Genomic DNA, 50,210 nt, shown 5'->3' on the forward strand with positions numbered 1-50,210 from the left:
GGCGTTTTGACCCTTTGCCGCCGGGCCGTGAATGTGTGCGGCCTTCGCCGGCCCGCTGAGGCCGGAATATCTCACGGTCCAGCTGAGTTTCTTGGTGGCGGTGTTGAACCTGAGCGTGGCGGTGCCCTTGCCCTTCGTGGTGACGGGCGGGTTCTGCTCAGCGCCATTGAGCGTCGCCGTCATCTTTACGGTTTCGGCCAGAGCCGGTGACACCGAGAAGATGGTTGCAGAAATGGCCAGCGCCGAAAGCATCGGCGTGAAGGACTGGATGCGCATGGAAACCTCCGTTGTGGCACCTTTGAAGCGGATGCATCGGCACAACGATTTTGCGAGCGGATGTTTCCGCCGGTAACGTTCATTTTACATCCCACTAAAAAGGGGCGGTCGCCCGCCCCTTTTCCGCTACAAGCCAGTTTGACAGCCCTATTTGATGGCCTTGTCGGTGATCGCCGTCGTGTAGGCGCCGGTAGGCTCCTTGCTGATGATCTTCTGGTCGAGCAGCGCCTTGGCGGTGCGCTCGTAGGTCGCCGGATCGAGCTTGCCATCGGCATTGTCGATCAGCTTGGCGACTTCGCCCATCATGCGCTTCTGGTGATTCTCGTCCTGGCCGCCATTGTCCATGACGATGCCGGCCGCTTCGTCGGAATTGTCGACGGCGTATTTCCAACCCTTCATCGAAGCGCGCACGAAACGCACCATCTTGTCCTCGAAGGCCGGATCCTTGAGCTTGTCCTCCAGGGCATAGAGCCCGTCTTCGAGGAGATCGTTGCCCATGGCGGAATAGTTGAAGACGGTCAGCTCTTCCGGCTTGTAGCCGGCGTCGATGAGCTGCCAGTACTCGTTGTAGGTCATGACCGAAATGCAATCCGCCTGCTTCTGGATCAGCGGCTGCACGTCAAAGCTCTGCTTGAGCACGGTGACGCCGTCCGGCCCGCCATCGGTCTTGAGGCCAAGCTTGTTCATCCAGGCATAGAACGGATACTCGTTGCCGAAGAACCAGACGCCGAGCGTGTGGCCCTTGAAATCGGCTTCGGTCTTGACCGGGCCGTCCTTCGGGCAGACCAGCTCCATGCCGGCCTTCTTGAACGGCTGGGCAATGTTGACCAGCGGCACGCCCTTTTCGCGCGCAGCCAGCGCGCCGCCCATCCAGTCGACGATGACGTCGGCGCCGCCGCCGGCGATGACCTGCTCGGGCGCAATGTCCGGTCCGCCGGGCTTGATGTCGACGTCGAGGCCCTCGGCTTCATAGAAGCCCTTGGCCTTGGCGACATAATAGCCGGCGAACTGGGCCTGCGTGACCCATTTCAGCTGCAGCGTCACCTTGTCCGCGGCCAACGCCTGGAACGCGGCAAGCGACATCGCGCCGGCCAGCATCGAAACAACAAGTCTTTTCATGTTTTTACCCTCTGAAGTTAGCGCCCTAAACCCACCGCCCCTATCCACCACGGACAGAGGGATGCCAAAACGTGACTGCTCTCTCGAAAAGAGCGACCACGCCATAAAAGACCGAACCCGCAAGTGCTGCAACTGCGATTTCCGCCCACACCATGTCGATGTTCATCCGCCCGACTTCCGTCGAAATGCGGAATCCCATGCCGACCACCGGCGTGCCGAAGAACTCGGCGACGATGGCGCCGATCAGCGCCAGCGTCGAATTGATCTTCAACGCATTGAAGATGAAGGGTGCCGCCGCCGGCAGCCGCAGCTTGAACAGCGTCTGCCAGTAGCTCGAGGCATAGGTGCGCATCAGGTCGCGCTCCATATGGCCGGAGGCGGCAAGCCCGGCGACGGTGTTCACCAGCATCGGGAAGAAGGTCATGATGATGACCACCGCTGCCTTCGACTGCCAGTCGAAGCCGAACCACATGACCATGATCGGCGCGACGCCGATGATCGGCAGCGCCGACACCATATTGCCGATCGGCAAAAGCCCGCGCCGCAGGAACGGCACGCGGTCGGCGGCGATGGCAACGAGGAAGCCGGCGCTGCTCCCCGCCACATAGCCGAAGATAACCGCCTTGAAGATGGTCTGCCTGACATCGGCCCCCAGCACCGGCAGCGAGCCGACGATGCGTGCACCGATGGCGCTTGGCGGCGGCAACAGGATGAAGGGAATGCCGGCACCACGCGTCACCGCCTCCCAGATGATCAGGATCCAGGCGCCGAAGATGGCCGGAATGATCAGGCGCAGGGCGGTTGACGCCCAGCGCGATGTCGGGCGAAACGACGACAGGACCGTTACGCAGCGCCAGGCCAAAAACCACGCCGCGACGAGCAGCAGATAGAAGGATGCGCGAGCGCTGCCCTCATTGCCGGTTATGCCGGCGAGCAGCATCCACGCTGCGCCGTGCGCGCCAAGGAACAGCAACACCACCCCGATCATCGGTGGAAAGTTGTCGGCCTCGATTGCCACGAGCAGCAAAATGAAAATCAAAACCGTAGTTGCCATGCCGTAACCGGGCGTAGCACTGACGAGCGGCCAAAGAAGCAGCGCGCCGGCAAGCAGGACAAGCGCGGCATACCCCTGCCAGGATCGAGGCGTGATTGAGGAAAGGCTCAGGATGGAGCTCATGCCGGCCTCCCGCCCATGGCGCGGTCGACAAGGCGCCCGGCGATGCCGACGACCATCACCAGCAGCGCCGCGACCACCGACCCGGCAACCAGAGCCGACCAGATGTCGATGGTCTGGCTGTAATAGGCGCCGGCGAGCAATTTGGCGCCGATGCCGGCGACGGCGCCGGTCGGCAACTCGCCGACGATGGCGCCGACCAGGCTGGCGGCCACCGCCACCTTCATCGAGGTGAACAGGAACGGCACCGAAGCCGGCACGCGCAATTTCCAGAAGGTCTGCGAGGCACTGGCATTATAGGTGTGCATCAGGTCGAGATGGGTGAGCTCGGGCGAGCGCAGTCCCTTCACCATGCCGACCGCCACCGGGAAGAACGACAGATAGGTCGAGATCAGCGCCTTCGGGATAAGCCCGGTGATGCCGACCGCCGCCAGCACGACAATGATCATCGGCGCCACCGCCAGGATCGGAATGGTCTGCGAGGCGATGATCCACGGCATCAGACTGCGGTCGAGCGTCGCCACATGCACGATGCCGACGGCGATGACGATGCCGAGCGCCGTGCCGAAAGCAAAGCCGAGCAGCGTCGACGACAACGTCACCCAGGCATTGTAGACAAGGCTGCGGTTCGAGGTGATGCTACGCAGAAAGGTGTTTTCGAAAAAATTCACCGCCACCTGATGCGGCGCCGGCAGCGTCGGCTTCGGCTGTACCAGCGTCTTGCCGATGAATTCCACAATACCCGGTGTCTGATTGGCGCGGCGGTCGAGATCGCGCTGGAACGGCGCGTTGAGGATGACAGCCATGACGTACCAGACAACGACGACGCCCAGAAGGATCGAGGTCACCGGAACGATCTTGTCGCGAAACGAGTCCATCTAGCAGGCCTCGCAGGATGGGTGCCCTCCTCTCCCCAACGGGGAGAGGAGGGAGCTCATCTTCCGCCGCCTCAATCATCATAGCTGTGCCCTGCCCTCAGCCCGTCCCGCACGCGTGCCGCGATGGCCAGGAACTCCGGCGTCTCGCGGATATCGAGCGGCCGCTTTTTCGGCAGCGTCGATTCTATGACGTCGCTGACACGCCCCGGGCGCGGCGACATGACGACGATGCGCGTCGACAGATAGACCGCCTCAGGGATCGAATGGGTGACGAAGCAGATAGTCTTGTTGGTCCGCTCCCAAAGCTCCAGCAACTGTTCGTTGAGGTGATCGCGCACGATCTCGTCCAGCGCGCCGAACGGCTCGTCCATCAACAAAAGGTCGGCATCGAAGGCGAGCGCCCGCGCGATCGAGGCGCGCTGCTGCATGCCGCCCGAAAGCTGCCAGGGGTATTTCTTCTCGAAGCCGCTGAGGTTGACAAGGTCGAGAGTGCGCTTGATGCGCGCCGCCTGCTCCGCCCTGGACAGGCCCATGATCTCCAGCGGCAGTGCCACATTGCGCTTGATCGTGCGCCACGGATAAAGTGCGGCCGCCTGGAAGACATAGCCATAGGCGCGGCTCTGGCGCGCCTGCTCGGGCGTCATGCCGTTGACGGAGATGGCTCCCGATGTCGGCTTCTCCAGATCGGCGATGACGCGCAGCAAGGTCGTCTTGCCGCAGCCGGAGGGCCCGATGAAGGACACGAATTCCCCCTTGCCGATGGTCAGGTCGACATTCGACAGCGCCTGCACCGGACCATCATTGGTCTGGAAGGTCAGGCCAAGCTTGCTTGCCGAAACAACGGCTGGCGATACTCCCGTCATCGGCCGTAGCCTGTCGCTTCCGGCCACTGCGGCGCCGGCCGGAATCCCATTGATTTTACCCTGATGTTGCTTTCCACTCGCCCAGTCCTACTCGCCCCAGTTCTACTCGCCCCAGTTTTACTCGCCCCAGTTCTACGCGCCCTTGTCCCATCAGATAGACGCCCGGAGTTGCCCCGATGTCGCCCAAACCGACTTGCCATCTTATCCGCCCTGAAAGCTCTTATGAAGGCAAGCAGGGCCTGAGTTATTTCGCCGGTATCGCCGCCGAAACAGTCGGCTCGTCCGGCATCTGCATGCATCTGCTGACCATGCCGCCGGGTGCCCGCGCCAAGGCGCATATGCACGAAAACCATGAAACCGCGATCTATGTGCTCTCCGGCGAAGTCCATACCTGGTATGGCGACCGGCTCGAACAGCATATCGTGGTCAAGGCCGGCGATCTTTTCTATATTCCCCCCGGCGTGCCGCATCTGCCGGCCAATCTGAGCGACGGCCCCGCCTCGGCGGTCATTGCCCGAACCGATCCCAACGAACAGGAAAGCGTCGTCCTGCTGCCGGAACTGGACGGGTTGGTCGCCTGACGCCGGCATCGAGGCAGCGGTCGTCATCGGCACCGTCACGAACATGATTTCAGCGGCCCTATCTCCTCAAGGCCGGGAATGGTCACGAAGAAACCGTCCCCTCCTCTGTTGATGACCTTGACGACATCCGTGGTCGTGCCCTCCTCGCCCTCGGCGAAACAGGTGGAGCTCAACAACAAGGTGCCAGGCGCTGTCGTCAGTCGCTGTGCGAACTCGCAGCCGCTGCCATAGGTTTCGACGCCGTCGGCGGTCAGCACGACATAATCGTCGCTGTCCTGATAACCGAGCCGTACACCAGCGCAACCGACCTCATTGCCAAAGGAGCCGGCAAGGACGTCAGCCGCCGCCGGCCCGGCGGCAAGGATCGCCGCGGCCATTGAGATAATCGCTCCGTGGCTCGCCAAGCTCAAACGCCCGTCGCCGGGATGCCCGTCCGTTCCACCTTGCGCGGCGCGGAAATTTCCTTCCACGTCGACAGCGCCCGGTTGACCGCCGCGTTCGGCTCGCGAGCGACGAACTCGCCATGGCCGGGCTTCGCCTTGACCTCGTTTTCCTCGATCGACAGTTCGCCGCGCGAGAAGACGAAGCGCGGCAGGCCGGTTACCTCAAAACCTTCGAAGACATTGTAGTCGATCACCGACTGCTGCTTCTTGGCCGTGATCTTCTTCTTGCGCTTCGGGTCCCAGACGATGATGTCGGCGTCCGCGCCTTCGACGATGGCGCCCTTCTTCGGGTACATGTTAAGGATCTTGGCGATGTTGGTCGAGGTCACCGCGACGAACTCGTTCATCGTCAGCCGGCCGGTCTTAACGCCGGTCGTCCACAGCACCGGCAAACGATCCTCGAGCCCGCCCGTGCCGTTCGGGATCTTGGTGAAGTCGCCGACGCCGTTGCGCTTTTGTTTGGTGGTGAAGGCACAATGGTCGGTCGCCACCACTTGCAGCGACCCGGCCTGCAGGCCGGCCCACAGCGAATCCTGGTGCAGTTTGTTGCGGAAGGGCGGGCTCATCACCCGGCGCGCCGCGTGGTCCCAGTCCTTGTTGAAATATTCGCTCTCGTCCAGCGTCAGGTGCTGGATCAGCGGCTCGCCGTATACCCGCATGCCTTTCTGGCGCGCCCGGCGGATGGCTTCGTGCGCCTGCTCGCAGGAGACATGCACGACATAGAGCGGCACACCGGCCATGTCGGCGATCATGATGGCGCGGTTGGTCGCCTCGCCTTCGACTTCAGGCGGGCGCGAATAGGCGTGTCCCTCCGGGCCGCTGTTGCCCGCCGCCAGCAGCTTCTGCGACAGCGCCGCCACCACGTCGCCATTCTCGGCATGGACCAGCGGCAGCGCGCCGAGATCGGCACAGCGCTGGAACGACGAATAGAGCTCGTCGTCATCGACCATCAGCGCGCCCTTGTAGGCCATGAAATGCTTGAACGAGGTAATGCCCCTGTCGACGACAGTGGCCATCTCGTCGAACACCTGCTTGCCCCACCAGGTGATCGCCATGTGGAACGAATAGTCGCAGGACGCCTTCGAGGTCTTGTTGTCCCACATCTGCAGGGCCTCGAGCAGCGATTGCTGCGGCGCCGGCAGGCAGAAATCGACGACCATGGTCGTGCCGCCGGCAAGGGCCGCTCGCGTGCCGGATTCGAAATCGTCGGCCGAATAGGTGCCCATGAACGGCATTTCGAGATGGGTATGCGGGTCGATGCCGCCCGGCATCACATAGCAGCCGCTGGCGTCGAACTCATGGTCGCCATGCAGATCCGGCCCGATGCCGATGATCTTGCCGTGCTTGAACAGCACATCGGCCTTCCACGTCCGGTCGGCGGTGACGATGGTGCCATTCTTGATGACTTTGGACATTTTCTTGTTCCCTTATTCTCTTCGCGCTTCTTGTGAGCGGCGTTGCGAGGCTATCCCATCATTCGACAATCACCGCCGTGTCGACGACCGCATGGAACAGCACGTCGGCGCCGGCCGCTGCCCATTCCTTGGTGATTTCCTCGGCCTCGTTGTGGCTGAGACCGTCGACGCAGGGGCACATCACCATTGCGGTGGGTGCGACGCGGTTGATCCAGCAGGCGTCATGGCCGGCGCCGGAGACGATGTTGCGATGCGTATATCCCAGGCGCTCCGCCGCATCCCGCACAGCCTTGACGCAGCCCGCGTCGAAAGTGACCGGGTCGAAATGGCCGACCTGCTCGATTTGATATTTGATGTCGAGCGCGTCGCAGATCGTGTCGATGCCTTCGCGGATGCGCCCGTCCATGGCGTCCAGCACCTCCTTTTCCGGCGAGCGGATGTCGATGGTGAAGACGGTGCGCCCGGCGATGATGTTGCGCGAGTTCGGATAGACCTCCATATGGCCGACCGCGCCGACGGCGTCGGGCTGATAGTCCATGGCGATCTCGTGCACCAGTTCGATCACCCGCGCCATGCCGAGCCCGGCATTGCGCCGCTTCGGCATCGGCGTCGAGCCGGTGTGCGCCTCCTTGCCGGTCAGCGTCACCTGCAGCCATTTCAACCCTTGCCCGTGGGTGACGACACCGATATCGATGCCCTCGTCCTCAAGGATCGGGCCCTGCTCGATGTGCAATTCGAAGAAAGCGTGGATCTTGCGCTCGCCGACTTTCTCGCTGCCCTTCCAGCCGATCCGTTCGAGCTCCTCGCCGAATTTCTTGCCGTCCTTGTCGACATGCGAATAAACGTCGGCCTGGTCGAGCACGCCGGCGAATACCCCGGACGCCATCATCGCCGGCGCAAAGCGGGCGCCTTCCTCGTTGGTCCAGTTGGTGACGACGATCGGGTGCTTGGTCTTGATGCCGAGATCGTTGAGCGAGCGCACGACCTCCAGGCCGCCGAGCACGCCGAGCACGCCGTCATACTTGCCGCCGGTCGGCTGGGTGTCGAGATGGCTGCCGACATAGACCGGCGGCAGGCTGGGGTCGGTGCCTTCGCGACGGGCAAACATCGTACCCATCTCGTCGACGCCCATTTCGAGCCCCGCCTCATCGCACCAGCGCTTGAACAGATGCCGCCCTTCGCCGTCCTCGTCGGTAACGGTCTGGCGATTGTTGCCGCCGGCAATGCCGGGGCCGATCTTCGCCATCTCCATTATCGAATCCCACAAACGGTCTGAATGGATTCGCAAATTCTCGCCGGGGGCGGCCATATTCTAAAACCTCATTGGTTGTGGCACGCCAGCGTCCCCCTCCCCCTCGAGGGGAGGGTGGCCGCGAAGCGGTCGGGTGGGGTCGGCTGACATGCGCGCGACCTTCTCCTTGACCACCTGTGCGACATGCCAGGCGCTGTTTATGACATCGGGCTCATCGACGCGAAAGATATCGAACCCGAGCGATCGCAGATAGGCATCACGGACGGCGTCGTGCCGTTTGCCCTTCTCCTGTTCGTGCAGATCACCATCGACTTCAACGACCAGCTTTACCGCAAGGCAAGCAAAGTCGACGATATAAGGCCCGATCGGACACTGGCGGCGGAACTTGATGCCGGCCGATTTCAATTCGCGCAGTTCATACCACAGCAGGGATTCGCCTTTGGTCGCATGAACTCGAAGCGCGCGCGCCTTTTGGCGCATTTCGAAGCTCACGCGGGTCCGGGGCATCATAGGCACCTATGCGGCCGAAGGTCAGGCTGGCGCACTGCCGCACCGACCCCACCCGGCCGCTTCGCGGCCACCCTCCCCTCGAGGGGGAGGGAAAGCTGCGGCAAATTCGTCAATCCACGGCCCTCAGCACTTCGCGCACATGGTCGATCAATTCGTTGATCTGACCTTTGGTGATGATCAGCGGCGGCGATAGCGCGATGATGTCGCCGGTGGTGCGGATCAATGCACCACGCTCGAACGCCTTGACGAAAGCCGAGAAGGCCCGCTTCGTCGGCTGGCCGGTGATCGGCGCCAGCTCGATCGCGCCGATCAGGCCGATGTTTCTGATATCGATGACGTTCGGCTCGCCCTTCAGCGAGTGCAGCGCGTCCTCCCAGTACGGCGCCAGTTCCTCGCCGCGCGTCAGCAGCCCCTCTTCCTTGTAGGTGTCGAGCGTGCCCAACGCCGCCGCGCAGGCGATCGGATTGCCCGAATAGGTGTAGCCGTGGAAGAACTCGATCATGTGCTCGGGCCCAGTCATGAACGCGTCGTGGATTTCCTTCTTTACGAACACCGCGCCCATCGGGATGACGCCGTTGGAGACGCCTTTGGCGGTGGTCATGATATCCGGCGTGACACCGAAATAGTCGGCGGCGAACGGCGTGCCGAGACGGCCGAAACCGGTGATGACTTCGTCGAAGATCAGCAAGATGCCGTGCTTGGTGCAGATCTCGCGCAGCCTCTCGAGATAGCCCTTCGGCGGCAGGATGACGCCGGTGGAACCGGCCACCGGCTCGACGATGACGGCGGCAATGGTCGAGGCGTCGTGCAGTGCGACGATGCGCTCCAGCTCGTTCGCCAGTTCCGCGCCATGCTCCGGCACGCCCTTGGTGAAAGAGTTCTTTTCCGGCAGATGCGTGTGTGGCATGTGATCGACGCCGCCGAGCAGCGTGCCGAACATCTTGCGGTTGGTGACAATGCCGCCGACGGAGATGCCGCCGAAATTGACGCCGTGATAGCCGCGCTCGCGGCCGATCAGACGGGTGCGCGAGCCCTCGCCTTTTACGCGGTGATAAGCGATTGCCATCTTCAGCGCCGTCTCGACCGATTCCGAGCCGGAATTGGTGAAGAACACATGGTCCATGCCCTTCGGCGCGATGTCGACCAGCCGGTTCGCCAGCTCGAACACGATCGGATGGCCCATCTGGAACGCGGGTGCGTAGTCGAGCTCTGCCGCCTGGCTCTGGATCGCCTCGGTGATCTTCGGGCGGCAGTGGCCGGCATTGACGCACCACAGGCCGGCGGTGCCGTCGAGCACCTTGCGCCCGTCGCTGGTCGTGTAGTGCATGTCCTTGGCCGACACCATCATGCGCGGCGCCTGCTTGAACTGCCGGTTTGCCGTGAACGGCATCCAGAATGCGCTGAGATCGTTCGGCGTGACTTTCAGCCGGTTGGACATGACCAAGACTTCCCCTTGTAACCTGTTTCGGTGCGGCTAACGCTTGGTCTTTCCAACGCTTGGTCTTCGCGACGTTTTCGTGCTACGCAAATTTTTGACCGGTTGGACAAACGTTAGCACCGCCTTATCAGCGGTCAAGGGATTACTAGCGGAAATGCGGCTTTCGAAGTGCGCTCCACAGGGCGAGGAAAAACTGGTCCAGAGAATTGGTCCAGACACTCCTCCCAGCGAAGGTTTTGCGGGGTGACGGGGGCGGTCGAAAGCTCCGCTCCTCGCCGCACCCGCATTCAGCTGGAAAAGCGCGAGCTCATCCTGGAGGCGGCGCTCGAAGTCTTCTCGACCAACGGTTTTCGCGGCTCGACCATCGACCAGATCGCCGAAGCCGCCGGCATGTCGAAGCCAAACCTGCTCTATTATTTCCGCCGTAAGGAGGACATCCACAAGACGCTGATGCAGCGGCTTCTCGACACCTGGCTGGCGCCGCTGCGCGAGCTCGACGACATCGGCGATCCGCTAACCGAACTGCGCAGCTACATCAGGCGCAAGCTGGAAATGGCGCGCGATTTCCCGCGCGAGAGCCGCCTGTTCGCCAATGAGATCCTGCAGGGCGCGCCGCGCATCATGCCGATGCTGGAAGGGGAGTTGAAGACGCTGGTCGACGAGAAAGCCAACGTCATCAAGGGCTGGATGCGCGCCGGCAAGATCGCCCGCACCGACCCCTGGCACCTGATCTTCTCGATCTGGGCGACGACGCAGCATTATGCCGATTTCGACGTGCAGGTGCGCGCCGTGCTCGGCCCCGACCGCGGCGGCGACGGCCGCTTCGAGGATGCCGCAAGATTTCTTGAGCAGCTGTTCATCGACGGGCTGAAGCCGAAGGGCTGACGACCATGATCCCGAAAAGTGGAAGCCGGTTTTCGGACAAGATCATGGTCAAAACAAAGATAGGGTTCAGGCGCTGCGCCGCTCGGCCGGAAGCGTCTCCAGCAGTTGTTCGAGCTTGGCGATCGAGTTCTGCTCGGCGAGCGGCGTGTAGACGATCAGCTTCATGTCCGAGCCGTCGTCGATCGACAGGCTCATATGCTCGAACGCCATGGCGCCTGCCGTCGGATGCCTGACATGCTTCACACCCGACAGGTTGCGGGCCACATCGCGCAGCGGCCACCATGCCCGAAACTCCGGGCTTGAACGTGTCATCAGCGCGATCAGCCGCTCGAAATCCGGGTCGCCGACATATTTGGCGCTTTCCGCCCGGAATGACGCCAGCACGGCACGCGCCAGTTCCTCCCAGTCGACGAGCAGGCGCCGATGCTGCGGGCTGGTGAAAACCATATGGACGATGTTGCGGGCATCGCCCTCCAGCAGGCCATAGTCGCCGAACACGGCTGCCGCGGCAGAGTTCCAGGCCAGCACATCCCAGCGCCGCCCGACGACATAGGCCGGCTGCAGGACCAGGCTTTGCAGCATGTGCAGCAAGGGTCCGTCGACTTTTTCAGGCGCATCGACGCGATGCTCCGGCTGCGGACGGCCGGCAAGGATGAACAGATGCCGTTGCTCGGCCGCGTCCAGGCGCAATGCCTGACTGAGCGCCGTCAGCACCTCGACGGACGGCCGCACGTCGCGCCCTTGCTCCAGCCATGTGTACCAGGTCGTGCCGACGCCGGCGATCATCGCCACCTCCTCGCGCCGCAGCCCGGGTGTGCGCCGGCGCAGGCCGGTCGAGATGCCCGTGGCCGATGGCGTCAGCCTTTCGCGCCGCGAACGCAGAAAGGCGCCAAGCTCGCGGCGACGGCTGCCTTCGGCAGAATGCGTGGTGGAATCCATCGGCGCTATTATAGCAGTACCGATACCAGGATAAAGTTTGAACTGTTTGGCATGCGTCTGGTGCCCCATCTTTCTGCTCAGAGCGATGACATGGAGGCTCTGAACATGGAACTGAAAGACAAGACGATCCTGATTACCGGCTCGACCGACGGCGTCGGCAGAGTCGTGGCGCAAAGGCTCGGCGCCGGCGGCGCCCGCATCCTGGTGCATGGCCGCGACGCGACAAGGGGCAAGGCGACCGTGGCCGAGATCGAAGCCGCCGGCGGCAAGGCCGAGCTGCTTGTCGCCGACCTCTCCTCCCTGGCCGAGGTCCGCCGCCTCGCCGAAGCCGTGCGCGCCAGGACTGACCGGCTCGATATCCTCATCAACAATGCCGGCGTCGGCACAGCCGGCCCCAACGCGAAACGGCAGGTCAGCGCCGACGGCTACGAGCTGCGCTTTGCCGTCAATTATCTCGCCGGCTTCCTGCTCACCACGGAGCTGCTGCCGCTGCTCAAGGCCAGTGCGCCGGCGCGCATCATCAATGTCGCCTCGGCCGGGCAACGGGCGATCGACTTCAGGGATGTCATGCTGACCCGCTCCTACGACGGCGTTCGTGCCTACTGCCAGAGCAAGCTGGCGCAGATCATGTTCACCATCGATCTGGCGGAGCAGCTGAACGGCACCGGCGTCACGGTCAACAGCCTGCATCCGGCAAGCTACATGAACACCACGATGGTGCGGCAGGCGGGCGTCACACCCTGGAGTTCGGTCGAAACCGGCGCCGAAGCCATCATCAATCTCGCCACATCGCCCACGCTGGAAGGGCGAAGCGGCCTCTATTTCGACGGCCAAAGGGAATCCCGCGCCGATGCGCAAGCCTATGACGCGAAGGCGAGGCAGCAGTTGCGTGAATTGAGCCTCGGTCTTGTCGGGCTCGCACCCGCTTCCGCTACATCGAAGAAAGAAAATTCATGATCGAGAAAACGCAGCACGCCGTGATCGTCGGCGGCTCCTCCGGCATCGGCCTCGCCACCGCGAATAAGCTGCTCGGCCCGGGCATGAAGGTGACGATCACCGGGCGCAGCAGGGAAAGGCTCGACAATGCATGGCAAAGCCTTGGCGGCGCCGTCGAAAAAGCTGCCTTCGATGCCGCGAAGCCGGACGAGGTTCGCCGGTTCTTCAGCGATCTCGGCCCTTTCGATCACCTGGTGCTGGCCGCCAGCGGCGGCAAGGGGCTCGGCCCGTTCGAAACACTTGACCTGACCGACATCGGCGGTGGCGTCGACGAGAAGGTCCGGCCACAGCTCTCCTGCCTGCAGGCCGCCTTGCCGACGCTGAACAAGAGCGGCTCGGTGACTTTCATCTCGGCGGTGTCGGCGCAATTGTCAGCGCCGGGTATCGCCGGCATCGCCGCCGTCAACGGCATGCTGCTGACCGTGGTGCCGATCCTGGCGATGGAGCTGAAGCCGTTACGCGTCAATGTCGTGGCGCCGGGCGTCATCGACACGCCGTGGTGGGATTTCCTGCCCGATGAACAGCGCCATACGGTGTTTGCCGAGTATGCCGGCAAGACGCCGGTCGGCCGCATCGGCCGCGCCGAGGACGTCGCCAGCGCGATCGCATTCCTCGTCTCCAACGGGTTCATGACCGGCCAGGTGCTGACCTGCGACGGCGGCCTGCGCTTTGCGGCGTAAGCGGTGATGCGTCCACCGTTTCGGGACGGTCGCTGCTATGCCGCCTGCCCCATCAGCGAGAGAAACCCGCCGGTCAGCGCGACATTGGCGACAAACCCATTGATTCGGGCTGCGCGTTCCGGCCCCTGATGGTCCCAGAAATTGTGGAACATCGGCGTCGCGGCAATGAGGAACAGGATTAGCGCCGCCGCCGCGACAGCAGTCCACAAACCCGTCAACACCAACGCGCCGGCGCCGATCTGCAGGACGATGCCGGCCCACAGCGCCAGCCGCGCCTGCGGCACGCCGCGCGTCGCCATCAATTGGGTCACGAAAGCCCGGTTCTGGATGTTGCGCAGGCCGGCAAAGACGAAGGCGCCACCAAGCAGCAGACGGGCGGCAAATAGAATCTCGTTCTCAAAGTTTGCAAACATGTTCTTGATCTCCAACTGAAAACGGGCGCGCAGCTCGCGCGCCCGTCTCGTCGATCAGGCGGCCTTGGCTGCCGGCATCGGATGAAGGGCGTGGAACGGGATGCAAAGCCGGTTCCAGGTGTTGATCATGCCGAGCGCGACCGACAGCTTGACCAGTTCCTCTTCCGAGAAATGCTCGAGCGTCTGCACATAGAGTTCGTCCGAAACACCGCTTTCGGCGATCTTCGTCACCGCATCCGTCCAGGCAAAGGCGGCGCGTTCGCGTGCCGAAAATAGCGGCGATTCCTTCCAGGCCGAGACGAGATAAAGCCTCTGCTCAGTCTCGCCATCGCGCCTAGCCTCACGGCTGTGCATCTCGACGCAATAGGAGCAACCATTGATCTGCGATGCCCTGAGCTTGATCAGATGCAGCAGGCTCGCCTCGAGCCCGCATTCGTCGACCGCCTTGTTGAGTGCCGACACCGCCTTCATGATCTCCGGCGCCTTGGCGAAAAATTGCATCCTCTGTTTCATCGTCTTTCCTTTCATGCTTGCTTGGTTGAACTGGATTTCTGCGGCCGCTGATGGCGCGCCACAAAGGCGCAACTGGCAGCAATCGATCTCGGATCGCCTTCTGCCGCGTAAGTGGCCACGATGTCGGACAGCTTGGTTTCGGCAAGTGCGGCACGATAGGCGCGCTCGGCCTTCAGCATCGCGGCATTGATGCCGCATAGTTTGACGTAGGCCGATGCATCGAGCTTGACGGGACCGTTGCGGCGGATCTCGCCGCAGCGAAAGGCAGGTTCGCGCCCTTCGACAGCGAGCACGATATCGAGCAGCGTAATGCGCTCGGCCGGCCGTGCTAGCCGATAGCCGCCGGACGGCCCTGGCACTGATTCCAGAATGCCGGACGCAGTCAGCGCGTTGAGATGCTTAAGCAGATAGCTCGGCGACAGCCCGAACGCCTCGGCCATGGCAGCACCTGGCAAGGTCGCGGCGCCATCAACGCCGGCGAGCATCGCGGCGCAGTGGATGGCCGCTTCGACGCCTTCGCCCAGCTTCATTTCGCTCTCCTGTTCATGGATATAGATTATCGTGGATAACTTTTATCCTCAATAGGAAAGTCAAAAAGCGGCGCCATGAACGCCGCTTTTTTTTCGCAATGCTATTCCGCCGCCACCTTGGCCATCGGATTGTTCGGATGCGTCGTCCAGTTGGCATAGATCGGCGACACTGGCCTACCAGTGCGCTCGTCGATCGCGCCAACCGCCAGTGGCTCCATGGTGATGCAGTTCTCGACCGGACAGACATTGACGCAGAGATTGCAGCCGACGCATTCGGCCTCGATCACCTCGAAATGCCTGACGCCATCGACGATTGCGGTGATCGCCTGGTGCGAAGTGTCCTCGCAGGCAATGTGGCAGCGGCCGCATTTGATGCAGGCATCCTGGTCGATATGCGCCTTGGCGACGTAGTTGAGGTTGAGATACTGCCAGTCGGTGACGTTGGGCGTGGCACGGCCGACGATGTCGTCGAGCGTGGCATGGCCCTTCTCGTCCATCCAGTTTTCCAGGCCGGCGATCATCTCCTGCACGATCTTGAAGCCAAAGGTCATCGCCGCCGTGCACACCTGCACATTGCCGGCGCCAAGCGCCATGAATTCGGCGGCGTCACGCCAGGTGGTAATGCCGCCGATACCGGAGATCGGCAGGCCCTTCGTTTCCGGGTCGCGCGCGATCTCGGCCACCATGTTCATGGCGATCGGCTTCACCGCCGGGCCGCAATAGCCGCCATGCGAACCCTTGCCGTCGATCGTCGGCTCCGGTGCGAAACTATCGAGACTGACGCCGGTGATCGAATTGATGGTGTTGATCAGCGACACCGCGTCGGTGCCGCCGGCAAGGGCAGCGCGTGCCGGCTTGCGTATGTCGGTGATGTTGGGCGTCAGCTTGGTGATGACAGGCATGCGCGTATTGGCCTTGCACCAGCGCACCACCATTTCGATGTATTCCGGCACCTGGCCGACCGCCGCACCCATGCCGCGTTCCGACATGCCGTGCGGGCAGCCGAAATTGAGCTCGATGCCGTCAGCGCCGGTCTCCTCGACCACCGGCAGGATCGCCTTCCAGGCATGCTCCTCGCACGGCACCATCAGCGAGACGACGATCGCCCGGTCGGGCCAGTCCATCTTGACCTGCTTGATCTCGCGCAGATTGACCTGCAGGTCACGGTCGGTGATCAGCTCGATATTGTTCAGGCCAAGCAGGCGACGATCGGCGCCCCAGATGGCGCCGTAGCGCGGCCCGTTGACGTTGACCACCGGCGGCCCTTCTTCGCCGAGCGTCTTCCAGACAACGCCGCCCCAGCCAGCCTTGAAGGCGCGGATGACGTTATAGGCCTTGTCGGTCGGCGGCGCCGAGGCTAGCCAGAACGGGTTCGGCGATTTGATGCCGACGAAATTGTTGCGGATGTCTGCCATGCTCATGCCCTCCCGTTCGAGGTCAGTGCCCGATGAATGCTTTCCGCCGCGTCGCGGCCTTGTGCGACGGCCGAGACTGTCAGGTCGTCGCCGCCAAAGATGCAGTCGCCGCCGGCCCAGACGTTTGGCAGCGAGGTGCGGCCTTCGGCGTCGACCTTGATGCGGCCGGCTTCCAGGTCAAGCAAAGCCCCGCTGCCGTTGAGCGCAGCCGGGACAAAACTCTGGCCGATCGCCTTGAACACCTGGTCGGCGACGAGCGTCAGCCGCTCGCCGGTGCCGACGAGCCGGTCGCCGTCCATCGCGGTGTATTCGAGCTCGATCGCCGACACCTTGCCGCCGTCGGCAATGACCCGCTTCGGCTGCAACCAGTGCCGGATGATGACGCCGTTGGCGGCAGCCAGATCCTGCTCGAATTCGGAGGCGTTCATGTGCTCCGGGTCGCGCCGATAGCAGATCGTTACCTCTTCGGCTCCGAGCAGCTTCGATTGCACCGCCGCGTCGATCGCCGTCATGCCGCCGCCGATGACGACAACACGCCGGCCGACCGGCAGGCTGGCCAGATCACTGGCCTGGCGAAGCTCGGCAATGAACTCGACAGCATTGCTGACGCCCGGCGCCTCCTCGCCATCCGCTCGCAAGGCATTGACGCCGGCAAGCCCCATGCCGAGGAACACCGCATCGTAATTCCTGGTCAGATCCGACAGCTGGTAATCACGGCCGAGCGCCTTGCCGTTCTGGATGTCGATGCCGCCGATCGACGTGACATAGTCGACTTCAGCCTGGGCGAAATTGTCGACGCTCTTATAGGCGGCGATACCGTATTCATTGAGGCCGCCGGGCTTTGGCCGAGCTTCCAGGATGGTCACGTCGTGGCCGTAGCGGGAGAGCCGATGCGCGGCGGCAAGCCCCGCCGGTCCGGCGCCGACCACGGCGACCGTCTTGCCGGTCGGTTCGGGGCGCTCGTAGAACTGCTTGTTTTCGGCCATGGCGACATCGGTGGCGTAGCGCTGAAGGCGACCGATCTGCACCGGCTTGCCTTCGGCCACCTCGCGCACGCAGACTTCTTCGCACAGCGTCTCGGTCGGGCAGACGCGGGCGCACATGCCGCCCAAAATGTTCTGATCAAAAATAGTCTTGGCTGAGCCGATCGGATTGCCCGTCGAAATCTGGCGGATGAACAGCGGGATGTCGATCGAGGTCGGGCATGCATTCATGCACGGCGCATCATAGCAGAAATAGCAGCGGTCGGACTCGACCAGCGCCTCGTGATGATCGAGCGGCGGGTGCAGGTCGGCGAAGTTATCAGCATATTGGTCCGGCGAGAGCCGCCCGCCGGCAATGCCTTGCTTGAACTGGCCTTCTGGCATCGTCAGTTCCCCATGTTCTTGTTTTGGGGAAGGCTAGCACGTTTTATTTTTTTATCAATTGGTCAATTTTCGGTGCAAACCGCTGAAAGGGCTGAACAAAACATGATAGATGCACTCATGTTTTTTGAGCACCGTCCGTTGCGCCTCAAGGATGCGGCGCGCAGAATTGGCTATCAGGGCGGTAGGCGCTTGAGCATCGTGCGCGACTTTCAAACATTGGAGAAGGTGATGGACATTGTTCAGGAGGCGGTTCAGCGGTGGGAGCCTGTGCAAGATTTACCGCTGGCTGCCTGCCAGGTGTGGCGTCTGAAATCCGACAACTACTTTGAATTGGCCGTCGAAGGCGACTTCTTCGTCGGGACGTCCGAACGAACCCTCAAGATCAACTTCCACGGAGTGCTAGCAATTTCGGCTTATGACGACATGTTGGGAGTGACCCATGTCAGCGCTAGCAGCTCAATCCCCTTGATTGGCTCTGGCAGGCAAGCCTCCTATAGATGGCCCCTCCTCCGAGTCGAGAACTCGCACTGGTTGCGATCAATACCCGGGCCGACAGACGACTGTTCGCATTTCCTATTGCTCAGTCTCGAATGCACGGTAGAGGTGATTGCTCGTGAAGCCATAGCCGCTTGGATCTGATCACTGCGTTGCGCACCACGCCTTCCACAACCATTCCGGGCAGCGGGATAGGCCTTAGACTGGTGATGGTCCGCTCTGGTCAGGGAAGTGAGCGACATCCGGCGCATGGATCAACAACCCCTCGTTGACTGAGAGCAAAGTCGAAAACCGCAGGGCGCGCAACCCGGTAACATTTCCAATTTGCCGTCATCTTTTTTGGCCGCTGTCGGATTTTCGTCGTGAAGATCGTCCTAGAATGGATCGCGCATGATCGATGTACAAACCGCAAGGAGCACGACAATGCCACAGTCCCCCATGCCCTTCTTCTGGTACGAGCTGATGACCACCGATCTCGACGCCGCCGAGGCGTTTTACACCTCCGTGGTGGGCTGGAGGGGGCAGCCTTTCGAAGGGGCCCAGGGCATGCCGCGCTATATCGTCATGAATGTCGGCGAGCGCGGCGTCGGCGGGTTGATGACGCTGCCCGATGACGCGCGCAAGATGGGCATGCCGCCGGCCTGGGTCGGTTATATCCTCACCAGGGATGTCGATGCCGCAACGGCCTCCCTCAAGAAGGCTGGTGGCGCGGTTCACCGCGAGCCCGACGACATTCCTGGCGTCGGCCGCTTCGCCGTCGTTGCAGACCCGCAAGGCGCGATGTTCAACTTCCTGCAGCCCAGCGGCCCCGACCAGCCGCCGCTACAGTTGGCGACCCCCGGCAACATCGGCTGGCATGAGCTCTACACGTCAGACTGGAAGGCGGCGTTCGATTTCTATTCCAGCCAGTTCGGCTGGGAGAAGGGCGACGCCATGGATATGGGTCCGATGGGCGTCTATCAGCTTTTCGCCTTCGGCGGCGAGCCCGTTGGCGGCATGATGAACAAGCCCGAGCAGATCCCGGCGCCGGTCTGGCAGTTCTATTTCAACGTGCCCGGCATCGACGCGGCAGCCAAGCGCGTCACCGACAATGGCGGCAAGATCCTGATGGGTCCGATGGAGGTCCCCGGCGGCAGCTGGATCGTACAGTGCACAGACCCGCAAGGCGCGCACTTTGCTCTGACAGCGCCCGGGCATTAACGGCCGCGCTGATCGCGGGGCCGCCATCGTGCGGCCCCAAGGCTGCAGCACGCCTCACGACTCACTCACCGACAGTTGAATGCAGGCCGGACTATGTGAATGGTCCGGCCTTTGGCGATGACCTATGGCCGGGCTAGGTGAAAATGGAGTCGTAGATGAAGCTTTTCGAAGGCCTCGCCGGATATCAACCGTTCGCCCTTGCCGCCTTGCGCATCATGACGGCGCTGCAGTTCATTGAGCACGGCACCCAGAAACTGTTCAATTTCCCCGTCGGCGACCATGCCGGCACCATGAGCGGGCTATCGCTGACCGCGGCCATCCTGGAATTCGGAGGCGGCATCCTGCTGGTATTGGGGCTTTTCACCAGGCCGGTGGCATTCCTTCTCAGCGGCGAGATGGCGATCGCCTATTTCATGGCGCACATGCCGCGCGACTTCTTCCCGGTCAACAACGGCGGCGATGCGGCAATATCGTTCTGTTTCATCTTCCTGTATCTGGTGTTCGCCGGCGCCGGCGCCCTGGCGCTGGACAACCGCCGCGGTGCCTGAAACGTCACCCACGCATCCGCTCGAAATTCGCGTCGAACAGCGGGATCCGCTGCATGCGCGCAGCGTGGCGTTTGCCCAGAAGCTCAATCTCGAAGCCGTCGGCTTCGTCGGCAATCTCTTTCGGCACATAGCCGATGGCGACGGACTTTTTCGAATGATGCGCGTAGCCGCCCGACGTGACCCAACCGCGCACGGCACCGCCGTACCAGATTGCCTCGTCGCCGATGACGTCGGCATCGACAGTATCGACGACAAAGGCCCGCAGCCGCAGTCTGCCGCCTTGCTTGCGCTCGGCCAACGCCGCCTGCTTGCCGATGAAATCGGCCTCTTTGCCGTAGGCGACGAAGCGGTCGAGGCCGGCCTCCAGCGGCCCATAGATCGGCCGGTATTCGCGCGCCCATGAGCCGTAATTCTTCTCGAGCCGCAGCGCATTGAGCGCGCGCGAGCCGAACAGGCCGATGCCGAATTCCTCGCCCGCCGCCATCAGCGCCTGACAGGCGGCACGCTGATATTCCGGCGCCACCCAGATCTCGTAGCCGAGGTCGCCGGTGTAGCTGACGCGCCCGACCAGGCACGGCGCCATGCCGATATCCATCCTGCTGATGGCCATGAACGGAAAGGCCGTATTCGACACGTCAGATCGTGTGACCTTTTCAAGAAGGTTCCGCGCGCTCGGCCCGGCGATCGATAAGCCGGTGAGTTTTGCTCCCAGCGCCTCGATGCTAACAGAGTCGTCCTTCGGCAGGTGCGCTTCGAACCAGCGCATGTGGTACTGCTCGGCGACACCGCTGCCGGCCAGGAACCAATCCTTACATGCAGAATTTGGACCGCCGAGATTGGCCAGCGTGAAATCGCCGATTAGCCTGCCGTCTTCCTTCAGCATCGGCGCCAGCGTCATGCGGCCGGGCCTTGGCAGCTTGCAGGCCAGCAAGCGGTCGAGCCAGGTTGCTGCACCCGCGCCGGTCACTCTGTATTTGGCAAATGACGAGATTTCCGACAGACCAACGCGTTGCCGAACCGTCTCCACTTCTTTCGCGACATGCTCGAAGTCGCTCGAGCGGCGCCAGGAGAATTCGTCCTTGACCCCTTCGGGCGCATACCACAGCGGCACTTCCAGCCCATAGGCGACGCCCCATTGCGCGCCCTCGGCCGACAACAGATCATAGACCGGCGTCGTCTTGAGCGGTCGCCCAGCCGGCAGTTCCTCGTTCGGGAAGCGGATCGAAAACCGCCGCGAATAGTTCTCGCGCACCTTGGCGTTGGTATAGGCCATCGTCGCCCAGTCACCGTAGCGCGACACATCCATCGCCCAGATATCGGCGCCGGGATCGCCTTCGATCATCCAGTTCGACAGCGCCAGCCCGACGCCGCCGCCCTGCGAGAACCCGGCCATGACACCACAGGCCACCCAGAACCCCGGCAGGCCGCGCACCGGCCCGACCAGCGGATTGCCGTCCGGTGCGAAGGTGAAGGGCCCGTTGATGATCTGCTTGATGCCGGTGTTCTGGAAGGCCGGGAAATGCCGGAAGCCGACCTCCAGCGACGGCGCGATCCGGTCGATGTCGGGTTCGAGCAGCTCGTGGCCGAAATTCCATGGCGTCTGGAACTCGGACCAAGGCTTGTTGGCCTTTTCATAAGTGCCCATCAGCATGCCGCCGCGCTCCTGGCGCAAATACAGCTCGCCATCGAAATCCACGGCATGGATGATTTCGGAACCAGTCTTCTGGTTCCAGGCGGCGACTTCCGGCATGTCCTCGGTGATCAGGTACATGTGCTCCATCGCCAGCACCGGCAGCTCCAGCCCGACCATGCGGCCGACCTCACGCGCCCACAGGCCGCCGGCGTTGACGACATGCTCGGCCACCACCTCACCCTTGTTGGTGATGACACGCCACAACCCGTCGGCGCGCCGCACAATGTCCTCGACCTTGGTGAAACGCTCGACCTCGGCACCAAGCTTCCTCGCCGCCTTGGCGTAGGCATGGGTAACGCCGGACGGATCGAGATGACCGTCCTCCTTGTTGCGCACGGCACCGACGAACTGCTTGGGATCGAGCAACGGCATCAGCTCGGCCGCCTCATCAGGCGATATCTCCTCGAGCTCGATGCCGAGATAGCGGCCCTTGGCGACGACGCCGCGCAGCCAGTCGAGCCGCGCCTCCGTCGCTGCCAGCAAGACGCCGCCTGTCAAATGCACGCCGGTCGCCTGGCCGGACAGTTCCTCGATCTCCTTGTAGAGCGAGATTGTGTATTTCTGCAGCTTGGCGACATTGGGATCGCCATTGATCGTGTGCATGCCGCCGGCGGCGTGCCAGGTCGAGCCGGAGGTCAATTCATCGCGCTCCAGAAGCACGATGTCTGTCCAGCCGTGCCGGGCCAGATGGAACAGCACGGAGCACCCGACGACGCCACCGCCGATAACCACTACCTTTGCATGCGATTTCATGGGATTCTCTCTGACGTCAACGAGTTGGATGGGAACGATGAATTCGGGGAGGAGCCCCACGAGCGCGAGCCTTCGATCATCACGGCTCGCTTTGCCCGATCGCTTCCTTGCGCTTGGCCACGTACGTCTCAAGCGCCTCGCGCCTGGAGACTTCCATCACCGGCTCGACATAGTCCTCCAGCGCCTTCTTCCAAAGCCTCGTCGCCCGCGCCGTGGCATCGAGCCCGCCAGCCTCCTGCCAGGCCTCGAAATTTTGCCAGTTGGACAGCATCGGCTGGTAGAAGGCTGTGGCGTAGCGCTCCAGAGTGTGCGGCTCGCCGAAGAAATGGCCGCCGGTCGGAACCGCACCCAGAGCCTCGACAGCAAGCTCGGCCTCGTTGACCTCGATCGGGCGCAAAAACTCCATCATGTGCTGGATCATCTCGACGTCGATGATGAACTTTTCGAACGACGCTGTCAGTCCGCCCTCTTGCCAGCCGGCGGCATGGTAGACGAGGTTGCCATGGCCGAGCACCGCGCCCCACAGCGCCATCAGCGTCTCATAGGCGCCTTGCGCGTCGGCGGCATTGGAAGCCGAGCCCGGCGTTGTGCGATAAGGCAGGTTGTAACGCCGCGCCAACTGTCCGGACGCGATATTCGCCTTGGTGTTTTCAGGCGTGCCGAACGCCGGCGCTCCCGATTTCATATCGACATTGGAGGTGAAGGCGCCATACATCACCGGCGCTCCGGGGCGGACGAGCTGCGTCAGCACCACGCCGAACAGCGCCTCGGCATTCTGCTGGGCGAGCGCGCCGGCAAGCGTCACCGGGCTCATCGCCCCCATCAGCGTGAATGGCGTTACCGCCACCGACTGGCCGAACTCGGCCATCGTCATCAGCCCCTCGGCCATCATCTCGTCGAAGCGGCGCGGCGAATTGACCGAAATGATCGTGGTGACGCCGGGATCGTCGCGCATCTCGTCAAGCGTCAGTCCGCGCGCGATTGCCATCATTTCGATGCCGTCGAGCGCCCTGCCGCGGCCGATGGCCGAGACGTGAAAGCTTTTGTCGGTCAGTGTCAGATTGGCGAAATAGGTGTCGAGATGACGGGAATTCGCCGGCAATTCTACCGGCGCGCAGACCTGGTTGCCTAGCATGTGGATGCAGTTGAAATGCTGCGCCAGCCGGACGAGATCGGAATAATCGCGCAAATTGCCGGCACGGCGGCCGCGCTCCATGTCGTGCACATTCGGCGGCCCGGCGACGAGCGTGAAGTTGATGGTATTGCCGCCGAGGTGGACGGCATGGGCGGGATTGCGCGGCGTCAGCGTATAGCTGGACTGCGTCGTCTTCAGCGCTTCCTCGATCATGCCGCGATCGATGCGGACGTTCATCGTTGCATGATCGACCTTGGCCCCGGCCTTCTCGAACAGCGACAGCGCCCGCGGGCTCATCACCTCGATGCCGAAATTCTCCAAGATATGCATCGACGCCTGGTGGATCGCCTCGATCTGGTCGGCCGAGAGCATCGCCATTGGCGGATAGGGATTGGTGACGCGGCGCAACGGCAGTTGCGGGATGGCGGTCGGTCCCCTGTTGCTGGTTCGCTCGGCGCCGCGCTTGCGTCTTGGTTCGCTCATGCCGCGCATCAAAGCGCCGGCACGAGGATCGAGCTGTCAAGAATCCGCCACCTGCGGGCGTGATTTTAGCCAAGGCGGCATTCCGGGAATTTCACATCGGTAAAAGCGACAACAAACGTCGGAATGGTTATACTTGTTCCGCGTCAGGCAAAGCGGCCGATGAGCCGTTAAGGAACGCAGCAAGATTCCTTTTATGTTTTCGGCCTAATGCTCTTGCAATGCGTAGGTTGAGTTTTAGTAAAATTGTAGCGATTGCCGTGCCGCTGGCGCTTTCGGCCTGCGCGACGCCGCCGAACCACATCAACGATGTCTGCGCCGTTTTCGACCAGAATGACGGCTGGTTCGACAATTGGCAGGCGGCGGCACAACGCACCGAGCAGAAATACGGCGTGCCGGTTCCCGTGCTGATGGCGACGGTGCGCAAGGAATCCGGCTTCAAGAGCAACGCCAGGCCGCCGCGCACCAAGCTGCTGGGCTTCATTCCCTGGAAACATATCTCCAGCGCCACCGGCTTCTCGCAGGCGCTCGACGGCACCTGGGCGCAATACCAGAACGAGACCGGCAGCTGGGCGGCGCGCCGCACCAGGTTTGCCGATGCCGTCGATTTCGTCGGCTGGTATCATTCCAAGACCGCCGAGAGCCTCGGCGTCGCCCGCAACGACACCTACAATCTGTATCTCGCCTACTATCTCGGCTGGAATGCCTATAAGCGCGGCAATCGCGGCGACGCCGACGTGCAGCGCTATGCGCATGCCACCGAACAGATGGCGCAGGACTACGCCGCGCAGCTACGGCAATGCGCGCCCTAGCCTATTAACGGCTCTCAGCCGCCCTTGGGTTTGCGCGGCTTGCGCGTGGCGTCCTCGGCCTGTCGGCCGTCGCCGACAGTCGGCGGCATGATTGGTGCCACCTGGCTGTCGGCAGAGCTTGAGGTGCCGGTCTCTGAAACCTCGTCGCGAACCTCGTGACGGCGGGCTTTGGCGACCGCTTCGGCATTCTCCACTGCCTGACCCTCGGCATCGGCTTCAACGCTGCCAGTCTTGCCATGCGGGCGCTTGGGCGGATCTCCGGCAAAGCCCGGGCCAACACCGTGGTTTGCATCATCCGGCACGCCCTCATTTGCGGCGTGCTCCTTGTCGAATTTGATCACCGGCTCCATTTTCGCCAGCACGTCGTCGGACAGCCAGCACAAGCTCATATGGCCGTCGCCGAGATTTTTGACTGGCGGCACCTTGGTTTCGCAAAGGTTGTCCGGCACCAGTTTCTTGTAGCCGCAGCGCGTCTGGAACGGACAGCCGGACGGCGGGTTCATCGCCGAAGGGATGTCGCCCTCCAGCACGACGTGCTTCTTGACCACGCTTGTGTCGGCGATCGGGATCGCCGACAGCAATGCCTCGGTATAGGGGTGATAGGGCGGCGCGAATATCTGGTCGGTCGTGCCTTGCTCAACGATATAGCCGAGATACATGACGACGACGCGGTCGGCGATGTAGCGCACAACCGACAGATCGTGGCTGATGAACAGCATCGTCGTCTTGTTCTTGCGCTGGATGTCCATCAAGAGCTCGGTCACCGCGGCCTGGACCGACACATCCAGTGCCGAGACCGGCTCGTCGGCCACCACCACCTTGGCGTCGCCGGCAAAGGCACGCGCAACGCCGATGCGCTGTTTCTGGCCGCCTGAAAGCTGGCGCGGCTTGCGTGTCTCGAATGCCCTCGGCAGCTTCACCAGGTCGAGCAATTCCAGCATCCGCTTGCGGCGGTCGGCCACCGAGTCGCCGACATTGAACTTTTCCAGCGTACGGATGATCTGCGAACCGACCGAATGGCTGGGATTGAGCGTGTCGAACGGATTTTGGAACACCATCTGGATCGATGACACCGTGTCGACGCTGCGCTTCTCGATCCCGGTCGACTGGATCTCCTTGTTGCCGAGCTTCACGCGGCCGGAGCTTGCCGTTTCGAGGCCGAGCAGCACCTTGGCCAGGGTCGATTTTCCGCAGCCGGATTCGCCGACGATAGCGACGGTCTCGGATTCGCGCGCCATGAACGAGATCGTCTCATTGGCCTTGACGACACGGCCCTCGCTCGAGCCGAACACTTCGCTGCCGCCGACCTTGTAGTACTTCCGGAGGTCTTCGATCTGGAGCACCGGCGCACCGGGCACCACCCGCTCGTTGACCTTCTTGGCGCCGGGTGGCAGCGCCTCCCAGTCGATCTCGTTGAAGCGCACACAGCGCGAGAAATGCCCGTCATGGCCTTCGACCGCGATCATCGGAATTTCGGCGGCGTTGCAGACGCCCTCGACGAAATGGTGGCAGCGCGGGCCGAAATTGCAGCCCTTCGGCCGCTCGTGCGGTAGCGGCAACTGCCCCGGGATGGAGATCAGCGGCCGCGAATTTTTGTCGGCGCCCGGCAGCGGGATCGAGCGGAACAGGCCTTGCGTGTAGGGATGACGCATCCGGTCGAAGACGTCCTTGATCTTGCCGGTCTCCACCGCTTCGCCCGAATACATCACCGTGATGCGGTCGCAGGTCTCCAGGATCAGGCCGAGATTGTGCGACACGAAGATCATCGAGGTGCCGAACTTCTCGCCCAGCCCCTTGACCAGGTCGACGATGCCGGCCTCAACCGTCACGTCGAGCGCTGTGGTCGGCTCGTCGAGCAGAAGCAGCGCAGGCTTCGACAGCAGCGCCATGGCAATGACGATGCGCTGCTGCTGGCCGCCGGAAAGCTGGTGCGGGTAGGAACGCATCATGCGCTCGGGATCCGGCAGCTTCACCGCGCGCACCATTTCCAAGGCGCGTTTGTAAGCTTCGTCCTTCGACACCTTGTCGTGGATCAGTGGCACTTCCATCAGCTGCTGGCCGACCTTCATCGCCGGGTTAAGACTGGCCATCGGTTCCTGGTAGATCATCGCGATCTTGTTGCCGCGGATAGCTCGCAGTTCTTCGTCGGACAGTTCTCCCATGTCCTTGCCCTGGAATTTGATCTTTCCGCCAACGATCTTTCCGATGTTGGAGAGGTCGCGCATGATGCCCAGCGACACGGTCGACTTGCCGCAGCCGGATTCGCCGACAATACCCATCGCCTCGCCGGGCATGACCGTGCAGGAAAAATCCATGACCGCCGGGATTTCGCCCTTGCGGGTGAAGAAGGAGATCGACAGGTTCTCGATCTCGATGATCGGCCCATTGGTCGGCCCATTGGTCGGCTTGGCGGGATTTCGAACTGCCTCATTCATGGGTCGCTCCAATCCTTGTTCTTCAGGCATGTCGGGCCGAACCCGGCATCGATCTTCCCGGCATCAATCTTTCATAGACTGTTCGCGCAACGAATCCGCCAGGAGGTTGAGGCCGAGCACGAACGACATCAATGCGATCGTCGGCGGCAGCGCCGGGTGGATGAAGGAGCGCAGCAGCCGGCTGGCATCCTTGATCGCCGTGCCCCAGTCCGGGCTTTCCGGCGCCAGTCCCAGCCCGAAATAGCCGAGCGTGCCGAGCAGGATCGTGGTGTAGCCGATGCGCAGGCAGGCGTCGACGATCAGCGGCCCGCGCGCATTGGGCAATATCTCCCACAGCATGATGTACCAGGGCGATTCACCGCGCGTTTGTGCCGCCGCAACATAGTCGCGCGTTTTGATATCCATGACCAGGCCGCGCACGATGCGGAACACGCCGGGGCTGGAGGCGAACACCACCGCCACGAAGATGTTGAGCTGGTTGGGATCGATGTGGATGATCTTGAACGGATCGGCATCGAAGACAAGGCCTGCATAGATCCAGCCGCCAAGTACCAACGTCAGGCCAAGCAGGATATAGAGGCGGTCGGGGCGGTTCTTGTAGCGCGTCCAGAACAGCACACTGAAGAAGATGATCGGAAACAGGAAGAACAGCCCTGCCATCGCGTAGGGGATCGGCGTGTCCATGATGCCCGGCGTCACCAGCAGGTAGAACAGGAGGATCACCGGGAAGGCCAGCACAAGGTTGGCGAGGAAGGACAGCACCGTATCGATCTTGCCGCCATAATAGCCGGCCGGCAGGCCGAGCGTAATGCCGACCATCAGCGCAAAACCGGTCGCCGCCGGCGCGATGATCAGCACGATCTGGCTGCCATAGACCATGCGCGAGAACACGTCGCGGGCGAGCTTGTCGCCGCCGAAATAGTATACAAGTTTCGACGCCGGCTCGATTGCGCCCGGCAGCGCGTCCTTCATGATCGGCACTTGGGCGAGCGGATCGAAGGGCGAGATGGTCGACGCGAAGATCGCCGTAAACAGCCAGAACAGGCAGATGCCGACGCCGACGATGCCGACGCCGCTGTCGAAAAGCTGGCCGTAAAGGCCTAGCTTCTTCTTGTAGCCGAAGCTCGCCCCCATCACCAGGGCGAGAGCGATCCAGACCGGCCAGAAGCGGGTAAGCACGCCGAGTACGACGTTGAAGGCGCTGAGATATTCGACCTGCATCCGCCGGTCTCCTATTGAACTCTGATGCGCGGATTGAGAAACGCGTAGCCGACATCGGAGATGAGCTGTGTGATCAGGACGATAAACACCGAGACCAGCGAGCAGCCGAGCAGAAGATCGATGTCGTTGTTGCCGGCGGCCTCGACCAGCGTGTAGCCGAACCCCTGGTAGCGGAACATCACCTCGACGATGACGACGCCGGTGAGCAGCCAGGGGAACTGCAGCATGATGACCGTGAATGGCGCGATCAGCGCGTTGCGCAGAGCGTGCTTTATCACCACGCTGCCGAAGGAGAGGCCCTTCAGCCGGGCGGTTCGGATATATTGCTGTGTCATCACCTCCACCATCGAGGCGCGGGTCATGCGAGCGATGTAGCCGATGCCGTATATCGCCAGCGTCATCACCGGTAAGGTGAAATTATAGAAGGTGATGCCCTGGCTGGCCGAGGCCGCCGAACCGTTCAGCACGCCAAGCCAGGAGGCAAAGATCACGGTGAAGATAACGCCCGAAACATATTCGGGCGTCGCCGTCGAGGCGATCGAAGCCACCGACAATGTGCGGTCGGTGCGTGAACCCTCGCGCATGCCGGCGAGAATACCGATCAAAAGCGAGATCGGCACCATTACGGCCAGCACGCAGAGCATCAGGATGCCGGTGGCGCTGAGCGCCGGAAAGAGTTTCGAAGCGACCGTCGTCTTGAACTTGGTCGAGCAACCGAAATCGCCTTGCAGGATGCCGGAGAATGTCGGCACGACCGGATCGTTGCAGAAGGAGAAACGCTGTGCGGGCTTGCCGGTCGCCGGGTCGGTCACCGGCTGCTTGGGCATGATGCCCAGCCATTGGCCGTAGCGGATAAAGAAATTCTGCCGATAGCCATGGTTGACCAGCCAAGCCTCAAGCTGCTCGGCGGATGTGTGCATTTCGGTCTGGCTGATCGCGAGCTTCTTCAGATTAGGCCCGAGATTGACCAGGAAGAAGACGATCATCGTCAGGCACAGCATCGTCAATGCCATGGTGCCGAGACGCCTGATAACGAAAGAAAGCATGGCGGTCCCCTGCCGGTCGGGTTGGGGGGTGGAACCGGTTTGCAAGCCGTGCGCTGCCGCCAGCGGCAGAACAAGCCTTCAGACCAGTCCCAGATGCAATACCCTTTTTATTGCAGACCCAGGCCGAAGAGTCCGCAACTTTTTGCTGCGCCGACTTCCGGTCCAAGGACCATGCAAAGAGCGAGGGAAAGGGGCGAGACGCCCCTTTCCGGATCGTCCGGTCAGGCCTGCTCGAGCCAGACCTTGCCGTAGTCGCGCTCGAAGGTCGGGTGCATCTTGTAGTTCTGCACCGCCTTGACCGAATGGCTGTAGAGCTTGCGCCAATAAGGCTGGATGATAATGCCGGAATCCTGCAGGATCTGCTCGATGTCCTTCATCATTTCCTTGCGCTTGGCTGCGTCGGCAACCGCGAGCGCAGCGTTGAGCTTGGCATCCCACTCCGGATTCGACCAAGCCGTCTCATTCCAGGCTTCACCGGTACGATACCCGATCGCCAGAACCTGGACGCCGAGCGGCCGCATGTTCCAGTTGGTCATCGACAGCGGATACTTCGTCCAGTCGTTCCAGAAGGTCGAACCCGGCAGCACCGTACGTTTGACCTTGATGCCGGCGTCGCGCATCTGCGCGGCGATCGCATCGCCTGTGTTCTTGTGCCAGTCCTCGTCGACCGTGATCAGCTCGTGCTCGAAATCGGCCTGGCCGGCTTCCGCCATCAGCGCCTTTGCCTTCGCCGGGTCGCGAGCAACCTTCGGCAATTCGTAGTATTCCGGATGGATCGGGGCGACATGGTGGTTCTCGGCAACCGTGCCGGCATTGCCGTAGCCGAGCTGGAGGACGACAGCGTTGTCGACCGCGAGCTGCAGGGCGTTGCGAACCTTCTGGTCGCCGTAAGGCTTGTTGGCCACATTGGTGCGGCAGACGATCGTCGAGGCGGTGACGACCTCGGACTTCGCCAAGTCCATGCCGTCGAGGATCGACACATAGTCGGCCGAGGTTTCGAAATTGGTGTGCACTTCGCCTGCTTCGAAAGCGCTGACCATCGCCGCCGGATCGGTGCCGTAGTCGATGAACTCGATGCCGTCGAGGAAGACGTCACCATCCCACCATTTGTTGTCTTCGCGGCGCTTGTAGACCACTTTCTGGCCGACATCGTAGGAGACCAGCTCGAACGGCCCAGTGCCGATCGGGCAGGACTTGAAGTCGCCGCCTTTTTCGTCGAACGTCTTGTGGACGATGAGGCCGGGATAGTCGCACACGTTGGGAATGAGGGCGATATCCGGCTTGCTGAGCGTCAGCTTGATCGTGTGGTCATCGACCTTGGTCACCGCGCTCTCATCCAGCTTGTCGTCCTTGACCAGCGAACCGAGGCGACCCGGCATGGAATTGCCTTCGGCCTTCTTGTCGGCCCAACGCTTGAGGTTGAAGATGACGTCGTCTGCGGTGAACGGATCGCCGTTGTTCCAGGTGACGCCTTTGCGCACATGCAGCGTGTATTCGGTGGCGTCGTCATTCACGTCCCAGCTCTCCAGCAGATAGGGGCGGAACGTGTATTCGGTGGTGTATTTGACCAGCGGCTCGAGCGCCTGGCGCTCGGCATTGGCGATTTCCGACCAGTCGGACTTGCGCGGATCCTTCGGATCCTTAATCCATTGCGCGACCTTCAGTATCCCGCCTTTCTTGCCCTTCACCTCTTCCGCCTTGGCCGGCGTCGGGTCTGCAAGGCCAAGCATGCCATAGGCCATCGCCGTCGAGGCGCCGAAGACGCTGGCGAGAGCCAGAAATTCGCGACGATCCATCTTGCCTGCCTTGGCATCTTCGGCCATGGCCAGGATGTGATCGGGAACGCGGTCGCCGTTACTCTTGTAGATCGTCATGACTAACTCCCATTGTTGGCTTTCTGCCTTTTAACATTCCGCATCCGCGCCATGATGTCAAAGACGGCACGGATTGGGAACATGCCAAGGAATGTGCAACTTTGAAAGCAGGGCGGTTCGCGCGATAACGACAGTCTTGGCGCAAATTTGCTACTGCGCCAGGGATTTCGTCTGAAATCTCAACGGGCAATTAAACTGGGACATTCGCCGCTGCGCCGCTCGTTCTTCAGGCAACCAGTTGTTCTGCGCGAACGGCCGGTTTCAATATTCCCGTTCGTAGAAAACACCGCCTTTGGCTTCGCCGGCGTCGGTTGCCTCGCCACGCAGCTTGACGCCGCGCCCAACGTCGAGATCGACGGTTGCCTTACCCGAGCCCGGCCTGTCGCCCTTCTGGATCGTCACATAGGTACGGTCGTTGAGATACTTGCCCGCCGAGACGGCGGTGCCACCCTGTTCATCGGTGATTACGTCGAGATCGTCGACGCCGATTGCGCTGCGCAGGTTCTGCAGCAGGGAGGTCGAGCCGCCGACGCCGGCCAGTTGTCCGGCAGCCTCGGCAAGCTGCGCGATCTGCAGCGGCGACAGGTTCGACATCGAACGGCCGAAGATCAGCTGCGCCAGCACCTCATCCTCCGGCAACGCGGGTACCGAGGAGAAGGTGAATTTCGGGTTGTTCGCCTCGCCCGACACCACGATGGTCACGGTGGCGCTGGTCGTCTTCGATTGCGCCGTGAGATTGAGGTAGGGCACCAGAGAGCCGGAAAAGCCGACGGTGCCTTCGGTGAAGGTCAGCCGCTTGGCAAGGATCGTCAACCGCCCGCGCCGCAAGGTGAAGGTGCCGACCGCCTGGGGTGACGATGCCGGGCCGGTCAGCCGCAGCGAACCGCCGAGCTCGGCGTCGACACCCCTGCCCTGGATGAAGATCTGGCTCGGCGCATTGACTGTGACGTCGAGATTGAGGCCGCTGCCGCCGCCACCGCTGCTTGCAGCGGCCGGGCGCAACGCCTTGTCCTGCGCACGTACGGCGGCCGGCGCATTCTTGTGCTTGACGTTGAGCTCGGCCAGCGAGCCGGGCAGCTTTTCGGGTACGGTGATGACGGTCTTGGCCAAGTTGACGGTACCGGAAATCACCGGCGCGGAGATGAGCGGTCCCTTGACGGTCAGGTCGCCGCCAAGATTGGCAGTGACCACCTTGCCGTCGGTATAGCGGCCGTCGACGAGCTTGATCGACAGATCGGCTGGAAAACCCTTAGCCGGATCGATGCCGACGGTGCCGCTGGCCGAAAGGCTGCCGCGTGTCGACAGCGTGCCGGTCAGGCGATTGATCCTGGCCACGCCATTGCCGATAGCGACATCGGCAGTGATGTCGTTGATCGCAAGCCCCGAGCGCGCGTCGAGCAGGCGGGCGCCTGACGTGCGGACCGTGCCTGAGATCACCGGCGACGTCGCCGGGCCGCGCACCTGCACATCGACGTCGGCCGTGCCGCTCAGGGACAGGCCTTGCGCGGCGAGTGTCCTGGTGAGGAAGGCGAACGGCACCTTGCCGGAAAAGTTGAGATCAAGGGTGGGCCCGCCTGATGTCGTCATCGTGCCGCCGCCCTTGAGGCCGAGGCCGGCGGCATCGCTCATGTTGGCGTCGAACGTCAGTCTGTTGCCCGAATACGTACCTGAGGATGAAACGCCCATGCCGCCGAAACCTGCACCACGGGTCTGCGACGTCTGAACGCCTGCGGCGTCGATCTTGAAGGCAACGGCCGGATTGGCCGGCGCGCCCGTCACCTTCACCGTGCCTGAGATGGAACCGGCGGCATCGAGGCCCGGCGAAAAACTGTTGGCTATCGAGATCGGGATGCGGGCCAGCGTCGCGTTGAGGTCGAACGCCTGCCCAGCCTTGCCCGTGACCGTCGCCGTGCCGCCGCCGAGGTTGAGCACCAGCCTGTCGAGGCTGGTCACTCCATTGGCGATGTTGATGGTCGAGGCCTGGGCGATGGCCGCCTTGATGCCGCGGATGGTCGCCTCGCCGGAGGCAAGTTCGACCGTCGTCGTGCCCTTGACCGCCTTGACCCGGCCGGCCGCCCTCAGCGGAATATCCTTGACGGTGGCGCCACCGGAAAAGCCGGTCCATTCGCCGTCGCGCTTGAGATCGACGTTGACGCCCCGAATAGCCGTGCCGCCGGAAGTTACGCTGTCGGCACGGATTTTGCCCGAGATCACCGGTGCCGCCAGATAGTTGGCGATCAGCGCGTCGATGCTCACGGCCTTGGCCGAGACATCGCCGCGCGAGATCGAGGCCGTCGTCGCCTTGACGGCGACTTGCGGCACGGTACCCGCCTTGGAGAAGGCGATCGTGCCGCGCACATCGCCATCGGCCTTTTCCAGTGCCAGGGCCGCAAGCGGACCGATATCGGGCAGGTCGAGCGCCACGGTGCCGGCCGGCAGGAAGGCATCGTCGAGCGCCAGGTCGCCGGAGATACGGTTCTTGCCGAGCGACAGCAAAAGTCCATTGATGGCGCGTTTGCCGTCCGATGTCGCCAGCACGGCGCTGCCCTGCAGCGGTTGGCCGCCGACATTTCCGGTGAGTTGCACATTCGCAGCCGGGTTGGCGGCATCAGCCTTGCCGGTGGCAGTGAGCTTCAGACCGGTGATCTCGCGCGCCGCGACCGAAAGCCTGTCGCTGTTGATAGTCAGCGACAGATCCGGCGCGGTGCTGGCGCCTTGCGCATTCAGCGCGAAAGAGATGGCGCCTTTGGCGTCCTTGGATAGCAGCGAGACGTCGCCTAGCGCGCCTTTGACGTCGGCGCTGAGCTTGTTGTCGGCAAGGCTCGCCTGGCCGTCTGCCGTCAGCGAACCGGACGACAGCCTGACGGTATTGGCGGTGACATTGCCATTGGCGTCCCGCTTCAGCGCGGCACTGAATTGCGTTCGCTCGGCGAGCACGCCACGTACCGACCCCGGCAGTGCCGCCGAGGCGGCGTCCGCCTTGACATTGAGGGCGATGGCGCCGTCGGCCAGCGAGACCCGCCCGTTGAAGCCGCTGTTCAACGCGTCGCTGGTCACCGTGCCGCTATCGATGACGATGGCATCGGCGGCAAGGCTGCCGGCGAGTTTGGCGGTGACCTTGCCGGCGATCAGCGGCGCGATAGTCGGATTGTCGAGGCCGATTTTTTCGGCAGTCACGGTGCCGGAGATCGGCCCGCTCCGGGCTTTCACGTCAAAGCGATCGGAGTGCAGCGCAAGCGTGATGCCCTCGATCTTAGCCAGATTGGTGGCGGCCGATGGCAGCGTCGCGGAAATGTCGAGCTTCGGCTGGGCGCCCTGCCCGGCCGCCGTTAGCGATATCGCCTGTAGCTCGAGCTTGATCGGGCTCTCCTTGCTGCCAAGTGACAACGGCAGGCTCGGACCGGTAGAGGCCAGGTCGAGCGAAAAATCGCTGGCACCGTTCGGATTGATGGTGCCGGCTGCCTTGCCGGAGATTTTCTCGCCGGCAAGCGTCGCCTGCTCGATGGCCAGGCCGCTGGCCGACGAGAAACGGCCTGCCGCGTCGAGATCCAGCGGCCCGAGGCCAGCCTGCCGGGTCTGGCTGGTTTCGGCGCCGCTGAGGCGGGCGGTGAAGCGAATATCTGGGGCAGCCGACGATCCGGTGACCTGCGCGGTGCCGCTGAGCGCGCCGACGGCATCGAGACCCGGTGAAAAATCATTGGCAAGCGCTGCCGGCACCGCCGACAAGGTGGCAGCGAGATCGAGCGTCTGGCCGGCCGTACCCGACACGGCAACCGAACCACCGCCGACACCGAGCGCCAATTTCTCTATGCTCACCCTGCCATTGGCGATTGTCAGCGCTGATGGCTGCGCGACAGCTGCCTTGATGCCGCGGATGGTCGCCTCGCCCGAGGCAAGCTCGATGCTGGTGGTGCCGTTCGCAACCCTGACCCGCCCGGACGCGCTGGCCGGAATGCCGGCGACCGTGGCGCCGCCGCTAAAGCCGGTCCAGTCGCCATCGCGCTTCAGGTCGACATCGATGCCGCTGATCACCGTGGTTCCGGAGGTGATCGTGTCGGCCTTGATCTTGCCGGCGATTGCCGGTGCTTTGAGATAATTGGCGACCAGCGCGTTGACGGCGATTGTCTTCGCCGCCAGTTCGCCGCGCGAAATCACGGCGCTCGTCGCATCGATCGCGACCGTCGGCGCTCCGTTGTCGTTCGCAAAGCGGATGGTGCCGCGCACGTCGCCGGCTACCGACTGGCCCGCGAGTGCGGCCAGCGGAGCAATATCGGCGGCATCGAGGGTCAACGTGCCGAGCGGCAGCAGGTTGTCGTCGAGCCCGAGGTCGCCGGAGACCTTGTTGTCGGCTAACGAGACGGCAAGTCCATTGATGGAGCGCTTGCCGTCGGTTGTGACCAGCGATGCCTTGAGGTCGAGCGGCTGGTCGTCGACCGAGCCGGTCAGCGAGACATCGGCGGCTGGACTGGCGATATCGGCCTTGCCGCTCGCGCTCAGCTTGATCTGTTTCACCATATGACCGGACGCCGTCAGGCTGTCGCTGTTGGCCGAAACCGAGAAATCCGGAGCGCTGCGCGCGCCGCTTGCGGTCAGCGCGAAACCGACGGCGCCGCCGACCTTGGCGCCGACCAGCGGCGACAGCACCGATACGTCGCCCAGCGTACCCTTGATGTCGGCCCGGATATCGGTGCCTTGCGCACTGGCGGTGCCGCTGGCGCTAAGCGTGCCGGAGGTGAGTTGCAATGCGTTGGCGGCGAACGCACCGTCCGGGTCGCGTGTCGCGGTTGCGGAAAACTGCACGCGCTCGCCGAGAACCGAGCTGATTTGCGGCGGCAGCGCCGTCGAAGCCGCGTCGGCATTCATCTTGAGCGTCATCGACAGATCGGCAAGCGCCACTGTGGCTGTTACGGACGCATTGAGCGCGTCGCTGCGTAGCGTGCCGTCGTCGACGACAATCTGTTCCTTGCTGACGGAGCCGGCGAGACCGGCGCTGACCCTGCCCGTTATCAGCGGCGCCAAAGTCGCGACGTCGGTGTTCAGGTCGGCCGCCGTCAGCTTGATGGTGACCGGCCCGCTACGGTTCTGGATGTCGAAACCATCGGAATGCACTTGCCCGATCAGGTCGTCCACCCGCGTGCCGCCCGCCACCACCGAGACCAGCGACGCGCCGATATCGACCATCGGCGCCTTGCCACCGCCGAAAGCGCGGGCCGTGGCATCCTTGATCGCCACGGTTATCGGCTGCGCCTCGCTGCCGAGGCTGAGCACGATCGGCGGCCCCTTTGCGGCGAGCTTCACCGAAAGGTCGCTGGCGCCGTTCGGATCGACAATGCCTGTGGCGGTCGCGTGCACGGCGCCGCTGTCGATATTGGCGCGCTCGACATCGACGCCGCCGGCCGCGGTCGCTGTGCCGGCGAGGTCGAAGGTGGTCTTGCCGGCAAACAGCGGTTTCAGGGTTTCGGGCAGGAAGCGCTCGAATTCGCCATCGCCGTTGGCCTCGACATAATGACCCTTGTCGGTGAGCTGATGGCGACCGGTAAGCTGGGTGACGATCCGGCCGTCGACAACGAAGGTCCCTATGCCATTCCAGTTGGCGAGCGGTCCGGTGCCGGAAACGACAATGTTGACCGGCGGCGCGCCCGGCAGGTTGAGCAGGTTGGCGATGATGCCGCCGGCCGGCTCGGATGCCTTAAGGTCGAGGTCGAGCTTGTTGTCGGCCGGCGCGAAATGGGCTTTGGCGTCGACCGTGCCTTGCTTGCCGTCGTGGCGAACGATGTTGAGGTTGGTCTCGATCGCCAATGGTGAGGCGTCCGCCTTGAGCGCTCCCTTGGCTGCAAGTTCGGCGACACCGCTGCCGGCCAGAGCCTGCCCGAGCGCGATTTCGGGAAGGTCGAGTTGCCTGACGTCGATGGAAACCGGCAGCGTCGTCGCTCCGCTTTGGCTCGACTGTGTATTGGCCACCGGCAGCCTTGCCAACTCGATACGCTCGGCCCCAATGCGATCGGCGCTGAAGCTCTTCGACAGGAGTGCCAGCGGCGACCAATCGACGGCCACGTTGCGCGCCACCATCCAGGCGCCTTCGCGATCCTCCAGAACGACATGATCGACCCTCAGCGCGCCCGACCAGATGCCGTCGATGCCGACGACAGTGACCTTGCGATCACCGGTCGAGGCCATGGTCGAGATGATGCCGGCAAGGTTTTCGCGGCCGCGCTCGGTTTTGGTCAGCACGACGAGCGCCCCCACCGCCGCTGCCACGACGATGAGCAGCGTGTAGAAAAGGATACGGAGGATGCGCCTGAATATTGCCATCAGAATGCCTGGCCGATGCCGGCATAAATGCCGAAATGAGGATCGTCGGGGCCGCGGTTGAGCGGCACCGCCGCGTCGACGCGCAGCGGCCCGAACGCCGTCAGATAGCGCAAGCCTACACCCGCGCCGACCTTCATGTCCGAAAAATCGGGGACCTGCCTGGTCGACACCGTGCCGGCATCGACGAACGGCACGACGCCGATCTTGTCGGTGACGGCGATGCGCATCTCGACCGAGGTCTCGAAGAAGGAAAGCCCGCCGATCGGCTCTCCATTGCTGTCCTTCGGGCCGATGCCTTGATAGGCATAGCCGCGCACCGAACCGCCGCCGCCTGAGTAGAAGCGTCGATCTGCCGGAACATCTTGAAGACTGGCGCCGATGATAGAGCCGATGGCGACACGTTCGGCGAAAACGAATTTCGAGGCCGAATCGAGTGACTGGTAGGCCGACCCCTCGCCCTTCAGCTTGACAAACGCAGCCCCGCTCAAAATGTCGTAGCTAGGCTCGCCATAGGCCAGCACCCTGAAGCCCCGGGTCGGATTGAGCTTGCTGTCGCGATTGTCGTAGACATATTGCAGTGGAATGCTGGCGATCAGATAGGTCTGCTTGCCGAAAGCGTCGTGGATCCTCGAATAATCCAGCGCGACTTGCGCGGAAACCGTCTGCTTCTTGTCGAGTTCGTAGGATAGGCCGGTGCTGCCCTTGACCGAGAAATGGTCGTAGGCGTCGGGGTGCTCCAGCACGGTATTGACGCTGGCAATGAATTTCGACGCCGGCCCGACCACGCCCGGCTTTTCGAACATGACGCCGGCATTGTAATTGAGCTGGGTCAAGTCGTTGCTGCCGATGCCGCTGATCTTGCCGTCGATGCGCAGCTTTTCGGCGCGGCCAAACAGATTGCGATGCCCCCAATAGCCTTCGAGGCCCAGCCCTTCGGTGTTTGAGAAGCTGCCGCCAATGCCGAAATAGCGCGGCTTGCGTTCGCTTACCTGGACACCGATCGGGATGTTGCCCTCGGCGTCGAGGGCGTCGGCTTCCTTCACCGTCACGCTGTTGAAGACCTCGAGCCCGAGCAGCCGGTCGCGCGCATCGTCGATCTCATCGGGCGAATATTGGCGCCCGCGCTTAAGGCCGGTCATATATTCGGTGAAGTCGCGGTCGACCTTTTCCGTGCCCTCGACAGTGGTGTCGCCATAGCCGGCGACCGGGCCGGCCGCGACGGCAAGCGTCACGTCGAGCGTCGAACCGGCGTGCTCGGCGACGATCTCGCGGCCCGTCACCTTGGCCAGCGGCCTGCCTTCTTGCTTGAGTGCCCGCACGATCGCCGCCTCGGCCTTGAGCACGGCGCCCGAACTGGCGTCACCGCCGGCGATCAGGCCGAAATCGGCACTTGCCAGCCCCGCCGCATCGCCTTCCAGTCTGATGTTGCCAAGCGTGAATTTCGGCCCGGCTGCTATGCTTATCACCACCGGTATCGGCTGCGGACCCGAAAATTCGGCATCGGGCGGCAGATCGTCGAGCGGTTTGCCTTGGATCGTGATAGTGACCACACCCTCGTAGCGCGCGTCAGCGTAGAGTGCGGCAACAAGTTGCTCACGGTCACTGCGCGCCTTGGCCAGCAGGCCGAGAGAACCGGATACCGGGTGTTCCTCGTCGGCCTTCAGCGCCGAGGCGTTTTCGAGCTTCTCGGCGAGATCCTTGTCGGCGTCCGGCGCCTCGATCGTCACCGCATAGCGCAGCGGGTCGACGATATCGGCATCTTCGTCTTTGGATCCCCACAGCTTGATGCCGAAAATCTCGAAGGCTGCCGCACTTCCGGTTTCGGCAACAAGTGCCGTAGAGCACAACAATGCGAAAAGCAGGGCGCGCGAAAGCGCGCGCCGTGGCGCGGTTCCTCCCGACATCTGCCTTTCATACGCCGGCATTACGCTCCTAGCCTAGCTCGCAAACCTAAAATTGGAATGAAGTTCTGAAGCACTCGTAAAGGGGCCACAATCCAATTGCTGAAATAGACAGGGCTTGGAACTCACACCTTCTGCGTCGCCGCAAGAAAGCGTGATCCCCTGTCCTATGGAGCTACTACCGGTCACCGGCCGGAAAGCAAACCGTTGGCAGGCGGATCCTGCCGCGTCCCGATGTTGACAAGCGCGACTGAAGCTTGAAGATTTCTGGACGTAAGCACTTGTCTGGAGGGGTTTATGGCAATGCGCGTGGCTCGTGGTCTATCGATTCTTTTCCTTCTCTTTTTTGCCTGGAACGGTGTCGCGCAAGCGGCCGAAGCCCGGCGGGTGGTGACATCGGACAATTCCGACTATTTCGGTTTCGATCTCAGATCCGACCAGAATGTCAGCCTCGACCAGTGCAAGACCACCTGCCTCGGCGACCCGGCCTGCCGCGCCTTCACCTACAACCTCAAGGCCAAATGGTGCTTCCTTAAATCCGATTACAATTCGTTGAAACCCTTCGGCGGCGCCGTCGCCGGCAAGATCGTCAACATCGATGGCGATCCCGACATCGGCGCGCCACCCGAACTCGCCTTCTTCCCCAACTGGATGGCCGACCAGGCCCAGCAATACCGCAACAAGCTCACTGGCCCGACCTACACCAAGCCGACAGAAGGGCTGACGGCGCTAAGGGCCGCCGCCGAACAGTCGGCGCTGACGGGCGATCATCGCGCGGCCATGCACAAATACGAAGCGGCGGTTTCGGTGTTGCCTGATGATGGCCAGCTCTGGCTCGAGCTGGCGCGCGAAACGCTTGCCGTCCATCCGACCGCCAACAGCTCGGAGCCGTCGACCCTACCGGCGAACGCCACTTCCGCCGCCTTCAACGCCTACAAATTGCTGCGCACCACCAAGACGCGCGCCGACGTGCTGGCGCTGCTCGGGGACGGCCTTGATCGCCGCGATCTCTACAGGCCGGCCCTGCAGGCCTACGAGGCGAGCCTCGCTCTCGTCAATTCGCCGGCAGTCAGGGCCGCCTATCAGGATCTCAAGGCCCGCAAGGGCTTCCGCGTCATCGATCATACCGTCGATGCCGACACCAGCGCGCCACGCATCTGCGCGCAGTTCTCCGAGGAACTGGTCAAGACCGGCGTCGACTACTCGCAGTTCGTTACTGTCGACAACGCCGCTCCCAAGGGCGTCGAAGCCAAGGACAAGCAGATCTGCGTCGAAGGACTCGAGCACGGCCAACATTATGACGTGACCTTCCGCGCCGGCTTGCCGGCCGCCATTGGCGAAGTCACCGCGGCACCGGTGGTTCTGTCGATCTACGTGCAGGACCGCGCGCCTTCGGCCCGCTTCACTGGCGACAGCTTCGTGCTGCCCGCAGGCGCACGCCGCGGCATACCGGTCGTCACCGTCAACATGAATGCCGCCGAAATGAAGCTCTTCCGCATCGGCGACCGCTCGCTGGCCCAGCTTCTGTCGGGATATCAGTTCCTGCGCCAGCTTGACGGCTACGACATTTCGAACATCTCCGAACAGATGGGCGAGCCGGTCTGGCAAGGCCAGCTCGACATCGCCAACGACCTCAACAAGGAAGTCACCACCTCCTTCCCAATCGACGAGGCTTTGCCGAAGCGCAAGCCCGGCGTCTATGTGCTGACCGCACAAGCCGTCAACGATCGCAGCGACGACTATGATTCGCACGCCACGCAATGGTTCGTCGTCTCCGATATCGGCCTGTCGACCTATACCGGACAGGATGGGCTGAACGTCTTTGCCCGTTCGCTCGCAACCGCCAAGCCGATCGCCGGCGCCGAGCTGACGCTGCTGGCCAGGAACAATGAAATCCTCGGCACCGCGACCACCGACGCGGAAGGGCGGGCGGTGTTCAATCCCGGCCTGACGCGCGGCGACAGCGGCATGGCCCCGGCCGTGCTGATGGCCAAACAGGGCGACGACGATTTCGTCTTCCTCGATATGGGCCGCGCCGGCTTCGACCTGTCCGACCGTGGCGTCGCCGGACGGCCGGCACCTGGCGCGCTCGACGTCTATGCCTGGACCGAGCGCGGCATCTACCGCGCCGGCGAAGATGTCCATGTCGCGGCCCTTGCCCGCGACAGTGCCGCCAAGGCGGTCGAGAACCTGCCGCTGACCTTCATCTTCTCGCGGCCCGACGGCGTCGAGGACCGCCGCATCGTCAGCGATGGCGCATCGGCCGGTGGTCACGCGGTCGACCTGCCGCTGGAACCCAACGCCATGCGCGGCACCTGGACGGTGGCGATCCATACCGATCCCAAGCAGGCGGCGGTCGCCAGCCAGATGTTCCTGGTCGAGGACTTCGTACCGGACCGCATCGAGTTCGACCTGTCCTCCGACAAGCAGGAGATCGCGCAGGGCGAGACCGCCAACATTACCGTCGACGGCCGCTTTCTCTACGGCGCGCCGGCCGCGGGCCTCGCGCTCGAAGGCGAATTGACGCTGTCGACCGCCCGCGACTGGGATCGCTTCAAAGGCTATTCCTTCGGTCTGGCCGACGAACAGTCGGCGGAACCGACGGTGACGCCCTTCACCGGCCTGCCGGTGGTCGGCGAAAACGGCAAGGCGACCTTCCCTGTCTCCGTCGATCAATTGCCATCCACCACCAAGCTGGTCGATGCAAAGGTCACTGTCAGGATGCGTGAAACCGGCGGCCGTGCCGTCGAGCGCTCGCTGAATATCGGCATCCGCCCCCAGGGCCACATGATCGGCATCCGCCCGGATTTCGACGACGACGAGGTGCCGCAAGGCGGCACGGCCAAGTTCAGCCTGATCGCTGTCGACCCAGACGGCAAGCGTGAGGCGCTGAAGGGCGCGCAGTGGTCGCTGGTCAAGGTCGAGCGCAGCTACCAGTGGTACCGCTCGAGCAACTCCTGGAACTATGAGCCGGTCACCTTCACCAAGGCGGTGGCCAACGGCCAGGTCGACCTGAGCGCCGATGGCGAGGCGACGGTGTCGCTGCCGGTCGACTGGGGCCGCTACCGGCTCGAGATCGAGACAGCGGATCCGGAAGGCCCGGCCACCAGCTACGAGTTCGACGCCGGCTGGTATGTCAGTTCCACCACCACCGAAACGCCCGACGGCCTCGAGATCGCCCTCGACAAGGATACCTATGCGGCGGGCGAAGTGGCCAAGCTCAAAGTGTCGCCGCACTTTGCCGGCGAGCTGCTCGTCACCATCGGCGCCGACAAGCTCCTGAAGACCGTCACCGCCAGCGTGCCGGCCGGCGGCAGCACCGTCGACATCCCGGTCGGCGACGACTGGGGTGCCGGCGCCTACGTCACGGCAACGCTGTTCAGGCCGGGCGATGCGCAAGAGACACGCATGCCGGCGCGCGCCATCGGCGTCAAATGGCTGAAGCTCGATCCCGGCTCGCGGAAGCTTGCCGTCAGCTTGGCGCCGCCGGACAAGACCATGCCGCGCCAGCAGCTGTCGATCCCGGTGGCCGTAGCCGGCGTGCAGCCCGGCACCAACGCCTATGTCATGGTCGCGGCCGTCGACGTCGGCATCCTCAACCTGACCAACTACAAGGTTCCGGATCCGGAGAACTGGTTCTTTGGCCAGCGCATGCTCGGTCTCGAGGTTCGCGACATCTATGGCCGGCTGATCGACGGCTCGCTGGGCACAACCGGTAAGCTGCGCACCGGCGGCGACGGCGCCAACATGCAATCGCAAGGCAGTCCGCCGACCGAAAAGCTGGTCGCCTTCTTCTCCGGCCCGGTCCAGCTCGACGCCGACGGCAAGGCGCGGATCGACTTCGACATTCCGCAGTTCAACGGCACCGTGCGCGTCATGGCCGTCGCCTGGACAAAGGAAGCAGTCGGCCATGCCCAGTCCGACGTCATCGTTCGCGATCCGGTGGTGATCACCGCCGGCCTGCCGCGATTCCTGGCGCCCGGCGATTCCGCCGTCATGCGGCTCGACATCGCCGACACCGACGGCCCCGCTGGCGACTACAAGCTGACCATCGACACGACGGGCGACCTGTCTACCGGCAGTGCCGCCTTGCCTGAAAAGCTGACGCTGGCCAAAGGCAAGCGGCAGACGCTGACCGTGCCGTTGATTGCGCAGACCGCGGGCAACGCCTCGATCACCATCAAGCTTGCGCATGCCGACGGCACCGCCGTCGAGCAGACGCTCTATGTGCCGGTGCGCCCAGCGCAACTGCCTGTGACCACCCGCATGGTCGTCGACCTCAAGGGCAATGGCGGCGCGCTGCGCGTCGACAAGGAACTGCTGGCGGCAAGCCTGCTCGATGGCGCTTCGGTCAGCGTCGGCGTTTCGCAGGCGGCTGCCTTCGATGTACCGTCGCTGCTGATGACGCTCGACCGCTATCCCTATGGTTGCGCCGAACAGACCACCAGCCGCGCCATGCCGCTTCTCTACGTCAACGAGATGGCTTCCGGCATCGGCATGGCCAGCGACCCCGATCTGCATGGCCGCGTCCAGGACGCCATCTACAAGGTGCTGAGCTATCAGGCCTCGGCCGGCAGCTTCGGCCTGTGGGGTCCGGGTTCCGGCGATCTGTGGCTCGACGCCTATGTCACCGATTTCCTCACCCGGGCGCGCGAGCAGAAATACGACGTACCGGCCCTGGCGATGAACCAGGCGCTGAGCAATCTGCAGAACGCGATCGGCTACGATCAGGACGTCCAGGATCGCGGCAGCGAGATCGCCTATGCGCTCTATGTGCTTGCCCGCAACAAAAAGGCCTCGGTCGGCGATCTGCGTTATTATGCCGACACCCAGCTCGAAGCCTTTACCAGCCCGATGGCCGTCGCCCAACTGGCGGCGTCTCTCGCGCTCTACGGTGACACCCAGCGCTCGGAGGCAACCTTCCAGGCCGCGCTGCAACTGGCCAAGTCGACGCCCGAATATGACTATTACCGGTCCGACTATGGCTCGCCACTGCGCGACGGCGCGGCGATCCTGGCGCTTGCCGCGGAAAGCAAGCCGGTGCCGACCATCGTGCCGGCGCTGATCCAGCTGGTGACCAGGGAACGCGCCGACGCCAGGTGGACCAGCACACAGGACGAGTCCTGGATGCTGCTGGCCGCCCGCGCGCTGAAGGCCGGCAATGATTCGATCGCGCTGACCGTCAACGGCGCACCGCATGCCGGCGGCTATTCGGACCAGATCGCCGGTGGCGACCTGGCCGACAGTCCGCTGACCATCGTCAACACCGGCAGAAATCCGCTGCAGGCGGTCGTCACCACCGTGGCCTCGCCGATCCAGCCTCTGCCAGCCGGCGGCAACGGCTTTACCATCAGCCGTACCTACTACAAGCTAGACGGCACAGAGGCCAACGTGACGGAGGTCAAGCAGAACGAACGCTATGTCGTCGTGCTCAAGGTTTACGAGCAGAACACCTGGCCTTCGCGACTGCTGATCACCGACCTGTTGCCGGCCGGCTTCGAGATCGACAATCCGGGCCTGGTCTCCAGCGCCCAATTGACGAACTTCTCCTGGCTGGCGCAGACTGATGCCGCCCATCTCGAATTCCGCGACGACCGTTTCGTCGCGGCTTTCAATCCCAACGACGGCGATGGCGACCGCAACATCACACTCGCCTACGTCGTGCGCGCGGTGACGCCGGGCACCTACGCCCACCCGGCGGCAACGATCGAGGACATGTACCGGCCGCAATATTCGGCTCGCACCGCCACCGGCATGATGGAGGTCAAGGCGCCGTAAGGCAAAAAATAGCGGATAGGAATATGGCGATGGCGCTGCCCCTCATTGCCCTGCCGGGCATTTCTCCCCGTATAGAGACGGGGAGAAAGAGCCATGCGCCGAAGTTTTCGCCGAACTTTAACGTCGCAGAAAAGGCGCCAAGGGTCGCGACAGCCCCCTTCTCCCCGTCACTAAACGGGGAGAAGGTGCCGGCAGGCGGATGAGGGGCGGCGCCATGCTCTCCAGAAAATTCCTGCGCCGAGCGGCCATCACGGGCATTTCCTTGGTCGGTCTCGCTGCAATCACCGCCGCCGCCCTCTGGCAGCTCGACCGCGCTTTTCCGCCGCCGCTGCCGGCTGCTTTGGCGGTCTCGACCGAGGTGCAGGACCGAGACGGCCAGCTGCTGCGCGCCTTCGCTACGCCGGATGGCTACTGGCGGCTCGCTACCAGCCTGGACCAGGTCGACAAGCAGTTCGTCGACATGCTGGTCACCTATGAGGACAAGCGTTTCTGGGATCATCAAGGCGTCGACGTGCTGGCTCTGGCGCGTGCCGCCGGCCAGTTCGCGACCAGCGGCCATATCGTCTCCGGTGGTTCGACGCTGCCGATGCAACTCGCCCGGCTGATCGAACCGCGCGACAGCCGCAGCCTCGGCTCGAAGATCAAGCAGATGCTGCGCGCCCTCCAGATCGAACGGCGGCTTTCCAAGCGCGAGATCCTCGAACGCTATCTGACGCTGGCGCCCTATGGCGGCAATCTCGAAGGTGTGCGCGCCGCTTCGCTTGCCTATTTCGGCAAGGAGCCGAAACGGCTGACGGTCTCGGAGGCGGCCCTGCTCGTCGCTTTGCCGCAATTGCCGGAAAAGCGGCGCCCTGACCGCAACCTCGACGTCGCCCATGCCGCCCGCGACCGCGTGCTGACCCGCATGGTCTCGGCAGGCCTGCTCGGCGAACGTGAAGCCGCGCGTGCCGCGCTCGACGATGTGTCGGGGCTGCGGCGGACCTTGCCGGCGCTCGCTGCCCATGCGGCCTATACGATGCTGTCCAAGGCCATTCCCGGCCAGAAGCTGCAACTGACGATCCGCAAGAGTGTCCAGGAAGGGCTGGAGCAGGTGGCCAAGGATGCGGCCGCCAGGCTCGGCCCTCGCCTCTCGGTGGCCATGGTACTGGCCGATGCCCGTACCGGCGATATTCTTGGTGAGGTCGGCTCTGCCGATTTCTTCGATGCCAGCCGTTCGGGCTGGATCGACATGACCAAGGTCGTTCGCTCGCCTGGCTCGACGCTGAAGCCGTTCATCTACGGCCTCGCCTTCGAACAGGGCCTGGTGGCGCAGGAGATGCTGATCGAGGACAGCCCAGCCGATTTCTCCGGGTATCGGCCGAAGAACTTCGACATGGGCTATCAGGGCGATGTCAGCATCAGGCAGGCGCTGCAATTGTCGCTCAACGTGCCGGCGATCCGCGTGCTCGACGCGGTCGGCCCGGCCCGGCTGATGGCACGCTTTCGCCAGGCCGATGTGACCCCTATCCTGCCCGTCAACGAAGCGCCCGGCCTGGCGATCGGCCTCGGCGGCGTCGGGGTGACCCTGCGCGACCTGGTCCAACTCTATGCCGGCCTTGCCAATGGCGGCAAGGCACACACGCTGCATGACGGCACCGAGCCGGCGAATGCCGAACGCTCGACCACCACCATCCTCGACGGGCAGGCGACCTGGCAGATCACCGACATCCTGTCAGGCGTCAAGCCTCCCCAGGGTGCCGCCCAACGCGGCATCGCCTACAAGACCGGCACCTCCTACGGCTATCGCGACGCCTGGTCGGTCGGCTTCGACGGCCGCTACGTGCTCGGCGTCTGGGTCGGCCGCCCCGACGCCGGCGCTGTGCCCGGCCTGTCCGGCTATGTCTCGGCTGCGCCCATCCTGTTCGAAGGTTTTGTCCGTTCCAGCCTGGCCGCCGTACCGCTGCCGAGCCAGCCGTCCGGCGTCCGGCGTCCGAAGCGCGAGGAGCTGCCGGTGACGCTGACGCGCTTCGGCGCCGGCGCCGATGGGCTGGTACAGGCGATGCCGACCGAACCTGCGCCAACCATCATCTTTCCGCCCGACGGCGCTCGCGTCGATCTCGGCACTTCCTCGGCCGACCCCTCGCCGCTGGTGCTCAAGCTGCAAGGCGGCCGCGCACCATTCCGCTGGCTGGCCAACGGCAAGCCGCTGGTCGGCATCGACCGGCGGCGCACCGCGACCTGGCAGCCGGACGGCGCCGGCTATTCGACCCTAACCGTGATCGACGCGGCGGGACGCGCGGCCAGTGTGAAGGTTTTCGTCGAGTGAAAGTTTCCCTTGAATAATTTCCGGCAGGTGATTCAGGGGATTGTGTTTTACGTCTTGCTTTCGGCCGCCGGTACTTTCTCGGCGTCTGCTGACGCGCTGCCCGCCAGCTTTGTTCGGCTAGCCGACATCGATCCCAATATCCGGCAGGATATCCGCTATGCCGGCCTCGAAAATTTCCTGCATCGCAAGGTAAGCGGCTACGATGCGCCGGTATGCGTCCTCACCAGGCAAGCGGCGCAAGCGCTTTCGGCAGTGCAGAAAGCGATTGCCGCCGAAGGGCTGACGCTGGTCGTGTTCGACTGCTATCGCCCTGCGCGGGCTGTCTCCGACATGGGTGACTGGACAAAAACGAGTGGACCACCGGACCCGCAGTGGTACCCAAAGGTCAAGCGCAAGGATCTCATCGCCAAGGGCTATATCGGCGAACTGTCCACCCATTCGCGCGGATCGACGGTCGATGTCGCGATCGCGCGAGCCGACCGCAAGAGCGCTCCGAAACCGTCCTGCGGCGCGACCGATGCCGACACGCTCGATTTCGGCACGGGTTTCGACTGTTTCGATCCAGCGAGCGAAACGGCTCACCGATCCATAGCCAGTGAAGCGGCGGCTAACCGCAAAAGACTTGTCGAGGCGATGCGTGCCGGCGGCTTCAAGAATTACGCCCGCGAATGGTGGCACTTCACGCTGGAGAACGAGCCGTTTCCAAAAGAGCGCTTCAACTTTCCCGTTACCGCCGAATAGCCGGCCGAAACCTTCGGGCGCGACGCAGCCATTGCCGAAAAGCTAGCCGTCTCTAGATAATCGCGTCGGGAGCGCGATCATGGTCCATGCGGGGAAAATAGTTTCTCGCATCGCCGAAACTAGGCGAAAAATTGCTTCAATAGGCCAAAAAAGGCAACATTGAATGCATCTAAATTCTATCAATTCGGTAGATTGGCGCGAGTTCAACGGAGGCGGAAATGACCAAACCTCATTTCAGGAAACTGCTCGGCGCACTGGTCGCCACGTCTGTCCAGTTCGGCACGCTCGGTTTCGCGTTTGCCGACACCACCATTCTCAACGTGTCCTATGATCCGACGCGTGAGCTCTACAAACAATTCGACGAGGCCTTCACCGCCCACTGGAAGGCCGAGACAGGCGAGACGGTCACCGTCCAGCAGTCGCATGGCGGGTCGGGCGCGCAGGCTCGCGCCGTGATCGACGGCCTCGACGCCGACGTGGTGACGCTGGCGCTCGAAGGCGATATCAACGCCATTGTCTCGAAAGCGAAGAGGATCAATCCCGACTGGCGGACGAAATTCGAAAACAATTCGGCGCCCTACACCTCGACCATCATCTTTCTCGTCCGCAAGGGAAACCCCAAGGGCATCCATGACTGGGGCGATCTGGTCAAGGACGACGTCCAGGTGATCACGCCGAATCCCAAGACCTCCGGTGGTGCGCGCTGGAACTATCTCGCCGCCTGGGCCTACGCCAGCGCCAAGGATGGCGGCGACGAGGCCAAGACCAAGGAATTCGTCGGCAATCTCTATGCGCATGTCCCGGTTCTCGACACCGGTGCGCGCGGCGCAACCGTGACCTTCGCGCAAAAAGGGCTGGGCGACGTGCTGCTCGCCTGGGAAAACGAGGCCTATCTGGCGCTCGACGAGTTCGGCGCCGACAATTTCGACATCGTCTACCCGCCGACCTCGATCCTGGCCGAGCCGCCGGTCGCCGTGGTCGACGCTAATGTCGACGCCAAAGGCACGCGGAAAGTTGCCGAAGCTTATCTGAGCTATCTCTATTCCAAGGAAGGCCAGACGCTCATCGCCAAAAACCATTATCGCCCTTCGAAGCCCGAGTTGGTGCCGGCGGAGGACTTGGCCAAGCTGCCTGAGATCAAGCTGATCACCATCGACGACCCGCTTTTTGGCGGCTGGAAGAAGGCACAGCCTTATCATTTCGGCGATGGTGGTATATTCGACCAGATCTACAAACCGGCCCAGTAGCATTTAGATCAGGACGACATGACCACAGCACCCGCCAAGGCGGGGTGGCGATTCAGGCAGCCGAGCGTCATTCCGGGTTTCGGATTGACGCTCGGCTTCTCGCTTGCCTACCTCACCCTCATCATCCTCATCCCCCTGTCCGGGCTGATCTGGCGCTCGGCGGCGCTCGGCTGGACCGACTTCTGGGCGATCGTCACCGACCGCCGCACCATCAACGCGCTTGAAATCAGCTTCGGCACCGCCTTCATTGCCGCCGCCGTCAACGTCGTCTTCGGCACGATCGTCGCGTGGGTGCTGGTGCGCTACAGCTTTCCAGGCCGCCGCATCGCCGATGCCATGGTCGACCTGCCCTTCGCGCTGCCGACGGCGGTTGCCGGCATCGCGCTGACCACGCTTTACGCACCGAATGGCTGGATCGGAAGCCTGCTGACGCCGCTCGGCATTAAGGTCGCGTATACGCCGCTCGGCATCGTCATCGCGCTGGTCTTCATCGGTCTGCCCTTCGTCGTGCGCACCGTGCAGCCGATCATGGAGGAGATCGACAAGG

37 protein-coding genes (1 of these 37 only partly in view) are annotated in these 50,210 nt (G+C 63.1%); 13 read left to right on the forward strand and 24 right to left on the reverse strand.

Translation table 11 applies throughout. The features are described 5' to 3' along the window. The 5 genes from NKI29_RS17295 to NKI29_RS17315 form a co-directional block, all read right to left on the reverse strand. Positions 1-276 carry the 5' portion of a CHRD domain-containing protein gene (locus NKI29_RS17295; protein ID WP_352571795.1) on the reverse strand. It extends 168 nt beyond the left edge of the window, so the window shows 276 of its 444 coding nt (coding positions 1-276); it begins with the start codon at positions 274-276; its stop codon lies off the left edge, out of view. Positions 277-423: 147 nt separating this feature from the next. After that, positions 424-1,395 carry an ABC transporter substrate-binding protein gene (locus NKI29_RS17300; RefSeq protein WP_352571794.1) on the reverse strand — a complete coding sequence of 324 codons (972 nt, stop codon included), beginning with the start codon at positions 1,393-1,395 and terminating at the stop codon, positions 424-426. A gap of 40 nt (positions 1,396-1,435) precedes the next feature. Next, a complete protein-coding gene (locus NKI29_RS17305; RefSeq protein ID WP_031211556.1) occupies positions 1,436-2,572 on the reverse strand; it encodes an ABC transporter permease in 1,137 nt (378 codons plus the stop codon). Further along, positions 2,569-3,447 carry an ABC transporter permease gene (locus NKI29_RS17310; RefSeq protein ID WP_352471508.1) on the reverse strand — a complete coding sequence of 293 codons (879 nt, stop codon included), beginning with the start codon at positions 3,445-3,447 and terminating at the stop codon, positions 2,569-2,571. Before NKI29_RS17310 ends, NKI29_RS17305 begins: the two co-directional genes overlap by 4 nt. A gap of 71 nt (positions 3,448-3,518) precedes the next feature. Continuing rightward, positions 3,519-4,310: an ABC transporter ATP-binding protein gene (locus tag NKI29_RS17315; RefSeq protein ID WP_352589388.1), complete on the reverse strand. Its 792-nt coding sequence runs from the start codon at positions 4,308-4,310 to the stop codon at positions 3,519-3,521. Positions 4,311-4,486: 176 nt separating this feature from the next. Here NKI29_RS17315 and NKI29_RS17320 point away from each other — a divergent pair, with 176 nt between their 5' ends. Next, positions 4,487-4,891 carry a cupin domain-containing protein gene (locus tag NKI29_RS17320; protein ID WP_023675871.1) on the forward strand — a complete coding sequence of 135 codons (405 nt, stop codon included), beginning with the start codon at positions 4,487-4,489 and terminating at the stop codon, positions 4,889-4,891. A gap of 35 nt (positions 4,892-4,926) precedes the next feature. Here the strand turns inward: NKI29_RS17320 and NKI29_RS17325 are convergent, their stop codons facing one another. From NKI29_RS17325 to aptA, 5 genes are all read right to left on the reverse strand, one after another. Then, positions 4,927-5,268 carry a hypothetical protein gene (locus tag NKI29_RS17325; RefSeq protein WP_352796755.1) on the reverse strand — a complete coding sequence of 114 codons (342 nt, stop codon included), beginning with the start codon at positions 5,266-5,268 and terminating at the stop codon, positions 4,927-4,929. A gap of 29 nt (positions 5,269-5,297) precedes the next feature. Next, positions 5,298-6,749 (reverse strand): dihydropyrimidinase, encoded by a 1,452-nt coding sequence (gene hydA, locus NKI29_RS17330; RefSeq protein WP_352796757.1) that lies wholly within the window; start codon positions 6,747-6,749, stop codon positions 5,298-5,300. Positions 6,750-6,807: 58 nt separating this feature from the next. Then, on the reverse strand, positions 6,808-8,058 hold the full coding sequence (locus NKI29_RS17335; protein ID WP_352796760.1) for a Zn-dependent hydrolase: 1,251 nt from the start codon (positions 8,056-8,058) through the stop codon (positions 6,808-6,810). Between the two features lie 3 nt (positions 8,059-8,061). Continuing rightward, positions 8,062-8,493, reverse strand: a complete 432-nt coding sequence (locus NKI29_RS17340) for an endonuclease domain-containing protein (protein ID WP_352589379.1) — start codon at positions 8,491-8,493, stop codon at positions 8,062-8,064. 127 nt (positions 8,494-8,620) lie between these two features. Further along, complete coding sequence (gene aptA, locus NKI29_RS17345; RefSeq protein WP_352589376.1) at positions 8,621-9,949, reverse strand: omega-aminotransferase AptA; 1,329 nt, start codon at positions 9,947-9,949, stop codon at positions 8,621-8,623. 243 nt (positions 9,950-10,192) lie between these two features. On the opposite strand from aptA, the gene NKI29_RS17350 reads away from it, so the two are divergent. Beyond that, entirely contained in the window at positions 10,193-10,834 is a 642-nt protein-coding gene (locus tag NKI29_RS17350; protein ID WP_352491100.1) for a TetR family transcriptional regulator C-terminal domain-containing protein, read from the forward strand. 66 nt (positions 10,835-10,900) lie between these two features. On the opposite strand, the gene NKI29_RS17355 is transcribed toward NKI29_RS17350, so the two are convergent. Continuing rightward, on the reverse strand, positions 10,901-11,773 hold the full coding sequence (locus NKI29_RS17355; RefSeq protein ID WP_352796762.1) for a helix-turn-helix transcriptional regulator: 873 nt from the start codon (positions 11,771-11,773) through the stop codon (positions 10,901-10,903). A gap of 105 nt (positions 11,774-11,878) precedes the next feature. On the opposite strand from NKI29_RS17355, the gene NKI29_RS17360 reads away from it, so the two are divergent. Together NKI29_RS17360 and NKI29_RS17365 are read left to right on the forward strand one after the other, a co-directional pair. Further along, positions 11,879-12,730, forward strand: a complete 852-nt coding sequence (locus NKI29_RS17360; protein ID WP_023675863.1) for an SDR family NAD(P)-dependent oxidoreductase — start codon at positions 11,879-11,881, stop codon at positions 12,728-12,730. Further along, positions 12,727-13,449, forward strand: a complete 723-nt coding sequence (locus tag NKI29_RS17365; protein ID WP_352796765.1) for an SDR family oxidoreductase — start codon at positions 12,727-12,729, stop codon at positions 13,447-13,449. Before NKI29_RS17360 ends, NKI29_RS17365 begins: the two co-directional genes overlap by 4 nt. A gap of 35 nt (positions 13,450-13,484) precedes the next feature. On the opposite strand, the gene NKI29_RS17370 is transcribed toward NKI29_RS17365, so the two are convergent. The 5 genes from NKI29_RS17370 to NKI29_RS17390 form a co-directional block, all read right to left on the reverse strand. Beyond that, positions 13,485-13,862 (reverse strand): DoxX family protein, encoded by a 378-nt coding sequence (locus NKI29_RS17370; RefSeq protein WP_023675861.1) that lies wholly within the window; start codon positions 13,860-13,862, stop codon positions 13,485-13,487. A 54-nt stretch (positions 13,863-13,916) separates the two neighbouring features. Further along, positions 13,917-14,375 carry a carboxymuconolactone decarboxylase family protein gene (locus NKI29_RS17375; RefSeq protein ID WP_023675860.1) on the reverse strand — a complete coding sequence of 153 codons (459 nt, stop codon included), beginning with the start codon at positions 14,373-14,375 and terminating at the stop codon, positions 13,917-13,919. Between the two features lie 11 nt (positions 14,376-14,386). Continuing rightward, on the reverse strand, positions 14,387-14,905 hold the full coding sequence (locus tag NKI29_RS17380) for an RrF2 family transcriptional regulator (RefSeq protein ID WP_023675859.1): 519 nt from the start codon (positions 14,903-14,905) through the stop codon (positions 14,387-14,389). Positions 14,906-15,006: 101 nt separating this feature from the next. Continuing rightward, positions 15,007-16,320 carry an NAD-dependent dihydropyrimidine dehydrogenase subunit PreA gene (gene preA / locus NKI29_RS17385; RefSeq protein WP_352796790.1) on the reverse strand — a complete coding sequence of 438 codons (1,314 nt, stop codon included), beginning with the start codon at positions 16,318-16,320 and terminating at the stop codon, positions 15,007-15,009. Positions 16,321-16,322: 2 nt separating this feature from the next. Continuing rightward, a complete protein-coding gene (locus NKI29_RS17390) occupies positions 16,323-17,687 on the reverse strand; it encodes an NAD(P)-dependent oxidoreductase (protein WP_352796767.1) in 1,365 nt (454 codons plus the stop codon). On the opposite strand from NKI29_RS17390, the gene NKI29_RS17395 reads away from it, so the two are divergent. From NKI29_RS17395 to NKI29_RS17405, 3 genes are all read left to right on the forward strand, one after another. After that, complete coding sequence (locus NKI29_RS17395) at positions 17,664-18,326, forward strand: hypothetical protein (protein WP_352589360.1); 663 nt, start codon at positions 17,664-17,666, stop codon at positions 18,324-18,326. The genes NKI29_RS17390 and NKI29_RS17395 overlap by 24 nt on opposite strands. Positions 18,327-18,605: 279 nt before the next feature. Further along, a complete protein-coding gene (locus NKI29_RS17400) occupies positions 18,606-19,382 on the forward strand; it encodes a VOC family protein (protein ID WP_352647022.1) in 777 nt (258 codons plus the stop codon). A gap of 155 nt (positions 19,383-19,537) precedes the next feature. Next, complete coding sequence (locus tag NKI29_RS17405; protein ID WP_023675853.1) at positions 19,538-19,930, forward strand: DoxX family protein; 393 nt, start codon at positions 19,538-19,540, stop codon at positions 19,928-19,930. Positions 19,931-19,934: 4 nt separating this feature from the next. Here the strand turns inward: NKI29_RS17405 and NKI29_RS17410 are convergent, their stop codons facing one another. After that, positions 19,935-22,376, reverse strand: coding sequence for a GcvT family protein (locus NKI29_RS17410; RefSeq protein WP_352796769.1), 2,442 nt, complete (start codon positions 22,374-22,376; stop codon positions 19,935-19,937). Positions 22,377-22,455: 79 nt separating this feature from the next. After that, entirely contained in the window at positions 22,456-23,994 is a 1,539-nt protein-coding gene (locus tag NKI29_RS17415) for a trimethylamine methyltransferase family protein (protein WP_023675851.1), read from the reverse strand. Positions 23,995-24,212: 218 nt separating this feature from the next. On the opposite strand from NKI29_RS17415, the gene NKI29_RS17420 reads away from it, so the two are divergent. Beyond that, the gene (locus NKI29_RS17420) at positions 24,213-24,803 is read left to right on the forward strand and encodes a transglycosylase SLT domain-containing protein (protein WP_352796772.1); all 591 of its coding nucleotides are present in this window, start codon (positions 24,213-24,215) and stop codon (positions 24,801-24,803) included. Between the two features lie 14 nt (positions 24,804-24,817). Here the strand turns inward: NKI29_RS17420 and NKI29_RS17425 are convergent, their stop codons facing one another. From NKI29_RS17425 to NKI29_RS17450, 6 genes are all read right to left on the reverse strand, one after another. After that, the gene (locus NKI29_RS17425; protein WP_023675849.1) at positions 24,818-27,238 is read right to left on the reverse strand and encodes a dipeptide ABC transporter ATP-binding protein; all 2,421 of its coding nucleotides are present in this window, start codon (positions 27,236-27,238) and stop codon (positions 24,818-24,820) included. A 63-nt stretch (positions 27,239-27,301) separates the two neighbouring features. After that, positions 27,302-28,459 carry an ABC transporter permease gene (locus NKI29_RS17430; protein ID WP_023675848.1) on the reverse strand — a complete coding sequence of 386 codons (1,158 nt, stop codon included), beginning with the start codon at positions 28,457-28,459 and terminating at the stop codon, positions 27,302-27,304. An 11-nt stretch (positions 28,460-28,470) separates the two neighbouring features. Continuing rightward, positions 28,471-29,505, reverse strand: a complete 1,035-nt coding sequence (locus NKI29_RS17435) for an ABC transporter permease (protein ID WP_023675847.1) — start codon at positions 29,503-29,505, stop codon at positions 28,471-28,473. Positions 29,506-29,726: 221 nt separating this feature from the next. Next, positions 29,727-31,379 (reverse strand): ABC transporter substrate-binding protein, encoded by a 1,653-nt coding sequence (locus NKI29_RS17440; protein WP_023675846.1) that lies wholly within the window; start codon positions 31,377-31,379, stop codon positions 29,727-29,729. A 261-nt stretch (positions 31,380-31,640) separates the two neighbouring features. After that, positions 31,641-37,691, reverse strand: a complete 6,051-nt coding sequence (locus tag NKI29_RS17445) for a translocation/assembly module TamB domain-containing protein (protein ID WP_352796775.1) — start codon at positions 37,689-37,691, stop codon at positions 31,641-31,643. Further along, a complete protein-coding gene (locus tag NKI29_RS17450; RefSeq protein WP_352757365.1) occupies positions 37,691-39,616 on the reverse strand; it encodes an autotransporter assembly complex protein TamA in 1,926 nt (641 codons plus the stop codon). Before NKI29_RS17450 ends, NKI29_RS17445 begins: the two co-directional genes overlap by 1 nt. Before the next feature lie 273 nt (positions 39,617-39,889). Here NKI29_RS17450 and NKI29_RS17455 point away from each other — a divergent pair, with 273 nt between their 5' ends. From NKI29_RS17455 to cysT, 5 genes are all read left to right on the forward strand, one after another. Further along, positions 39,890-45,370 carry an alpha-2-macroglobulin family protein gene (locus NKI29_RS17455; protein WP_352796778.1) on the forward strand — a complete coding sequence of 1,827 codons (5,481 nt, stop codon included), beginning with the start codon at positions 39,890-39,892 and terminating at the stop codon, positions 45,368-45,370. Positions 45,371-45,584: 214 nt separating this feature from the next. Beyond that, positions 45,585-47,675 carry a penicillin-binding protein 1C gene (pbpC, locus tag NKI29_RS17460; protein ID WP_352796781.1) on the forward strand — a complete coding sequence of 697 codons (2,091 nt, stop codon included), beginning with the start codon at positions 45,585-45,587 and terminating at the stop codon, positions 47,673-47,675. Positions 47,676-47,717: 42 nt separating this feature from the next. Next, positions 47,718-48,416 carry a M15 family metallopeptidase gene (locus NKI29_RS17465; protein ID WP_352621236.1) on the forward strand — a complete coding sequence of 233 codons (699 nt, stop codon included), beginning with the start codon at positions 47,718-47,720 and terminating at the stop codon, positions 48,414-48,416. A gap of 218 nt (positions 48,417-48,634) precedes the next feature. Then, positions 48,635-49,663: a sulfate ABC transporter substrate-binding protein gene (locus NKI29_RS17470; protein WP_023675840.1), complete on the forward strand. Its 1,029-nt coding sequence runs from the start codon at positions 48,635-48,637 to the stop codon at positions 49,661-49,663. An 18-nt stretch (positions 49,664-49,681) separates the two neighbouring features. Next, on the forward strand, positions 49,682-50,210 hold a 529-nt coding region (cysT, locus tag NKI29_RS17475), incomplete at its 3' end, for a sulfate ABC transporter permease subunit CysT (RefSeq protein WP_352796784.1).

Origin of the sequence: Mesorhizobium sp. M0678, assembly GCF_040320505.1 — a bacterium.
Lineage (GTDB): Bacteria > Pseudomonadota > Alphaproteobacteria > Rhizobiales > Rhizobiaceae > Mesorhizobium.

Coding starts and splice junctions, on each gene's coding strand:
- NKI29_RS17470 (WP_023675840.1), top strand. CDS start 48,635: ATGACCAAACCTCATTTCAGGAAACTGCTCGGCGCACTGGTCGCCACG.
- NKI29_RS17305 (WP_031211556.1), bottom strand. CDS start 2,572: ATGAGCTCCATCCTGAGCCTTTCCTCAATCACGCCTCGATCCTGGCAG.
- NKI29_RS17415 (WP_023675851.1), bottom strand. CDS start 23,994: ATGAGCGAACCAAGACGCAAGCGCGGCGCCGAGCGAACCAGCAACAGG.
- aptA (WP_352589376.1), bottom strand. CDS start 9,949: ATGTCCAACCGGCTGAAAGTCACGCCGAACGATCTCAGCGCATTCTGG.
- NKI29_RS17375 (WP_023675860.1), bottom strand. CDS start 14,375: ATGAAACAGAGGATGCAATTTTTCGCCAAGGCGCCGGAGATCATGAAG.
- pbpC (WP_352796781.1), top strand. CDS start 45,585: ATGCTCTCCAGAAAATTCCTGCGCCGAGCGGCCATCACGGGCATTTCC.
- NKI29_RS17410 (WP_352796769.1), bottom strand. CDS start 22,376: ATGAAATCGCATGCAAAGGTAGTGGTTATCGGCGGTGGCGTCGTCGGG.
- NKI29_RS17420 (WP_352796772.1), top strand. CDS start 24,213: ATGCGTAGGTTGAGTTTTAGTAAAATTGTAGCGATTGCCGTGCCGCTG.
- NKI29_RS17300 (WP_352571794.1), bottom strand. CDS start 1,395: ATGAAAAGACTTGTTGTTTCGATGCTGGCCGGCGCGATGTCGCTTGCC.
- NKI29_RS17315 (WP_352589388.1), bottom strand. CDS start 4,310: ATGACGGGAGTATCGCCAGCCGTTGTTTCGGCAAGCAAGCTTGGCCTG.
- NKI29_RS17310 (WP_352471508.1), bottom strand. CDS start 3,447: ATGGACTCGTTTCGCGACAAGATCGTTCCGGTGACCTCGATCCTTCTG.
- NKI29_RS17425 (WP_023675849.1), bottom strand. CDS start 27,238: ATGAATGAGGCAGTTCGAAATCCCGCCAAGCCGACCAATGGGCCGACC.
- NKI29_RS17405 (WP_023675853.1), top strand. CDS start 19,538: ATGAAGCTTTTCGAAGGCCTCGCCGGATATCAACCGTTCGCCCTTGCC.
- NKI29_RS17445 (WP_352796775.1), bottom strand. CDS start 37,691: ATGGCAATATTCAGGCGCATCCTCCGTATCCTTTTCTACACGCTGCTC.
- NKI29_RS17355 (WP_352796762.1), bottom strand. CDS start 11,773: ATGGATTCCACCACGCATTCTGCCGAAGGCAGCCGTCGCCGCGAGCTT.
- NKI29_RS17400 (WP_352647022.1), top strand. CDS start 18,606: ATGCCACAGTCCCCCATGCCCTTCTTCTGGTACGAGCTGATGACCACC.
- NKI29_RS17440 (WP_023675846.1), bottom strand. CDS start 31,379: ATGACGATCTACAAGAGTAACGGCGACCGCGTTCCCGATCACATCCTG.
- NKI29_RS17335 (WP_352796760.1), bottom strand. CDS start 8,058: ATGGCCGCCCCCGGCGAGAATTTGCGAATCCATTCAGACCGTTTGTGG.
- hydA (WP_352796757.1), bottom strand. CDS start 6,749: ATGTCCAAAGTCATCAAGAATGGCACCATCGTCACCGCCGACCGGACG.
- NKI29_RS17450 (WP_352757365.1), bottom strand. CDS start 39,616: ATGCCGGCGTATGAAAGGCAGATGTCGGGAGGAACCGCGCCACGGCGC.
- NKI29_RS17435 (WP_023675847.1), bottom strand. CDS start 29,505: ATGCTTTCTTTCGTTATCAGGCGTCTCGGCACCATGGCATTGACGATG.
- NKI29_RS17455 (WP_352796778.1), top strand. CDS start 39,890: ATGGCAATGCGCGTGGCTCGTGGTCTATCGATTCTTTTCCTTCTCTTT.
- preA (WP_352796790.1), bottom strand. CDS start 16,320: ATGGCAGACATCCGCAACAATTTCGTCGGCATCAAATCGCCGAACCCG.
- NKI29_RS17380 (WP_023675859.1), bottom strand. CDS start 14,905: ATGAAGCTGGGCGAAGGCGTCGAAGCGGCCATCCACTGCGCCGCGATG.
- NKI29_RS17320 (WP_023675871.1), top strand. CDS start 4,487: ATGTCGCCCAAACCGACTTGCCATCTTATCCGCCCTGAAAGCTCTTAT.
- NKI29_RS17390 (WP_352796767.1), bottom strand. CDS start 17,687: ATGCCAGAAGGCCAGTTCAAGCAAGGCATTGCCGGCGGGCGGCTCTCG.
- NKI29_RS17365 (WP_352796765.1), top strand. CDS start 12,727: ATGATCGAGAAAACGCAGCACGCCGTGATCGTCGGCGGCTCCTCCGGC.
- NKI29_RS17370 (WP_023675861.1), bottom strand. CDS start 13,862: ATGTTTGCAAACTTTGAGAACGAGATTCTATTTGCCGCCCGTCTGCTG.
- NKI29_RS17360 (WP_023675863.1), top strand. CDS start 11,879: ATGGAACTGAAAGACAAGACGATCCTGATTACCGGCTCGACCGACGGC.
- NKI29_RS17430 (WP_023675848.1), bottom strand. CDS start 28,459: ATGCAGGTCGAATATCTCAGCGCCTTCAACGTCGTACTCGGCGTGCTT.
- NKI29_RS17325 (WP_352796755.1), bottom strand. CDS start 5,268: ATGGCCGCGGCGATCCTTGCCGCCGGGCCGGCGGCGGCTGACGTCCTT.